This window comes from Streptomyces albipurpureus (assembly GCF_023701525.1).
Taxonomy (GTDB): domain Bacteria; phylum Actinomycetota; class Actinomycetes; order Streptomycetales; family Streptomycetaceae; genus Streptomyces; species Streptomyces albipurpureus.
Genome location: NZ_JAMQAW010000023.1, coordinates 1 through 57671, shown reverse-complemented (window position 1 = coordinate 57671; position 57671 = coordinate 1). Strand labels below are relative to the sequence as shown.

At 67.6% G+C, this 57671-nt stretch carries 48 protein-coding genes and 4 pseudogenes (1 of these 52 running past the window's edge); 26 read left to right on the top strand and 26 right to left on the bottom strand.

Annotation, left to right across the window (positions count from 1 at the left end):
* Positions 1 to 820 carry the 3' portion of an ATP-binding protein gene (locus tag NBG84_RS17690; protein WP_250920442.1) on the top strand. It extends 446 nt beyond the left edge of the window, so the window shows 820 of its 1266 coding nt (coding positions 447–1266); the start codon falls outside the window, past its left edge; the stop codon is at positions 818 to 820.
* 231 nt (positions 821 to 1051) lie between these two features.
* On the opposite strand, the pseudogene NBG84_RS17685 reads toward NBG84_RS17690, so the two are convergent.
* Positions 1052 to 1496, bottom strand: a pseudogene (locus tag NBG84_RS17685) (GtrA family protein); the annotation flags it as partial.
* A gap of 141 nt (positions 1497 to 1637) precedes the next feature.
* Here NBG84_RS17685 and NBG84_RS17680 point away from each other — a divergent pair.
* From NBG84_RS17680 to NBG84_RS17670, 3 genes are read left to right on the top strand one after another with little or no spacing between them, the layout of a single operon-like run.
* Positions 1638 to 2783, top strand: coding sequence for a 5-(carboxyamino)imidazole ribonucleotide synthase (locus NBG84_RS17680; RefSeq protein WP_250920577.1), 1146 nt, complete (start codon positions 1638 to 1640; stop codon positions 2781 to 2783).
* On the top strand, positions 2780 to 3316 hold the full coding sequence (gene purE / locus NBG84_RS17675) for a 5-(carboxyamino)imidazole ribonucleotide mutase (protein WP_250920441.1): 537 nt from the start codon (positions 2780 to 2782) through the stop codon (positions 3314 to 3316). Before NBG84_RS17680 ends, purE begins: the two co-directional genes overlap by 4 nt.
* A 6-nt stretch (positions 3317 to 3322) precedes the next feature.
* Positions 3323 to 4585 (top strand): dipeptidase, encoded by a 1263-nt coding sequence (locus NBG84_RS17670; RefSeq protein WP_250920440.1) that lies wholly within the window; start codon positions 3323 to 3325, stop codon positions 4583 to 4585.
* Positions 4586 to 4677: 92 nt separating this feature from the next.
* On the opposite strand, the gene NBG84_RS17665 is transcribed toward NBG84_RS17670, so the two are convergent.
* Positions 4678 to 5046 (bottom strand): VOC family protein, encoded by a 369-nt coding sequence (locus tag NBG84_RS17665; protein ID WP_250920439.1) that lies wholly within the window; start codon positions 5044 to 5046, stop codon positions 4678 to 4680.
* 111 nt (positions 5047 to 5157) lie between these two features.
* On the bottom strand, positions 5158 to 6495 hold the full coding sequence (locus NBG84_RS17660) for a UDP-glucose dehydrogenase family protein (RefSeq protein ID WP_250920438.1): 1338 nt from the start codon (positions 6493 to 6495) through the stop codon (positions 5158 to 5160).
* Between the two features lie 158 nt (positions 6496 to 6653).
* Between NBG84_RS17660 and NBG84_RS17655 the strand changes: the two genes are divergently transcribed.
* Positions 6654 to 7823: an acyl-CoA dehydrogenase family protein gene (locus NBG84_RS17655; protein ID WP_250920437.1), complete on the top strand. Its 1170-nt coding sequence runs from the start codon at positions 6654 to 6656 to the stop codon at positions 7821 to 7823.
* Between the two features lie 240 nt (positions 7824 to 8063).
* On the opposite strand, the gene NBG84_RS17650 is transcribed toward NBG84_RS17655, so the two are convergent.
* The 12 genes and pseudogenes from NBG84_RS17650 to NBG84_RS17600 form a co-directional block, all read right to left on the bottom strand.
* Complete coding sequence (locus NBG84_RS17650; RefSeq protein ID WP_250920436.1) at positions 8064 to 8495, bottom strand: hypothetical protein; 432 nt, start codon at positions 8493 to 8495, stop codon at positions 8064 to 8066.
* A 73-nt stretch (positions 8496 to 8568) separates the two neighbouring features.
* Positions 8569 to 8997, bottom strand: a complete 429-nt coding sequence (locus NBG84_RS17645) for a glycine-rich domain-containing protein (protein WP_250920435.1) — start codon at positions 8995 to 8997, stop codon at positions 8569 to 8571.
* A 162-nt stretch (positions 8998 to 9159) separates the two neighbouring features.
* A complete protein-coding gene (locus NBG84_RS17640) occupies positions 9160 to 9378 on the bottom strand; it encodes a hypothetical protein (RefSeq protein WP_250920434.1) in 219 nt (72 codons plus the stop codon).
* A gap of 303 nt (positions 9379 to 9681) precedes the next feature.
* Positions 9682 to 10566, bottom strand: coding sequence for a DUF5753 domain-containing protein (locus NBG84_RS17635; protein WP_250920433.1), 885 nt, complete (start codon positions 10564 to 10566; stop codon positions 9682 to 9684).
* Between the two features lie 90 nt (positions 10567 to 10656).
* Complete coding sequence (locus NBG84_RS17630) at positions 10657 to 11250, bottom strand: DUF5753 domain-containing protein (RefSeq protein WP_308312080.1); 594 nt, start codon at positions 11248 to 11250, stop codon at positions 10657 to 10659.
* 51 nt (positions 11251 to 11301) lie between these two features.
* Positions 11302 to 11505 (bottom strand): annotated as a pseudogene (locus NBG84_RS41135) (helix-turn-helix domain-containing protein); the annotation flags it as partial.
* 25 nt (positions 11506 to 11530) lie between these two features.
* Positions 11531 to 12061: a DUF6879 family protein gene (locus NBG84_RS17625; RefSeq protein WP_250920431.1), complete on the bottom strand. Its 531-nt coding sequence runs from the start codon at positions 12059 to 12061 to the stop codon at positions 11531 to 11533.
* Positions 12036 to 12244: pseudogene (locus NBG84_RS17620) on the bottom strand (hypothetical protein). Before NBG84_RS17620 ends, NBG84_RS17625 begins: the two are co-directional and overlap by 26 nt.
* A gap of 245 nt (positions 12245 to 12489) precedes the next feature.
* A complete protein-coding gene (locus NBG84_RS17615) occupies positions 12490 to 13014 on the bottom strand; it encodes a DUF6879 family protein (protein WP_250920430.1) in 525 nt (174 codons plus the stop codon).
* Between the two features lie 195 nt (positions 13015 to 13209).
* A complete protein-coding gene (locus tag NBG84_RS17610) occupies positions 13210 to 13431 on the bottom strand; it encodes a DUF397 domain-containing protein (RefSeq protein ID WP_250920429.1) in 222 nt (73 codons plus the stop codon).
* 46 nt (positions 13432 to 13477) lie between these two features.
* On the bottom strand, positions 13478 to 13684 hold the full coding sequence (locus tag NBG84_RS41130; protein WP_308312073.1) for a DUF397 domain-containing protein: 207 nt from the start codon (positions 13682 to 13684) through the stop codon (positions 13478 to 13480).
* A 79-nt stretch (positions 13685 to 13763) separates the two neighbouring features.
* A pseudogene (locus tag NBG84_RS17600) lies at positions 13764 to 14501 on the bottom strand (helix-turn-helix domain-containing protein); the annotation flags it as partial.
* Positions 14502 to 14736: 235 nt separating this feature from the next.
* Here NBG84_RS17600 and NBG84_RS17595 point away from each other — a divergent pair.
* The 4 genes from NBG84_RS17595 (at position 14737) to NBG84_RS17580 (ending at position 16728) form a co-directional block, all read left to right on the top strand.
* Positions 14737 to 14958, top strand: coding sequence for a hypothetical protein (locus tag NBG84_RS17595; protein ID WP_250920427.1), 222 nt, complete (start codon positions 14737 to 14739; stop codon positions 14956 to 14958).
* Between the two features lie 365 nt (positions 14959 to 15323).
* The gene (locus NBG84_RS17590) at positions 15324 to 15668 is read left to right on the top strand and encodes a hypothetical protein (RefSeq protein ID WP_250920426.1); all 345 of its coding nucleotides are present in this window, start codon (positions 15324 to 15326) and stop codon (positions 15666 to 15668) included.
* A 264-nt stretch (positions 15669 to 15932) separates the two neighbouring features.
* On the top strand, positions 15933 to 16214 hold the full coding sequence (locus NBG84_RS17585) for a hypothetical protein (RefSeq protein WP_250920425.1): 282 nt from the start codon (positions 15933 to 15935) through the stop codon (positions 16212 to 16214).
* A gap of 1 nt (position 16215) precedes the next feature.
* Positions 16216 to 16728: a hypothetical protein gene (locus NBG84_RS17580; protein ID WP_250920424.1), complete on the top strand. Its 513-nt coding sequence runs from the start codon at positions 16216 to 16218 to the stop codon at positions 16726 to 16728.
* A gap of 172 nt (positions 16729 to 16900) precedes the next feature.
* Here the strand turns inward: NBG84_RS17580 and NBG84_RS17575 are convergent, their stop codons facing one another.
* Positions 16901 to 18217 (bottom strand): LCP family protein, encoded by a 1317-nt coding sequence (locus NBG84_RS17575; RefSeq protein ID WP_250920423.1) that lies wholly within the window; start codon positions 18215 to 18217, stop codon positions 16901 to 16903.
* 336 nt (positions 18218 to 18553) lie between these two features.
* On the opposite strand from NBG84_RS17575, the gene NBG84_RS17570 reads away from it, so the two are divergent.
* Positions 18554 to 19102, top strand: a complete 549-nt coding sequence (locus NBG84_RS17570; protein WP_250920422.1) for an acyl-CoA thioesterase — start codon at positions 18554 to 18556, stop codon at positions 19100 to 19102.
* A 44-nt stretch (positions 19103 to 19146) separates the two neighbouring features.
* Here NBG84_RS17570 and NBG84_RS17565 read toward each other — a convergent pair whose 3' ends face one another.
* Positions 19147 to 20598 carry an LCP family protein gene (locus NBG84_RS17565; protein ID WP_486679376.1) on the bottom strand — a complete coding sequence of 484 codons (1452 nt, stop codon included), beginning with the start codon at positions 20596 to 20598 and terminating at the stop codon, positions 19147 to 19149.
* Positions 20599 to 20817: 219 nt separating this feature from the next.
* Here NBG84_RS17565 and NBG84_RS17560 point away from each other — a divergent pair, with 219 nt between their 5' ends.
* A complete protein-coding gene (locus NBG84_RS17560; protein WP_250920421.1) occupies positions 20818 to 21834 on the top strand; it encodes a glycosyltransferase family 2 protein in 1017 nt (338 codons plus the stop codon).
* A gap of 187 nt (positions 21835 to 22021) precedes the next feature.
* Here the strand turns inward: NBG84_RS17560 and NBG84_RS17555 are convergent, their stop codons facing one another.
* From NBG84_RS17555 to NBG84_RS17540, 4 genes are all read right to left on the bottom strand, one after another.
* Positions 22022 to 23761, bottom strand: a complete 1740-nt coding sequence (locus NBG84_RS17555; protein WP_250920420.1) for an LCP family protein — start codon at positions 23759 to 23761, stop codon at positions 22022 to 22024.
* 44 nt (positions 23762 to 23805) lie between these two features.
* Positions 23806 to 25584, bottom strand: coding sequence for an LCP family protein (locus NBG84_RS17550; protein WP_250920419.1), 1779 nt, complete (start codon positions 25582 to 25584; stop codon positions 23806 to 23808).
* 223 nt (positions 25585 to 25807) lie between these two features.
* Complete coding sequence (locus tag NBG84_RS17545; RefSeq protein ID WP_285367045.1) at positions 25808 to 27031, bottom strand: LCP family protein; 1224 nt, start codon at positions 27029 to 27031, stop codon at positions 25808 to 25810.
* Positions 27032 to 27848: 817 nt separating this feature from the next.
* Entirely contained in the window at positions 27849 to 28601 is a 753-nt protein-coding gene (locus NBG84_RS17540) for a TIGR03089 family protein (RefSeq protein ID WP_250920418.1), read from the bottom strand.
* Between the two features lie 136 nt (positions 28602 to 28737).
* On the opposite strand from NBG84_RS17540, the gene NBG84_RS17535 reads away from it, so the two are divergent.
* The 3 genes from NBG84_RS17535 to NBG84_RS17525 all read left to right on the top strand — a co-directional run bounded on the left by NBG84_RS17535 (position 28738) and on the right by NBG84_RS17525 (position 33906).
* Positions 28738 to 30123, top strand: a complete 1386-nt coding sequence (locus tag NBG84_RS17535) for a peptidoglycan recognition protein family protein (protein ID WP_250920417.1) — start codon at positions 28738 to 28740, stop codon at positions 30121 to 30123.
* Between the two features lie 98 nt (positions 30124 to 30221).
* Positions 30222 to 31304, top strand: a complete 1083-nt coding sequence (gene manB, locus NBG84_RS17530; RefSeq protein ID WP_250920416.1) for a mannose-1-phosphate guanylyltransferase — start codon at positions 30222 to 30224, stop codon at positions 31302 to 31304.
* A gap of 1630 nt (positions 31305 to 32934) precedes the next feature.
* Positions 32935 to 33906: a DNA-3-methyladenine glycosylase family protein gene (locus NBG84_RS17525; RefSeq protein ID WP_425608654.1), complete on the top strand. Its 972-nt coding sequence runs from the start codon at positions 32935 to 32937 to the stop codon at positions 33904 to 33906.
* Positions 33907 to 33949: 43 nt separating this feature from the next.
* On the opposite strand, the gene NBG84_RS17520 is transcribed toward NBG84_RS17525, so the two are convergent.
* The 3 genes from NBG84_RS17520 to NBG84_RS17510 all read right to left on the bottom strand — a co-directional run bounded on the left by NBG84_RS17520 (position 33950) and on the right by NBG84_RS17510 (position 36824).
* Positions 33950 to 35251 carry a coenzyme F420-0:L-glutamate ligase gene (locus NBG84_RS17520; RefSeq protein WP_250920415.1) on the bottom strand — a complete coding sequence of 434 codons (1302 nt, stop codon included), beginning with the start codon at positions 35249 to 35251 and terminating at the stop codon, positions 33950 to 33952.
* Entirely contained in the window at positions 35248 to 36204 is a 957-nt protein-coding gene (gene cofD, locus NBG84_RS17515; protein ID WP_250920414.1) for a 2-phospho-L-lactate transferase, read from the bottom strand. The genes NBG84_RS17520 and cofD overlap by 4 nt, the downstream gene beginning before the upstream one ends.
* Before the next feature lie 119 nt (positions 36205 to 36323).
* Positions 36324 to 36824 (bottom strand): cysteine dioxygenase, encoded by a 501-nt coding sequence (locus NBG84_RS17510; protein WP_250920413.1) that lies wholly within the window; start codon positions 36822 to 36824, stop codon positions 36324 to 36326.
* A gap of 700 nt (positions 36825 to 37524) precedes the next feature.
* Here NBG84_RS17510 and NBG84_RS17505 point away from each other — a divergent pair.
* From NBG84_RS17505 to NBG84_RS17495, 3 genes are all read left to right on the top strand, one after another.
* Positions 37525 to 37788, top strand: a complete 264-nt coding sequence (locus NBG84_RS17505) for a WhiB family transcriptional regulator (RefSeq protein WP_006348971.1) — start codon at positions 37525 to 37527, stop codon at positions 37786 to 37788.
* Between the two features lie 1102 nt (positions 37789 to 38890).
* Complete coding sequence (locus tag NBG84_RS17500) at positions 38891 to 42559, top strand: glycosyltransferase (RefSeq protein ID WP_250920412.1); 3669 nt, start codon at positions 38891 to 38893, stop codon at positions 42557 to 42559.
* Positions 42556 to 44106 carry a DUF5719 family protein gene (locus tag NBG84_RS17495; RefSeq protein WP_250920411.1) on the top strand — a complete coding sequence of 517 codons (1551 nt, stop codon included), beginning with the start codon at positions 42556 to 42558 and terminating at the stop codon, positions 44104 to 44106. Before NBG84_RS17500 ends, NBG84_RS17495 begins: the two co-directional genes overlap by 4 nt.
* 321 nt (positions 44107 to 44427) lie before the next feature.
* Here NBG84_RS17495 and NBG84_RS17490 read toward each other — a convergent pair whose 3' ends face one another.
* Positions 44428 to 44850, bottom strand: a complete 423-nt coding sequence (locus NBG84_RS17490; RefSeq protein WP_250920410.1) for a DUF3499 domain-containing protein — start codon at positions 44848 to 44850, stop codon at positions 44428 to 44430.
* 297 nt (positions 44851 to 45147) lie between these two features.
* Between NBG84_RS17490 and NBG84_RS17485 the strand changes: the two genes are divergently transcribed.
* The 8 genes from NBG84_RS17485 to NBG84_RS17450 all read left to right on the top strand — a co-directional run bounded on the left by NBG84_RS17485 (position 45148) and on the right by NBG84_RS17450 (position 54913).
* Positions 45148 to 45576 carry a metallopeptidase family protein gene (locus tag NBG84_RS17485; protein ID WP_250920409.1) on the top strand — a complete coding sequence of 143 codons (429 nt, stop codon included), beginning with the start codon at positions 45148 to 45150 and terminating at the stop codon, positions 45574 to 45576.
* A gap of 55 nt (positions 45577 to 45631) precedes the next feature.
* On the top strand, positions 45632 to 46996 hold the full coding sequence (locus NBG84_RS17480) for a phosphomannomutase/phosphoglucomutase (protein ID WP_250920408.1): 1365 nt from the start codon (positions 45632 to 45634) through the stop codon (positions 46994 to 46996).
* 962 nt (positions 46997 to 47958) lie between these two features.
* Positions 47959 to 48141, top strand: coding sequence for a Trm112 family protein (locus tag NBG84_RS17475; RefSeq protein WP_250920407.1), 183 nt, complete (start codon positions 47959 to 47961; stop codon positions 48139 to 48141).
* A gap of 289 nt (positions 48142 to 48430) precedes the next feature.
* Positions 48431 to 49567, top strand: coding sequence for an SIS domain-containing protein (locus tag NBG84_RS17470; RefSeq protein WP_250920406.1), 1137 nt, complete (start codon positions 48431 to 48433; stop codon positions 49565 to 49567).
* A 47-nt stretch (positions 49568 to 49614) separates the two neighbouring features.
* Complete coding sequence (gene manA / locus NBG84_RS17465) at positions 49615 to 50778, top strand: mannose-6-phosphate isomerase, class I (protein WP_250920405.1); 1164 nt, start codon at positions 49615 to 49617, stop codon at positions 50776 to 50778.
* A gap of 113 nt (positions 50779 to 50891) precedes the next feature.
* Positions 50892 to 51869 carry a cation diffusion facilitator family transporter gene (locus NBG84_RS17460; protein ID WP_250920404.1) on the top strand — a complete coding sequence of 326 codons (978 nt, stop codon included), beginning with the start codon at positions 50892 to 50894 and terminating at the stop codon, positions 51867 to 51869.
* Positions 51870 to 52510: 641 nt separating this feature from the next.
* Positions 52511 to 53968, top strand: a complete 1458-nt coding sequence (gene ahcY, locus NBG84_RS17455; RefSeq protein WP_250920403.1) for an adenosylhomocysteinase — start codon at positions 52511 to 52513, stop codon at positions 53966 to 53968.
* Positions 53969 to 54283: 315 nt separating this feature from the next.
* Entirely contained in the window at positions 54284 to 54913 is a 630-nt protein-coding gene (locus NBG84_RS17450; RefSeq protein WP_250920402.1) for a hypothetical protein, read from the top strand.
* Between the two features lie 250 nt (positions 54914 to 55163).
* Here NBG84_RS17450 and NBG84_RS17445 read toward each other — a convergent pair whose 3' ends face one another.
* The gene (locus tag NBG84_RS17445) at positions 55164 to 56240 is read right to left on the bottom strand and encodes an RDD family protein (protein ID WP_250920401.1); all 1077 of its coding nucleotides are present in this window, start codon (positions 56238 to 56240) and stop codon (positions 55164 to 55166) included.
* Between the two features lie 120 nt (positions 56241 to 56360).
* Between NBG84_RS17445 and NBG84_RS17440 the strand changes: the two genes are divergently transcribed.
* Positions 56361 to 57368: a stage II sporulation protein M gene (locus NBG84_RS17440; protein ID WP_250920400.1), complete on the top strand. Its 1008-nt coding sequence runs from the start codon at positions 56361 to 56363 to the stop codon at positions 57366 to 57368.
* Positions 57369 to 57671: the final 303 nt, after the last annotated feature.

Here is a 57671-nt window from a genome sequence, read left to right as displayed (position 1 = left end):
CCGGCTGAGCTCCCCGCTCACCGACCTCGCCGAGACCGCGGAACGCCTTGGCTCCGGGGACCCCCGGCCGCGCCACCGGCGCTATGGGGTGCCGGAACTGGACCGGGTCGCCGATGTCCTCGACGCCAGCGCCGAGCGGATCGCCCGGATGCTCACCGCCGAGCGCCGGCTCGCGGCCGATGCCTCGCACCAACTCCGTACGCCGCTGACCGCGCTCTCCATGCGGCTGGAGGAGATCTCCGCCACCGATGACCCCGAGACGGTGAAGGAGGAGGCCAATATCGCGCTCACCCAGGTGGAACGTCTCACCGATGTGGTGGAGCGGCTGCTCACCAACTCCCGCGACCCGCGTACGGGCTCCGCCATCGTCTTCGACCTCGATGAGGTGGTGAAGCAGCAGATCGCCGAGTGGCGCTCGGCCTATCGCAGCGCCGGTCGCGCCCTGGTCTGTTCGGGCAAGCAGGGAATGCGGGCCGTGGGCACCCCCGGAGCGGTCGCCCAGGTGCTTGCCGCGCTCATCGAGAACTCACTGATGCACGGCGGCGGAACGGTTGCCCTGCGTACCCGGGTCACCGGAAACCAGGCGGTGATCGAGGTGACGGACGAGGGGCCCGGTGTGCCGGGCGATCTCGGGGCGCGGATCTTCGAGCGGGCCATCAGCGGACGCAACTCCACGGGAATCGGGCTGGCCGTCGCCCGTGATCTGGCCGAGGCGGACGGCGGGCGGCTGGAACTGCTGCAGCAGCACCCTCCGGTGTTCGCGCTGTTCCTCAGCCGGGTGGCCCGCAAGCGGAAAGACAACTACCCGTCCGTGCGCTAGCCCCGACCGAGTCGCCCGGCGGACGCTATCGGCGCGGTCCCACCGCGTCCGGCTCGGCCGCGCGGGCCTCCTGGTCCAGCTTCTCCAACTCCAACTCGTCCTCCAGCGACGGCGCCAGCGAAGGCTCCAAGCAGGTCTCCAACGACGACTCCAGGCAGGGCTCAACGGGGGAGCCGAGCGAGGGCTCGGGAGCGGGCTTCGCCGAGGGTTCCCGCGCAGGGTCCGGCTGTGGGTCTGCTGCCGGTAGCGCCTTGAAGACCCAGGTCCGATACGACCAGAACCGGAACAGTGTCCCGATCCCGATGCCGAGGAACTTGAAGATATTGCTCTGGAGCGAGCTGTCCCAGTCGAACCCGTAGGTCGCGATGAACAGAATCCCGTTCTCGATGACCGTGCCGATCAGACTGAACACCAGGAACAGCGACATCTCGCGCGTACGCCCACTCTTGGCGCGGTCACGGTAAGTGAAGTAGCGGTAACCGAGGTAGTTGGTGATGATGGCGACCGCGTTGGCGATCAGCGACGCCCGCACCACGGGGATGTCCGTGGTCGCCCGCACCAGATTGAAGATCGCGAAGTTGATGACAACGCCCGCGCCCCCCACCGCCCCGAACTTGGCGACTTCGCGCATGAGCTGCTGGAGCTGCCCGCGCAGCGCACCGCCTCGTTCACTCATAGTGAAGGTTCAGCCCCATCAGATCGATATCGTCAACCCGGTCATGCTAACCACCCGTACGTGCTCCCGCCCGGGGGCGACAGCGATGGTGTGGCGAGCCTGTGACACGGCCGTTCGGCGTACGGGTACGACAGATACCCTATAAGGGTGACGTTCCCGGTAGTCGGCATGGTCGGCGGCGGTCAGCTCGCCCGTATGACCCACGAGGCGGGCATCCCCCTCGGCATCCGTTTCAAGCTCCTCAGTGACACCCCGCAGGACTCGGCGGCCCAGGTGGTCAGCGATGTCGTCATCGGCGACTATCGCGACCTGGACACGTTGCGTGAGTTCGCGCGGGGCTGCGACGTGATCACTTTCGATCATGAGCATGTCCCGATTGAGCACCTCCGCGCTCTGGAGGCCGATGGCATCCCGGTGAGACCGGGCCCAGCGGCTCTGGTGCACGCCCAGGACAAGGGGGTGATGCGGACCCGGCTGATGGAGCTGGGGGTGCCCTGCCCCCGCCACCGGATCGTGACCGGTCCTGCCGATGTCGCGGCCTTCGCCGAAGAGGTCGGCGGCTTCCCCGTGATCCTGAAGACCGTGCGCGGTGGATACGACGGCAAGGGCGTCTGGTTCGTCCGGACGCAGGCGGACGCCAGCGAGCCGTTCCGCGCGGGTGTCCCCGTCCTCGCCGAGGAGAAGGTCGACTTCACCCGTGAGCTCGCGGCCAATGTGGTCCGCTCCCCGCACGGTCAGGCCGTCGCCTACCCGGTGGTGGAATCCCAGCAGGTCAACGGCGTCTGCGACACGGTCATCGCCCCAGCCCCCGATCTTGACGAGGAGCTCGCGGGCCAGGCCCAGCAGCTCGCGCTGAAGATCGCCGCCGAACTCGGCGTGGTGGGTCATCTCGCGGTCGAGCTCTTTGAGACGCCCGACGGCCGCATCCTCGTCAATGAGCTGGCCATGCGCCCCCACAATTCGGGGCACTGGACCCAGGACGGCGCGATGACCTCCCAGTTCGCCAACCATGTACGGGCCGTTCTGGACCTCCCCCTCGGAGATCCGCGCCCCCGCGCACCGTGGACCGTCATGTGCAATGTGCTCGGCGGCGACTACCCCGACATGTATGCGGCGTATCTGCACTGCATGGCCCGGGACCCCCAACTCAAGATCCATATGTATGGCAAGGATGTGAAGCCCGGCCGCAAGGTGGGGCACGTCAACACCTACGGCGACGATCTGGCGGACGCCCGCGAGCGCGCCCGCCACGCAGCCGACTACCTCAGAGGAACGATCACCGAATGAGCAACTCCGCACCCGGTCCGCTCGTGGGCATCGTGATGGGCTCCGACTCCGACTGGCCCGTCATGGAAGCAGCCGCCCAGGCCCTGACCGAGTTCGAGATCTCGTACGAGGTCGATGTGGTCTCCGCCCACCGGATGCCGCGCGAGATGATCGCGTACGGGGAGCGGGCGGACGCCCGCGGGCTCAAGGTCATCATCGCGGGTGCCGGCGGGGCGGCCCATCTGCCGGGGATGCTCGCCTCCGTCACCCCGCTCCCGGTCATCGGTGTCCCCGTACCGCTGAAGTACCTGGACGGCATGGACTCCCTGCTGTCGATCGTGCAGATGCCGGCGGGCGTCCCCGTCGCCACGGTCTCCGTCGCCGGCGCGCGCAACGCGGGACTGCTGGCCGCCCGCATCCTCGCGACCCAGGACGCGGAGCTGACGGCCCGGATGCGTGAGTTCCAGGAAGAGCTCAACCACCAGGCCACCGAGAAGGGCAAGCGTCTGCGCGCCAAGGTCGAAAGCACTGGTTCCTTCGGCTTCGGGAAGTAAGGCCATATGCCGAACGACACGAACGACACGAGCGACCCGAACGGGACCGACCAGGCGACCCCGGCGATTGTCACCGCCCAGGACCCCGCCCATCTCGCGCGCGCCCTGGAACTGCTCACCGACCACCCCGTCGTGGACGGTCACAACGACCTGCCCTGGGCCCTGCGGGAGAAGGTCCAGTACGACCTGGACAAGCTGGACATCTCCGCGGATCTCACCGGCCGTCTGCACACCGACATCCCCCGGCTGCGCGCCGGAAAGGTCGGCGCCCAGTTCTGGTCCGTGTACGTCCGCTCCGGAATGGCCGGAGACGACGCCGTCAGCGCCACCCTGGAGCAGATCGACTGCGTGCGCCAGCTACTGGCCCGCTACCCCGCCGAGCTGGCCTCCGCGAACACCGCGGACGACATCGAGTCGGCCCGCGCGGACGGCCGGATCGCCTCGCTGATGGGCGCTGAGGGCGGCCACTCGATCAACAGCTCCCTCGCCACCCTGCGTGCGCTCTTCACCCTCGGCGTTCGCTATATGACGCTCACCCACAACGACAACGTCCCCTGGGCCGACTCGGCCACCGACGCCCCGGGCGTCGGCGGTCTCTCACCCTTCGGCCATGAGGTCGTCCGGGAGATGAACCGGCTCGGCATGCTGGTGGACCTCTCCCATGTGGCGCCCTCCACCATGCACGACGCGATCGCGACCGCCACCGCCCCGGTCGTCTTCTCGCACTCGTCGGCCCGCGCGATCTGCGACCACGTACGCAATGTCCCGGACGATGTACTGGCGCTGCTCCCGGCCAACGGCGGGATCGCGATGGCCACCTTCGTACCGAAGTTCATCCTGCCCGAGGCGGTCGACTGGACCCTGGCCGCGGACAACAACCTCCGTGCGCACGGCTTCCACCCGTTGGACATGTCGCCGGAGGCCATGAAGCTCCACGCGGTCTTCGAAGAGGCCAACCCGCGCCCCATCGCCACCGCCGCCACCGTCGCGGACCATCTCGACCATATGCGCGAGATCACCGGCATCGACCACGTGGGCATCGGCGGTGACTTCGACGGTACGGCGTTCACTCCGGCCGGTCTCGACGATGTCGCCGGTTACCCCAATCTGATCGCGGAGCTACTGCGGCGCGGTTGGTCCGAGCCCGACCTCGCCAAGCTGACCTGGCAGAACGCGGTACGGGTGCTCCGCGACGCCGAGTCGGTCGCCCGGGACGAGCAGTCCCGCAGGGGCCCGTCCCAGGCGACCATCACCCAACTCGACGGCTGAGCGGGAGCGGGCGGTAGGTCAGCAAGCAGGGGTGCCGGGCTTTCTCGCCCAGCACCCCTGCTTGGTTCCCAGCGGCTGCGCGCTTCCGTCGCTCAACCGACGCAGAGACAGAACGGATGCCCCGCCGGGTCCGCGTAGACCCGCCAGGTACGGGACTTGTCCTCGTTGTCCAGCACCTTCGCGCCCAGCGCCAGCACCTGCTCCTCGCCCGCGTCCAGATCGGGCACCATCAGATCGAGATGGAACTGCTGGGAGCCGTCTTCCGACGGCCACTTCGGCGGGATGTGCCCCGGGGCCTCCTGGAAGGCGAGCAGGGCGCTTCCGGCGCCCACCAACTCCACCCAGTCGGGTTCGGTGTCGCTGGGCTCGATCTCACCGCCCAGGATCTGCTGGTAGAAGCCCGCGAGTGCGGTCGGGTCCGGACAGTCCAGGGCAACGGCTCCCAGCCTGGCGAAGGCCATGGTTCCTCCTCGATCGGGAATCGATCTGCTTGTTACCGCGAAAAACCTTATGCGGTAACCACCCCGGGCTGATGCTCGCGGTGCGCGGTGCGCGGTGCGCGGTGCGACGGATCAGGCGGTCGGGCGGCCCATCGCCCGGTACACCCAGCCCGCCTTGCGCCACTTCACCGGGTCCAGCGCGTTCCGTCCGTCCAGCACGATCCGTGCGGTGGTGACCTCGCCCAACTCGGCCGGGTCCAGCTCCCGGAACTCACTCCACTCGGTCAGATGCAGCACCGCGTCGGCGCCGCGCACCGCGTCCAGCGCCGTGTCCGCGTACCCCAGGGTGGGGAAGAGCCGTCCGGCGTTCGCCATGCCCTTGGGGTCGTAGACCGTGACCTGGCCGCCCTGGAGATGGATCTGACCGGCCACATTGAGCGCGGGGGAGTCGCGTACGTCGTCCGAGTCCGGCTTGAAGGTCGCACCGAGGACGGCGATCCGCTTTCCCAGGAAGGACCCGCCCCCCACGGCCTCCCGGGCCAGCTCGACCATATGGCCGCGCCGTCGCATGTTGATGGAGTCGACCTCCCGGAGGAAGGTCAGCGCCTGGTCGACACCCAGCTCACCCGCGCGCGCCATGAAGGCCCGGATGTCCTTGGGCAGACAGCCACCGCCGAAGCCGATCCCGGCCCGGAGGTACTTCGATCCAATGCGCTCGTCATGGCCGATCGCCTCCGCCAGCTTCACCACATCGCCGTCGGCGGCCTCGCACACCTCGGCCATCGCGTTGATGAAGGAGATCTTGGTGGCCAGGAAGGAGTTGGCGGAGGTCTTCACCAGCTCGGCCGTGGGGAAGTCGGTCACCACAAAGGGCGACCCCTCGGCGATCGGGGTGGCGTACACCTCGCGCAGCAGCTTCTCCGCCCGCTCGCTCGCCACACCGGCCACGATCCGATCCGGGCGCAGGGTGTCCTGCACGGCGAACCCCTCCCGCAGGAACTCCGGGTTCCAGGCCAGCTCCACATCCTCGGGAGCCTGCTCGACCAGCAGCTTCGCCAGCCTGGCCGCGCTACCGACCGGCACGGTCGACTTGCCGACGACCAGCGCGGCCCGCTTCAGCCGGGGCGCCAACGAGGCGAAAGCGGCATCGACGTACGACATGTCGCAGGCGTACTCACCATGCTTCTGCGGGGTGTTCACACAGACGAAGTGGACATCGCCGAACTCGCCGACCTCTTCCCAGGAGGTGGTGAACCGCAGCCGGCCGCTCGACCCCTCGATCCCGGCGACGTGCTTGGCCAGGAGTTCCTCAAGCCCGGGCTCGTACATCGGCACTTTGCCCGCCGACAGCATCTCGATCTTCTCGGGCACCACATCGAGCCCCAGGACCTCGAAACCCAACTCCGCCATGGCTGCGGCATGGGTCGCCCCCAGGTAGCCGGTGCCAATCACGGTGATCTTGAGGGCCATGGGTGCTCCAAGCAGCTCTAGGGGACGCGACCCGAGCATAGTCGCGCACCACTCAGGGCACTCTTGCCCCTGTCGCGTAGGTCACGTAGGCCCCTGAGGGGGACACCACTAAAATAGGTTACTTAACGGTAGTTAGCTTTCTTTGGGGAGTGAGAGACATGGCCAAATCGACCGGGAGCTCAGAGTTCGACCTGTACCGCCCGTCTGAAGAGCACGACATGCTCCGGGACGCCGTCCGCTCGCTCGCCGAAGCCAAGATCGGCCCGCACGCCGCCGCCGTTGACGAAGAGGCCCGCTTCCCCCAGGAAGCCCTGGACGCCCTCACCGCCAGCGACCTCCACGCGGTACACGTCCCCGAGCAGTACGGAGGCACCGGCGCCGACGCGCTCGCCACCGTCATCGTCATCGAGGAGGTGGCCCGTGTCTGCGCCTCCTCCTCCCTGATCCCCGCCGTCAACAAGCTCGGCTCCCTCCCCTTGATCCTCTCCGGATCGGAAGAGCTCAAGACGAAGTACCTGGGACCGCTCGCCAAGGGTGACGCGATGTTCTCGTACTGCCTCTCCGAGCCCGACGCGGGCTCCGACGCGGCCGGGATGAAGACCAGGGCCGTACGCGACGGAGACTCCTATGTCCTCAACGGAGTGAAGCGCTGGATCACCAACGCCGGAGTCTCCGAGTACTACACGGTGATGGCGGTCACCGACCCCGGCAAGCGCTCCAAGGGGATCTCCGCCTTCGTCGTCGAGAAGTCGGATCCCGGAGTCTCCTTCGGCGCCCCCGAGAAGAAGCTCGGCATCAAGGGCTCCCCGACCCGCGAGGTCTACCTCGACAACGTCCGCATCCCCGCCGACCGCATGATCGGCGCCGAGGGCACGGGCTTCGCCACCGCCATGCAGACCCTGGACCACACCCGCGTCACCATCGCCGCCCAGGCCCTCGGCATCGCCCAGGGTGCCCTCGACTACGCCAAGGGCTATGTCCAGGAGCGCAAGCAGTTCGGCAAGCCGATCGCCGAGTTCCAGGGCGTCCAGTTCATGCTCGCCGACATGGCCATGAAGCTGGAGGCGGCCCGCCAACTCACCTACGCGGCGGCAGCCAAGTCCGAGCGGGTGGACAGCGACCTGACCTTCTTCGGCGCCGCCGCGAAGTGCTACGCGTCGGACGCCGCGATGGAGATCACCACCGACGCCGTCCAACTCCTCGGCGGCTACGGCTACACCCGCGACTACCCGGTGGAACGCATGATGCGCGACGCCAAGATCACCCAGATCTACGAGGGTACGAACCAGGTCCAGCGGATCGTGATGGCGAGGAACCTGCCGAAGTAGCGGTTCTTCGCAGGGCGGCTGCCTTCTCCGATGACCGGGGTGCGGCGATCGGCTTCTGGTCCGCTCGGGCCTGCCCCGGGCCCCTCCTGGGCGTCATGCTGGGGAAATCCTGGGCGGACACTGGGCTGGAACCCGGTTCTGATCTGCACAAACGACAAGGCCCCTGGTGTTCGCCCGATCGGCCGGGGCCTCTTTCGTTGCTTCGACTACGCCAGCGGGCAGGGTTGTTCGGGACAGCCCTCAGGCTCGGTAGCGCGAAGGGCGCTCGGCTACCTGGCCAGGGCTGAGACCGTCCACGGTCAGGTTGCCGGTCCACAGGTGGTCTCGGTTGGCGTAGGTGGTTTCGAAGCTGGCGCGTTTCCCACCGGGCTCCAGCTTCCAGCCCTGTTCACGGAACTGGGCGATACGGTCGCTGCCGCAGAGGAATGCCCGGGTCGCCTGGATCAGAATCCACTGTGCGAGTTCGGTGTCCCTGGCCGCGGGTCTGCCACAGCTACGGGCCATCTGCCACAGCCGTGGCCACTCGACACCAGGTGTGAGGGGTCCGATCACGGCCACGTCCCCGATCCGCCGTTCGTCAAGATGGTGGTTGGCGTAGCCGAAGACCGTGCCGAACATCGCGAACACCGTGACCCGACCCCGTCCGGTCAGGCCCTCGTCATTGCTGCTCATCTTGGGAACCCTTGGCTGTGGCGGTCCGGGCGCCTTAGCCACGCCCGGACCGCTTCCGTTCGGTGAGGGTGGATCAGCAGCCGCCGTCACCGCAGCACGCGGGCGGGTTGCAGTCCTTCGCCGAACCCCACAGCCGGTCGTCGACGTGGAACCCGGCGGCCCTGACGCGGTCCACCACGGAACCGATCAGCGGCCGGGTGCGGACGGTGGCCTTGGGCTCGTGGCCGAGGAAGAACCCGAACTGCTCGTCGCACCAGGCGGCGTATGCCTGGGTGTGGAGTACGAACGAGTGCCAGCCGGGGTCAACGGCATCGGACGGGGCCATGTCGAACGCCCGGGTGTCGCCCATGACCTTCAGGAAGGCAAGGGCCTGGTCCACGATCCGGCGGGCCGTGGACAACTCGTGTCCGTACTCCTCCGCGCAGAAATCCGACACCTTCTCGAACAGCTCGGGACTGATGAGGTCCCGCCCGTGCCGTAGGGGGATGGGAGATTCCAGCATGGTCGTCACAGTGAGATTCCCTCTCTCTCGACGGTTGGGGAACTGGTTACGCGGCGGGCGGGGGCGGTAACTTCTCGCCGCCACCCTCGGTCTTGTCGCGGGGGTCGGTCATGCCTGCACCTCCTGTTCTGCTTGACGGCCTGGTGAGGCCGTCTCCCGCCTTCAGCGGGCGGAAGCCTCGGTGGCCCTCATGGCCTCGGCAATCTGCTCCACCACGGCGGCGGGGAGCATCCCCAGGTGCACGTACGGGAGACCGTTGTAGGTGACCGTGGGGCGTATGCCCCTCCATGCCGCTTCGGGAATGCCGAGGGTGGTCAAGGCGACCCGTATGGACTCGGCGGCATCAGTGGCTCGTGTTCGGCCGTCTCTCCAGGTCTGCATGTCCATCAGTGGCCGGTCCTGTGGGTCCGCAGCAGGATGTTGCAGTCAGCGATCGTGCTGCTGTCCCGCTCCATCGCAGCGGCCTTCCGGAGCTGGCCCAGCCGCGCGCACTCGGGGCAACCGGCCACCGGCCGGGGCGAGGGGGGTTCCTTCCGCGTAGGCAGCGTCACCGTTGGTTCGTGCCACCGATCCGGTTCCATCGTCATTGCGCCGCGCCCTCTCGATCGCTTCCGAGGCCGATGGAATGACCCTAGAAAGCGGGGAACGGAGCGGGCCACGGTCTTGCACGAGCTTGCACGCGAACTAGCCGAGGGACGTGATCGCATTAGAGATCAGAGCCCGGGCGGGTGCGCCGTAGACAGCGAGCTTGGACAGCTCGGAGAACGCCCTGGCGTACGTGGCGACCTCGCTGGGCGCCGTGACGTTCACTGCCGCCGTGAGTATCTCCACGCTCGCTTGGCGGCCGTCGAAGAGATAGAAGGCTTCCAAGGGCCAGACAAGCCGCTGGGCCGTGAAAGGGATTACCCCGAGGCTCACGTTCGGAAGCGCCATGACGGCCAGTAGGTAGCCGAGCTGTCCAGCCATGGCGGGAGCGTCGCCAATGCGATAGCGGAGCACCGTTTCTTCCAACAGGAGAGCGAAGCGGCGGTTGCCGTCATGGAGCACGCGTGAGCGCTCGATTCGGGATGCTGCCGCCGTCTGCGAGTCGTCAGGGGTGCCTTGAAAGGCGGCGATGGTCGATAGCAGAGCTGCCGCGTACGCCTCGGTCTGAAGCATGCCCGGCACCACGTTCGAGCAGTACACGCGGAAGTGGCGGGTCTGCTCGTAGAGAGGGCCAACCTCCTCCTGCGCCCGGCGCATGCCGTGCCGGTGCAGCTTTTGCCAGTGGACATACATCTGATCGGCCTGGATATTTGCCGCGATCAGGTCGTCTGTCTGGTCCTCTGCTCCGCACGCTTTGCACCAGGCGCGGATGTCGGCGGCCGATGCTTCGTTCTTCGGGCACTTGTCGTGCCGGTAGACGACAGCGGGCACACCCGACGCGCGTTCGATGACTCCCCGGACGACGACTTCGAGCGGCTTGACCGTGCGCATGTGGGCGGAGCACTTGTGTCCCGGTGCGTAGGTCACGTACTCCCAAGAGTCCCAGTCGTACTCCGGGGCCTCTTCCTTCTTGGTCCTTGCCATGATCGCACCTCTCCGCTTCGCCGGGTGTACGGACGACGTTAGGGAAGGCCCTGGGCAGGCATCCACGTTGTTGCATGCTGTTGCACGGATTCACCCAAGCGCGGTGATGGCCTTGGTGATGAGGTCGCGGGCCGGCACTCCAAGAGCAGCGATTCGGGAGAGGTCCGTGAAGGCACGGAGGTAGGTTCCGATCTCCCCGGGCGCAGTCAGGTTGATCTCCGCTGTCAGGGTCTCGACGGCTACCTGTTGGTCGTCAAAGGCGTAGAAGGCTTCGAGGGGCCAGACGGTCCGGCGGGCGCGGGCGGGGATGATCCCGAGGGACACGTTCGGCTGACCCATGACCGTGAGCAGGTACTCAAGCTGTCCGCGCATCGGTGCGTCGTCCGCGACGCGGTAGTAGAGAACCGTCTCTTCGAGGAGGATCGCGAAGCGGTGGTCACCCTCCCGGAGTACGCGGGAGCGGGACTGCCGTGCCCTCACGGCGTCGGCTACGTCGTCTGGGGTGCCCTGGAAGGCAGTGATGGCCTTGAGGAGACCTGTCGTGTACCCGGCGATCTGGAGCATTCCGGGCACGACGTTCGACGCGTAGACGCGAAATGAGCGTGTCCGCTGGTAGAGCGGGGTTGTCTTCTCGTGGATGCGGCGCATGCCGTCGCGGTGGATCTGCTTCCACTCGACGTACATGGACTCTGCGTTTCGGGAGGCAGCGATTATGTCGGCCGCCTGGTCGGCGGCGCCACAGGCCGCGCACCATGCGCGGATATCTGCGTCTGACGGCCAGGAAATGCCTCGGGCGATCCTGGACGACTTGGCCCTGTGCCAGCCGCACAGGACGGCCAGGTCATGTCCTGAGAGCCCAGCGTCTTTCATGAGCCCTTGGAGACGGGTGGCCACGGCTGCCCGTGCTGCCTGGGCGCTGGACGAGGGGGACGCAGACATGAGTGGGCTCTTCAATTTCCGTCAGTCAGACCGTGAACTTCTCGTGCGGGATGCCGCGCTCCCAGACTGCCTCGAACGCAGCCGAGGCCAGCCGTGCCACAGCGGGCTCGGAACGAACCTCCCAGCCAGGCTCGGACCAGTTCCCATCACCGGAGAAGTGGTTGAAGAGCACGATCTCTCTGTCGAACACCCAGCAGTCGTTTCCGGGAAGCGCGATGTCCGAAGCCTGCCGCCTGGGCAGCCAGCGAACCTGCTCCCCGGCCTGAAGGTTGACCACAGTGCCGGCGTGCTCGTACCGGATGTAATCCGTTACCGGTTCCGATACGACGCGGGCACGCCGGACGATCACTCCTCGGGCCACGGTGCTGCGAATCAAATCAACCCACGGCGTCCAGTAGGTGGACGCCGGGTCGATGTCGCGCTGGCCCGTACGCTTCCAGGTCTCGAAGTCCTCGGCCTCATCACCCACGCCGTACGAGTCGCGCAGCTCCAGGTGCACAGCCGAGTGCTTGGCTGCGGCCAGCAGTTCGTTAAAGCCCGGCTCGTTCTGCGACATCGCCCGCCTTCCTGAGCATCGGCACCATACGGGCCGGAATCCGAATTACGGCTTCGTGCGGCGGGATGCCCGGAGTGTGCCCGGGGGCCTCGAACGCCGCGCACTCCGCCTCTAGCTTCCCCATACGGTGGCGGAGCCCTGCTGCCCGGTGTCTGGATCAATCCCGATGAACCGTAGTGCCATGACTGCCTCCGGTGTCGAGTGGCTTACGCCAACTTGCACGAGCGTCATCCCTGCACCGCAGGGGCGTCAAGGGGGCCGCTGGAGCCCCGTAGGACCGGTGGCAGACGCCACAGCGGTCTGATCAGTGAAGACCGGCAGGTGATCATGGGGGAATCCTGGGAAGGCACCCAATGAGGGCCCTGCGGGCTACCGCTTTGGCTTCGTTGCCGGATGCACCCGCAGCGCGGCCCCCAGCTGCCCTCTGTTCACGCCCCGTACTTGGCCCACCATTCGGCGAATGGTTCAGCATGCGCGAGTACAGCGTCACGGTGCCGCGTGAATTCCGCCGTTCGTTCGGGTGGCAGCACTTCCGATCCCAGATACCGCCCGGTTCCGTCGTAGTTCATCACAGCCACGGAATCGGAGTCGAAGACCCAGAAGTCCGGAACCCCCTCCGAGGGGTTGGCTTTGTCGGTGACGTCGAGGATGAAGAACTCCTCACCCCCGGTCATGTTCTTGCGGTACCCCCACCCGAGTTCGAACTTCAGATAGTCGGTGAGCGGGCGGCGCAGAATGTGAACCCGGTAGACCCGTTTCCCCTGGTCGGTGTGTGAGCGGAGTTCTTCGACCCAGCCCGCGTTGTAGCCGTCCGGCTGTGGCTCCCCGGCCAGGAACGCGTGGTAGGCGTCGACATTCCCGGACTTGCTGTAGTCGTCCAGGGTTTCCAGCCGGAACGCCTCACGGTCGAACGTGTCGAAGAGGTCGCCGAGGGCCCTAGATGAGGTTGTCACGGATGGCCTTCTTGATCAGTTCCATTTGGCTCGATGCTCCCGAGGCTGAGGTACGCGGGTCAAGCGATCACCGTTGACGGAACAGGAAACCGCCTGGCCGGTGCAGGGTGCTTCTCCTACCGATCAAAACGCGATGGGCCCCGTCCGGATCATCCTCCCGACGGGGCCGCCTCTGTGCGTTTCATTGCTTCGGGCCTAGGCCTTGGGGAACTGCCCACCTCGGACGGCGCTGACGAACGAGGCCCAGGCGGGCAGTGAGACGACCACAGTTGGGCCGTCTATCGCCTTGCTGTCCCGTACGGGGATGAAGTCCTGGATCGATGCGTACGCGGGGGCCCACTCGACACACTGGCCGCCGTCGGGTCCGCTGTAGCTGGATTTTCGCCACTGCGTGCTTGCTGGATCTTTCTCTTTCACGGCTCTCTAGCTCCTTGTCGTCTCGGAGATAGGGCGTTGTGGTGCGCTAGGCGTGGAGCTTGCCGTCGTTGAGGGCTTCAACGAATGAGGCCCAGGCGGGCCCGGAGACAGCCACAGTTGGGCCATCTATAGCTTTGCTGTCACGTACGGGGACGACGCCGTGTGCTGACGCGTACGCGGGGGCCCACTCGACGCACTGGCCGCCGCTCGGGCCGCTGTAGCTGGATTTGACCCATGCCACGTCGTTGCTCATACAGATGCTCCTTGGCGATTCTCTCGATGTGGGCAAGTGAGTCTGCGGGCGCCAGAGCTTCGGCCCGCAAACGATCGTAGATATCGGAGGCGCTAGCCACTGTTTTGGCGTTGTCATACAGCCGCCCTCCCTGAGGCCCTTCGGCGTGAACCAAAGTGGGGGCGTCGTCAAACTCAAGCAGGGTGAATGGCAGATCGTGAGCTGGCGCACCCCCAGTGAAGGGCAGCACCTGAAGCGTGACACTCGGCGAGGCTGCCTCCCGAACTAGATGCTCAAGCTGTTCTGCCATGACACCGGAACCGCCGACTGCTGTGCGAAGACAAGCTTCATGGAGCACCACCCAGAGCATCGGGGGTGACGCTTGCTCCAGCACCTCGTGACGTCGAATGCGCGCAGCAACTCTGCTTTCGACTACGTCGCAGCCCTCCCGTGGTACTCCGGCGCGGAAGGTGGCGCGCGCGTATGCCTCTGTCTGCAGCATGCCCATAGTGAAAGCAACTGAGAAGTCGTAGATCCTCGTTGCTCGCTGTTCGAGGTCCACGTAGGGCTGAAACCAGTTCGGATGGTCGCCCGCGAGGATGCGCCGAAGCCGGCGAACGAACAGTGAGCCCGTGCCTAGTGCTCTGTCGGCACCGACCGCGAACCTCTCGCTCGGGATCACCTTGCCCGCTTCTACTTTCGATACGTGGCCTTCTGAGTATCCCGTTGCGTGCCCAAGACCACGCAAGGTCATTTTGTGTGCTTTGCGCACCTGTTTGATGTCCAGCCCAAAAGACTGAAGTGGATGCAAGTTCTCCGACGGCTCTTCGCTACTCATCCTTTGACCTCAGGTTCTCTGCTCTAAGTCAACGCCTTTTTCGCTGAACAAACTTGCACGTTCTCCTGCAAGTAGAGCGAGTCTAGCCGCACTTGTGTTGATCTGGTTACACACAGCCACAGTGAACCACTGAGAGGTGAGGTGTCGTGCATCCCCCCAACCCCCAACACGGGACTGATCCAGCCCAAGGCGAAGTCCGAGCAGCCTGTGAGTCGTTCGCGCGGGGTGTCGACTGATGACCACCACCCCCGAGCTCGGCGACGTAGTCCGAGACACCAGCAACAAGAACCGCATCGGCCGGGTCATGGGCCATGAAGGGCCCTACTACCAACTCCGCCCACTCAACGGTGGTGTGGAGTGGGATGCCCTTCCCGAGCACCTTGTTCCCGCTGAGCAGTCAGACGCGATGAGCGCCGCCGTCGCCGAGGTCAACGCGCACAGTCGGTGGGGGCTTTGAGCGTGTGCCCCATCGTGAAGTTGCTGGGTCGGCTGCGCGGGGCCTACCGCCGCTACTTCCTCTGAGCCCTGAGCCCCGAGTCCTGAGCCCTGATCGGGAGGGTCGGCGATGGCATCGAGCCTCGCCGGGTCCGTCCGGTCCAGACTCCTGGGCCTGGCTCCCCGGGGCTTCTGCCCCACCCGAATACTCCCGCCTCTCAGTCGCCCCGTACGTCTGAGAGCCGGTGAGAGGGGTCCGTCCGGATCGGTGAATGGGCGCATCGATGCGGGCGGACCCCCAGACGGCGGTGCGGCGCCCCGACGGGCCGACCGCGAATCGATCTGTCCGGGGCTGCGCCGAACATCTTCGAAGGAGCTGAACCACGTATGCGTGAGGCTGTCCACCGTGCCCTGACATGGGTGTTGAGCCTGTTGCTTCCCGCCACTGGTCGGCATGGCGGCCCCCGGGGGCCGCAGTGGGAACGGCGCGTCGTCGACCTCGGGCCGTGGGCCAAGCCATGGCCGACAGCCGCACCACGGCACGTCAGGGACCGGCACACCCCGTTCCGTGGTGACAACATCCCCGCGGCCCGTCCCTATGTGCGGTTCGACCACCACACGATCCAGCGCGGAGCCGTACGGCTGAAGCCCCTGAGGGCGCTGGTCTACGCGCCCCACGGGCTGCACCTGGGAGGCTCTCCGCTCTCGCGGCCACCATGGCCGCCCGCTTGAGTGGCGCCCGAGGGCTACTCCGTATCCACGTGTCACCCCGCGTGCTGGTCTGACGTCTCGGCAGAAAGATGGAAACGGGCGCGTGTTCTCTGAGGTTTCTTCCCCGCTCATGCGTATGACCTCATGATTCGCGCTTCTGTCCAGGTCCCTTTCCTCCTACTCGCAGGTGAACGGTCGCATCTCAGGCACACCAGCCCGAGAGTCAATCGTGCTCATTTGATTACACATAGTTAGCACTTCGTTGGTGAAGGGTGGTAATTGGCCATGAACGGCAATGGCATCTCGCACGAACAGAGGGAAGGCGCCGCCGAGGCGGGGTCGCGGGAGCACCCCTATGCGCCGCAACCGGGAGACATCGTGCGCGATGTCGGTTGCCGACGGGTGGGGCAGGTGATGGGGCATGTGGGGCCGAGGTATCGCGTTCGGCCACTCAACGGGGGCTGCCAGTGGGAGGCCCGTGCCCATGATCTCGCTCCCGCTGTGTACTCCGACGCGATGAGTGCTGCCGTGGCCGAAGCCAACGCCCAGAGCCGATGGGGGCTTTGATATGTCAGGGCCGGGGAATCACGCACCGGGCAGTGACGCGCAGGGTAGCCAGCGGCGCGTCTGCGGAGTGCGGGCGGTGCTACCGCTGGGGTTGGTCGCACTCGTCCTGGAGAGCACTCCCACCGCCGGTGATCCGCTCGATGTGGAGACTTCGCTGAGTTGCCCGTTGGAGGAACACGCGACCGGCTGGCACTACGACCTCGTATGGGAGTTGGACGATCCCGGCAATGGCGAGATGTGGGCGTTGTGGTCCGATGGGGGAGAGCCTGAGTTAGTGGTCATCCAGCCCGACTGCCCCGTCCGCAACGGTAGGTCCGGTGTGGAGGGCGAGGCGTGCACTCTCTTCGCGTGGCATTCCGGCGGCCACAGCTTTGAGTTCATCGATCCACACCACGATGAGGTTCTGCTCAGCGCCGTGTGCGCCGGGCTCAAGGCCGCCGTCGCCAAGCGCCTGGCACGGTCCATCCACGCCCCCGGAGAACGCCGTGCCGCGCAGTCCCGGGAGCCGCTGTGAGGAGCCGGGCGGAAGCCATCGCCGTCACCATCGGGGCCGTCGTCATGGTCTTCGTCCTGGCTTTCGCCGTTGTGCGATGGGCCGACGGGTGAGAGCCCTGGTGGCCGGGTGTCCTGGCGCATGGAAAGACCCGCCCGGTTCGGGCGGGTCCTCAAGAGGCGGTTCCGGATCGTCAGTTGCCCGACACCGTGACCTTCTCGTCGTTCTCGATCTGCTTGACCAACTGGCTCACCTTGGCCTTGTCCCAGACCAGGTTGCCGCCACGGCTACCCGAGATCGGCATGTTCATCGACTTGCCGTCGCCGCCCGTGACGCCCTTCATCGCGAAGAACATCTGCCCCAGGTCCCACAGCGACATCTCCTTGTCCACGATCACCGTGTCCAGGCCGGCCCCCATCACGGGATAGAGCTTGAACGGATTGAGGACCGTGCCCGGTGTGGCCGTCTGACTGGCCAGGGCCGCGAGGAACTTCTGCTGGTTCTTCGTCCGGGCGAGATCCCCCTCGCCGAACGCGTATCGGGTCCGTACGAACGCCAGCGCCTGCTCGCCGTCGAGCGTCTGCTTGCCGGCCGCGAAGTCAGCGCCCGACTTCTTGTCCTTGAACGCCTTGGGGATGTCCAGTTCCACTCCGCCGATCGCGTCGACGATATGGGCGAAGCCGGCGAAGCCGATCTCCGCGTAGTGGTTGATCCGCAGGCCGGTGTTGTGTTCGATCGTCCGGACCAGCAGCTCGGGGCCGTCCTCGGCGTACGCCGCGTTGAGCTTCACCCGGCGGCCCGTGTTCGGGAAGGACTTGCCCGAGTCGGAGCCCTTGAACGAAGGGATCTCCACATCCGAGTCACGCGGCAGCGAGATCATGGTGTTCCCGCTGGAGCACTTGGCGAGGATCATCATCGAGTCGGTGCGCTTGCCCGCGGCGGAACCGGTTCGCAGCCGCTTCTTCTCCTCCGACGACATGCCCTCACGGCTGTCGGAGCCGACGATCAGATAGGTGGTGCAGTCGCCGCCGTTCGGTCTCTCGATGACCTTGGAGAGATCCACCTCGCGCTTCATCTTGGAGTCGGCCCAGAAGTAGGTGCCGATGGAGACGACGAGGAGCGAGCCGACCAGTACCAGCGAGCCGATCTTTATCCTGCGCCTCCAGTCCGGGGCGCCCCGCGGTGGGCCGGCGGGCGGCGGCGGAGCGCCGTGGTTGCCGTAGCCCTGCTGATCTCCGTAGCCGCTCTGGTCGCCCTGGTTGCCGTAGCCCGGCTGGCCGGCTTGGCCACCCTGGTACCCCTGGTTTCCCTGACGACCGGCCCGCCCGGACGGGGAGCCATAGACCTGGCCCGTGTTGTAGCCGCTGTCGTACGGAGGGTTATGGCGGTCGTCATGCCCCTGCGACTGCTGCTGCGGGACCGGTCGTCGCTGCACATGGCGCATCGCGCGAGCGCCTTCGGGCTCTGAGCCCTGGCTGCCGCGTCCGTATCCTTCGGGCCAATCGTTCATGACGGTAAGTGTGCCGGGGTACGGGTCGCCCCCAACAGGGTGGGTGGAGAATCGAACCGGGCCTGTTGCCAAGCTGATGCAATGCACCAGTGATCTTGGAAGGCTCCTGACCCGGCCTTCGGCCAGGCTGTTCCACCTCGATCTTCACTTTCTTCACTCCAGCCCCTTCAGCCCTCCCGCCTGGTGTGTGTACGCGGGAGAGCCCGCCGAGGCCGCCCCAGCGCCGGTCGTCGGCGGAGAACGTGCGTACGGGGAGGGAACGGCACGGCTCCGCTCGTCGTCGTGCGGGCTCGCCCGTGAGCGAGGTGAAGAAACGTCCCGCTTACGCTGGAGCACATGACAGAGCAGGCCCAGCGCCATAACCCGGATATTCCGGGCAAGCCCACCTCGGCTTCCCGTACCACTCTCAGCCACATCATGACCGGCTCGGACACCAATCTCCTCGGTACCGTGCACGGCGGTGTGATCATGAAGCTGGTGGACGATGCCGCGGGCGCGGTCGCGGGGCGGCACTCCGGCGGACCTGCCGTCACCGCCTCCATGGACGAGATGGTCTTCCTGGAGCCGGTCAGAGTCGGCGATCTGGTCCATGTGAAGGCCCAGGTGAACTGGACCGGTCGATCGTCGATGGAGGTCGGGGTGCGGGTGCTGGCCGAGCGGTGGAATGAATCCACCCCCGCCCAGCAGGTCGGCTCCGCCTATCTGGTCTTCGCCGCCGTCGACACGGACGGCAAGCCCCGTCCCGTACCGCCGGTGATTCCGGAGAGCGAGCGGGACAACCGGCGCTACCAGGAGGCCCAGATCCGGCGCACCCACCGGCTGGCCCGCCGTCGGGCGATCAAGGAACTACGGGAGAAGCGCGCCGCCGACGGCCTGGAGGACTGATCCGCCGGAGAACCCCCACCGAGCGGGGCGGCGAGGCCAGCGGATCAGGAGCAGACCACCTGATCACCGGTGACGGCCCCGAACTCGCCCTGGTAGACGTCCTGGGCCCGCACCGGCACCACCCCCCGGAAATCCGTTCCCGCCGTGACCTTCAGCGTCCGACCCTGCCCCGGCACGGGCCGCAACGCACACCCGTTCAACGCCGTCGCCAGCGAGCGCGCCGAACGATCCCAGCGGGGGTCGTACGAGACGACCGTCCGCTTCAACTCGGCACCGCTGTCATTGAGCGGAGCACGGGTGGTGTCGAAACCCGTCGAACGCAGTGCCGTATCCACCTTCCGTCCCAGGCCGTCCTCGCGCGTCCCGTTGTAGACCTGCACCCGGATCTGCTGCGGAGAGACATCCACCAGCTTCGCCTTCGTCTTCTTCGTACGGTTGAGAGCGAGCGGTTTGTCCTCGCGGATCATGCGGAAGAGCTTCTGGGCCTTCGCCTGGTCCCACTGCACCGCCGAGCCGACCCCCTTGATCGGGCCCATCGCGCCGATCGGCACCGAGGTGAACTCCGACGACGCCGCCGAGAAGCCGCGCATGGCCCGGGCCAGCGCCAGCATCTCGTCCGTACCGAAGCCCTTGTCGGCCCGTACGGAGCTGAGCATGGCTGAGGTGACCTGGCGGAACTTCACCGGATTGAGGACCACCCCGCTTGCTGTCACCTTCTTGATCAAGGCGGCCACAAAGCGCTGCTGACGCTGCATCCGGCCCAGGTCGGATGCCCCGTCCACATGGCGGGAGCGCACATACTGCAGTGCTTCCCCGCCATCGAGATGATGGGCCCCGGCGGTGAGGCTGAGGCCGGTGTACTCGTCGTTCATCGGCTGGGTGGTACAGACCTCCACCCCGCCGATCGCGTCCACCGTCTTCATGAAGCTGGTGAAGTCGACCTCCAGATAGTGGTCGATCTTCACCTTCGTCATCCGCTCGACCGTCTCCACGGTCAGCGCGGGCCCGCCCTCGGCGTACGCGGCGTTGAGTTTCACCGGATGAGCCCGGTGCTGCTTGCCGCTGATGCGATCGATGTGGGCCGGGGCTTCGGCGTAGCTGTCCCGCGGCAGGCTCACCACACTCGCTCGATCCCGGTCGCGGGAGATATGGACCAGCATGATCGTGTCGGTGCAGTAGCAGGGCGCGCCGCCGAGCCGGTACTTCTCCTTCTCCTCCTGGGTGATCCGATCCCGGCCGTCGGTGCCCACCAGGAGCAGATTCATCCCGTGCCCTGCCTCGGGCCGGTTCTTCATGTCCCGGAAGGGATCGACCCGGCTGATCCCGGTGCCCAGGCTCGTCATCAGCGCATGCCCGATAGCTCCCGACCCCAGTACCAGGACCGAGAGCGTGGTCGCCACCCGCAGGCCCCAGCGCGGTCGGATCACCGGCCGTCTGCTCCGGGGCCTGGGCCCTGGGCGAGGTCGGGGACGGGGGGAACGGGGCGGCATGGGCACGAGGGGGACACCTCCGCGGGTGGCGAGGGGCTGAAGACGAGGGGGCGACGGCGGGCCGTGGGGGGAGCGACAGGGCAGGGTGAGACAACGGGACGAGAGGGGCAAGAGGGGACCAGTAGGGGGAATCCAGCACACCGTAGGCCCATATGATCTGCGGTCAACAGCACCGGCCCGCCCGCCGCGCTTCGGTATCCCCCATTCGCGGTAACGTGGCAGACGATGAACGCCACGCCCCCCGTCTCCGTGATCATGCCGGTCCTCAATGAGGAGCGGCATCTGCGCAACTCGGTCCGTCACATCCTTGAGCAGGAGTACGACGGCGAAATGGAGGTGGTGATCGCCCTCGGGCCGTCCACGGACCGCACCGACGAGATCGCCGCCGAGCTCGTCCGAGAAGACCCCCGCGTCAGTACCGTCCCCAATCCCACCGGGCGTACGCCGGCCGCACTGAACGCGGCCATCAAAGCGTCACGTCACCCGATCGTGGTACGTGTCGACGGGCACGGGATGCTCTCCGCGAACTACATCGCCACCGCCGTCCGCCTCCTGGAGGAGACCGGCGCACAGAACGTCGGCGGGATCATGCACGCCGAAGGCGAGAACGACTGGGAGCACGCCGTCGCCGCCGCCATGACCTCCAAGATCGGCGTCGGGAACGCGGCCTTCCACACCGGTGGTACGGCGGGCCCTGCCGAGACCGTCTACCTCGGGGTGTTCCGGCGTGAGGCGCTGGAGCAGCAGGACGGCTACAACGTGGAGTTCATCCGCGCCCAGGACTGGGAGCTGAACTTCCGCATCCGTGAGGCGGGCGGCCAGATCTGGTTCTCGCCCGAGTTGCGCGTCCAGTACCGTCCGCGTCCCTCCGTCCGTGCGCTCGCCAAGCAGTACAAGGACTACGGCCGCTGGCGCCATGTGGTCGCCCGCTACCACCAGGGTTCGATCAACCTGCGCTATCTCGCTCCGCCGACCGCGGTCTGCGCCATCGCGGTGGGCACCGTCGTCGGCGCTGTCCTCACGCCCTGGGGCCTGGTGATTCCGGGCGGCTACCTCGCGGCGATCGTCGCCGGCTCGGTGCCCGCGGGCAAGGGCCTGCCGCTGAAGGCTCGCCTTCAGATCCCGGTGGCGCTGGCGACCATGCACATGTCCTGGGGCTTCGGCTTCCTCACCAGCCCGCGGTCATTGGCGAAGAAGGTCATCGCGAGCCGCCGCCCCGCGGTGAGGACCGCCTCGGCCTGAGCCGTATCGCCCTACTCGCACCAGAAGTCTGGCGCGTACGAGGGATACGCAGGAGAGACGCCAGGGGCGCCGGGCAGTAGGCGAGAGAAGCCAGAGGGGCCGGAGACACGAGTGGGCCCGGGTATCGACTCGATACCCGGGCCCTTCCCCGCGCGCCTGCGTGTGTCGGACCTAGTGTGTGTCGGGCCTACCAGGTGTATCCCGGCTGCACCTTCATGCAGGCGGTCTCGTCATCGCCCCGCAGCGCCTTCGCCTCCTCGGGCGTGGTGTTGTCCTTCGGCGCGTCCTTCTTCTTCGGGTAGGAATGGCCCTCGCGCCAGTCGGCGCCCACGATCACCGTGACACCGGTGACAGCCGTCGACTTCTTGACCGATGTCACCGGGATGCCCATGGCCTTGGCCACTGCCTGCGCATCACCCTCAAGCTCGGGCCCGCTGTATCGGATGACCGTCTTGGCCTGCGGATTCCTGGTCTTGTCGGTGTACGCCCGGGTATAGCCCTTGTCCCGGAGCAAGGTGGAGACCTCGGCGGCCCGTCCTTGCTTGGGCGCCTGGGTTTCGGTGCCGGTGCCGTTCTGTACGCGGACGGCCATCTCGCCCGGTGCCGCGGCGGGGTCGTTGGAGACGGGGACGACGGGCGTCGGCTTCGGCTTGGGCGTGCCCTTGCCGTCGAGGGGAATGTCCTCGCGGATCAAGCGGAACAGCTGCTCGGCCTCGCCAGGGATGGGCTCCACCTTGCTGGTGAGGCCGGGCTTCTGGGAGTACTGGGTCGGCACCTTGGCCATGGTGATCCGACTGGTCGGCGTGGTCTTCAGCTCGTTGCCGATGTCATAGAGCTTCTTGACCGAGTCAATGCCCTTGTCGACGGTGAGCGCGTCGATCGCCGCCTCGGCGAGCTTGCGCAGCTTGTTCGGGTCGGTGAGCTTGGCGTTTCGTCGCAGCTCACGAACCATCGAGGTCATGTACATGTGCTGGGCACGGCCCCGGGCGAGATCGGTGCCGTCCTCGAATCCATAGCGCGTACGCAGCCACTGGAGCGCCTGCTCGCCCTTGACCGGGTGGGTGCCGGCCTTGAGTGTGAGACCGGAGCCCTGGCCCCTGCTGTTGCGGGACCTGATGTTCTGTTCGACACAGACCGGGACACCGCCGATGGCGTCCGCCATGGAGACCACACCGGCGAAGTCGATCATCATAAAGTGGTCGATGGTGATACCGGTCAGCTCATGCCACGTCGCCACGGTGCAGCCCGGACCGCCACGTGCGAGGGATTCGTTGGCGGCCTTCAGCCCGGTCGCGGGGTAGGGCTTCTGGGTGTCGGGGTCGGTGCACTGGGGCATCTTCACCAGGGTGTCCCTGGGCATGGTGATCATCGATATGTTGGAACGGTCGGCCGACAGGTGCACCAGCATCTGCACATCGGCGAGCGGCTGGCTGTCGAAGGTCTCCTTGGCGCCGCCGAGCTTCTTGTTCGCCGCGGTGTCCCGGGCGTCCGAGCCGATGAGCAGGATGTTGAGCGGGGTCTGGCCTGCGGCGTTGGCCTTGTGTTCCGGCATCTTGCCGCCGAGGGTCAGATCATCCTTCTTCAGCCTGCCGTTGAGGTGCTGGTAGTAGAGGAAGCCGGCCGCCGCCGTGCCGAGTATCAGCAGCGAGAGTACGGCCGCCACCCAGCGAAGTATTCGCCGTTTGCCGCCGTTGCCCCGGCGCCCGGCGGCAGCGCCGCCGCCGCGGGACCGTCTCGATCCCTTGCCGGACCCTTCGGGGTCCCGTCCGCGACCGTTCCCGCGCTCGTCGTCGAGCACCAGCCGTGCTCGGCCCTTGGAGTCCCGAGGAGTGCCGTCCTCTGCATAGAGACTGTCGTCCCAACCCCGGTCACGGGCGTGCGGAACGCTTCCCCGCGTCCCCTTCCCCCGCACGCGTTCCTGTCGCACCTGGTCCCCCTGTCAGGCATGCCGTATGACGTGGGAGTCCCCCGTCATTTGGCACACACCTGTTTGTCGGCTTCGACTTTCTGGACCCCGTCCGGCGTCTTCGCCGGACCGGAAATGGGCACTCCCGCGCCCTTGAAGTCGGCACCGAGGGTGAGCGTCATCGCTTCGAGCCCCTCGGCGTCCGTGGTGCCTTGCTTGAGTGCCGTGGCCGGTAGGCCCATCAGATCGGCGAGTGTGCGGGCCTGGTCCGCCTGGTTCGGTGCGTACTCCAGAATGGTCTTGGGGAGCTTCTGGGGCGCGTTGGCCTCATTGCTCGACTTCATGACCTTCTTCTCGTTCTGGAGCCAGTCGAGCGTTGTGCTGGCCGCTCCCTGGGTGCCACTTCCGTTGAACACCTGCACCCTGACGTCGCCCACCGGGGCCCGCTTGCCCTGGAGTGGACCTGACTTCGTTTCCTTCTTCTTCGCGTCCTTCTCCGTCTGCTCCACCTCGGTCAGTGAGGTGTCGCTCTGGATCATCGCGAAGAGCGGGCGGGCCAACTTCTCTTCGAGCAGTACGGTCGCGCCGTCGGCGTTGTCCTTCACCGGGACCGTGGCGAAGGTGATGTTCTTGGGGTTCACCTTCGCGAGCTCCATACCGAGGTCCTGGAGCTTCTTGATGCTGCCTATGCCGGTGTCGACGGTGAGTGCCTTGGTCGCGGCGTCCGCCAGGTCCCACATCTTCGTGGGGCTGGTGAGCGTGTCACTGGACTTCATCTTGCGGATCATCGAGCTGAGGAACTGCTGCTGGATCTGGATACGGCTCAAGTCGCCGCCGAAGCCGACCGAGTGGCGGGTGCGGACGAACGCCAGGGCGTCCTCGCCCTTCAGTACATGCTTGCCCGCGGGCAGTTTGAGCTTGGACTTCTTGTCGTCTATGTCCTTGTCGAGGCAGACCTCGACCCCACCGACCGCGGTTGACATCGTCTTCACCGCGTTGAAGTCGGCCATCATAAAGTGGTCAACCTCAATACCGGTCAACTCTTTGACGGTACGCATGGTGCAGCCGGGGTCACGACCCGACTGCCCCAGACTCTCGTTGAACCGGGTTCGGTTCGTCCCCGGAACGGTCTTGATCCCGCTGTCCGTCTTGGTCTCACAGGCGGGGATGTCGGTGATCAGATCCCGGGGGATGGAGAGCGCGGTGGCGTTCGTACGGTCCTTGGAGACATGGAAGAGGATCGTGGTGTCCGCGTGTCCGGGGCTGTTGCGGTCGCCGTAGGCCTGATTGCCCGCGCCGGTCCGTTTGTCGGTTCCGATGACCAGGATGTTGACGGCCTGGTCCTTCTTGAAGCCCCCGCTGCCGGCGCCCTTGATGTCGATGGTGTTGAGGTTGCCGTCCAGCTTCTCGTACGCGATGTACACACCGACCCCGCCCGCGACGATGGCGAAGGCGAGCACTCCGCCCGTCCACATCAGGGCCTTCTTCTTGCCCGACTTCTGCTGCTTGCGCTTGCGTCGGCCGGCCGCCGTCGGCGCGGCGCCACCGGAGCCGTCACCGCCACGGCGTGAGCGCTGCGGCGGTACCTCGCGGCCGGGGGCCGTGGTCTTGCGCCCCTCGGCCGACCTGCGGCCACCGGAACCGCGCTGACCTGTGGTCCGCGCGCCGGAGCGGCCGGTCTGACCGGATGGGGACTTGGTTCTTGAACGGGATGACGGGGCAGCGGCTGGTGACTGCGCTGAGGATTGATCCAATCGCAGTTCGTAATTGCCGGTCTGCGGGTTGAGTACCCACTGGTCGGCGGGGTCGACCTCGTCCGCCCGCCCACGGCTCTGCGCATCCACGGTTTGCTGAGTCCTCCGTCGCTGCCACGCGAAGCGCCTCCCCCCGAACGGCGCTCGTCTCTCGATCCAGCAGTGCTCTACGACGCGGTGGCCGGAGTACCGGATCGCGCCACACTATCCGCCCAGTTCAGCGTGGGTCGACGCCCGTGACAAATTCCACGTTGCTACAAGCGGGCAATCCACCCAATCCGCATGGAGACCGGACGATGGTTTGGTCATTGCTTTACTCGCACATGCCCTCCGCGGCGTTTGTACCGGTGAAACTTGGGCTGGGAGTCGGACTCGCCGAGGTCGATCCCTCCGGCTTTCGACTCACCTTGTCAGTTTTGTCACTCTCGTCCCGACTGTCACGGGGAAGTACCGTGATGGGAGTGTCCTCGCGAAGCTGCTTGAACAGCTCACGAGCATCTGGCTGTACCAGTTCGTCACGATTCCGGTTGGCCGAATATGGTTGTCGCGGTACGGTGAGGAACTGGACTTTCTCGGTCGGAATGCGCTCTACAGCCTTGGCAAGGTCGTAGAGATCCCGCAGCGAGTCCAGACCCGGGTCCGTGGTCAGCGACTTGGTCGCCGCGTCGAGCACGGGATAGAGCTTGGTGAGATTGAGCAGTACGCCATTGCTCTGCACCTTCTTGACCAGGGCTCCCAAGAACCGCTGCTGACGCTCCATGCGTTCGGTGTCACTGCCATCGCCGAGTGTCTTGCGCGCCCGTACGAAACCGAGCGCCTCCTCACCGTCGAGAGTCTGTGGGCCCGCCTTGAGCTTGAGCCGGGCCGCCTTGTCGTTGATGGGCTCCTTCAGGCAGACCTCCACGCCGTCCACCGCGTCGACCATCTTCTTGAAGCCCCGGAAGTCCACCACGATGTGATGGTCGATGCGCACCCCGGTCATCTGCTCGACGGTACGGATCGAACAGGCCGCCCCGCCGAACATGAAGGCCCAGTTGAACTGTGCGAACTGCTTCTCTGAGCGGGACCCGTCCGCCTTGCGGCAACTGGGAATCGTCACCATAAGATCGCGTGGGATCGACATCGCGGTCGCGCTCTGCCGATTCGCCGCGATGTGCAGCAGGATCGCGGTGTCGGCGCGCTGGCTGCCGGCCTCATCCCGACCGTACTCGCTGTTCCCCTTGCCCGCGCGCGTGTCGGAGCCGAGCAGCAGGATGTTCTGCGCGTCCAGCACGAGCGGAGTGGGCCGCTCCTTCTCATACGTACGCAGTTCAGCCGCGGCGGTCGTATCGGTGGTGATGTTGGCGTCGAGCTTTTTGTAGAACCACCAGGCCGCACCGGATGCGGCGAGGAGCACGAGCGATGTGCCAAGTGCGGCCCAACGCAGCCAGTGACGCTTGCGCTTGGGCGGTTCCGAGCCGTCGACGCCGCTCTGGGACTCCGTGACCGTGGTGGTGTCAGGGGCGACCTTGGGCTCGACGGCCAGGGGCGTCAGCAGAGCGTCCGGGGTGGAATCAGTGGCCTCACCCGCCCCGGCGTCCGGTGACCCCGGACCGTCGCCGGAGCGCTCAGCGTCCTTACCTGCCGCGTCCTTGCCCTCGGCGTCCGTGTCTTCAGCGCTCTTGTCTTCAGGGTCTCCGTCTTGGGGATCTTTGCCTTGGGGGTGCGCAGAGTCTTCGAGGTGGGCAGATCCCTCGGGGTGTTCGCGGGGGGTGTCGCCGCTGCCGTGGGCGACCTCCGAACCTTCCACCGCGATATCCGTGTTGGGGGTACCAGCCGTCCCGTTCGCCGCGTCGCCGGGAGGACCAGCGGCAGCGGTGGTCTCGGCCTGGTCGCTGGGCGGGGTGTGATCGGCCGATTCCGCGGAGCGGACTCCGGGGTCGGCGTCGGACTCCCCGTCCCCTACCTGGGGCGTGTCCGCGGCGGTGTCCGCTGCGGCGCCGGAACGGGGGCTGGCCGCAGGGTCCGACTCTGCGTCAACCTCCGCCTCGGTGTCCGCGGAGGCAGTGCTTGGCGGCCCGGATTCCTCGCCGGCCGCTGCGGAGTCGGTCTCCGCATCTGCTGCGCGCTCGGCATCGGCGTCATGAGCCTGGCCGTCCGATCCGGTCGGCGCGCCGGCACTGTCGGTCACGTCTGCGTCCATCCTTCATGGCGTCGGCGGCGCGCTGGACCGCCGATCGCAGGACTAGACGGCTGAACCTCGCGCTTGGTTGTGCGTTGAAACTTGCGTTTCGCCGATCATCTACCGGAGTTGAGGGCACGGGCCGAGGGACCCGGCCCGGGTGTGGGCCACCTGGGTGGACCGCCAAGGCTTGTCATACCGCAGTGTTGGTGATCCGCTCGCTTTCGATCCGCTGAGTGAGACCGTCCGGCGGCAGTTGATCCACATGTCGACACAGCACCACCGACCCGCCGACCGCGAGGGGACCGAACAGACCGGCTGACAGACCGGCCCAGCTGTCATAGCCCAACCCCGACAGCAGTCGGGAGCCGCTCTTCAGCCCCAGCGACTCGGCATCCGCCCGAGCCCGGTCGACCAACTCCGTACCGCTCAGCTCCAGACCTCCGACCACCAGCGCGGGCTCGTCAGGATCGACCGGGGCGTACGGCGCGAAGCGGTCGCCCTGGGACGGAACCTCCACCGCGTAGTCCGAGAAGCCCGCCGGGGTTTGCGCGAACCGTCCGCCCATCGGTCGCAGCGCCAGAGCCACTCGCTCGCCAGGACATGACCGGGCTTCCTCAAGGGTGTCCGGACCACTGACGACGAGGTCCGCCTTCGCCGGGTCACCGCCCACATCCACCAGGGCTCCGACCGAGGAACACGCGAGCAACCAGACCGCGCTCTGCCAGTGCGCGGGCAACAGCAGCGCAAGGCGGTCGCCCGGCTCCGCGGAGAGATCGCCCTGGAGGAGGTTTGCCGTCTTTGCCACCCAATTGGCGAAGGTGGCGACGGACAATTCGACGCGTTCACCGGTGGCATCGTCGTAGAAAGTGACCAAGGGGCGGGTGGGATCCGTGGCAAGTGCGGATCGCAGCAGGTCGGCAGGGGTGCGGTCGATGGCATTCATCGCGGCAAGCCTACGCGTAGGGCTTCTCGGCCTAGCCGCCGTACCGCCGTACTAGTGAAGGAGTACGCCGGTTGGACCGACGCGGCGTCAGTTTTCCGCCGCGCAGCCTCGACAACTACAGACCAAAATCACCTATATGCGTGGATTTCCTACTTCCTCGATCGGTGCCGCCGCCTGCGCGGCACTCGTCCTTCCGCTCTCGATTTCGCTCACCGCGCCCGCGTCGGCCGAGCCGCCCCCGGTGGCCCCGCCCCACATCGGGCCCGCCCTCCCCGGGGGCGTGGCGGCCTCGGACTCAGGCGTAGCGGGCCGCTCCTTGAGAGAACCGGACCCCGGAGTGTCCGGCTCGACCCGCTCGCTGCCTCTGTCCCCGGCGATGAACCGCTCCCTCGGACCGACCGGTGAGCGAGGGCTACGCAAGGTGGGTATCCGTCCGTTCTCCCTGGTCGGCGTGGTCTGGGACGACCCGGCGGCGGAGCTGGCCGGAACCGTCCAAGTCCGTACCCGGCCGCTCGCCACGGGCAACTGGTCCCGCTGGCAGGACGTCGAGGCACACACCGACGGCCACGGCGCTGACCCGGGCACGGCCGAGGGCGCGTCAGAGCGCACTCGTGGGGCAACCGCGCCCCTGTGGGTAGGCGCATCGGACGGGGTGGAGGTCCGGGTACGTCCCACTGACGCGCACTCAACGCCTCTGCCGGACGGAATGCGGCTTGAACTCGTCGATCCCGGAGCCGATCCGACCGCAAACGGACCCGTACGGTCGAGGGCTGTCCCGGCCATGGACGAGCCGGCCTCTCCGCTCATCCCCGACGCGTCGTACATGCCGGACCTGTCGAGTGTGTGGGACCTTCTGGGCGGGCCCACCGCCCCGGCCCCGCCCGCGCAGACGGCCGAGGCCGCCGCGAAGTCATACATCGGACCGCGGCCGAAGATCATCACCCGTAAGGGGTGGGGTGCAGACGAATCCCTCAGGGAGAAGGGTTTCGTCTATACGAGCACGGTCAAAGCCGCATTCGTCCACCACAGCGCCACGGGTAACAGCTACACCTGTAAGCAAGCACCCTCGGTCCTTCGCAGTATCTACCGCTACCACGTTGTGAGCACTGGCTGGCGAGACTTCGGCTATAACTTCGCCATCGACAAGTGCGGAAACATCTACGAAGGGCGGGCTGGAGGTGTGAATAAGCCCGTGCTCGGTGCCCACACACTGGGTTTCAACACCAACAGCATGGGAATCGCGCTGCTCGGCACATACAGTCACACCAATCCGCCCGCGGCTGCCGTGACCGCGGCTGCCAGGCTGACCGCCTGGAAGCTCGGGGTGTTCAAGCGCAACCCCAAGGGCAAGGTGACGCTGACTTCAGGGGGGAGCGGCAAGCACGCCAAGGGCAAGAAGGTCAGCTTCTACGTCATTGCGGGGCATCGGAACGCCTTCCTCACTGACTGCCCGGGCTCCCGCCTCTACGGCAAACTCGGCGCCATCCGGACCGCCTCAGCCGGCTACCAAGGGCGCAGCTGATCCGGAGACGCACCACCTACGGCATATCCACCGCACAGAATTGCCGGCCTCGAACGAGTGACCACTCCGGCCTTGAACAGGAAGCAGAGACGACAAAGGTGACAGAAGCGATCCTCCTGGTCGGAGGTAAGGGCACGCGACTGCGTCCGCTCACCGTCAACACGCCGAAACCAATGGTTCCGGCTGCGGGCGTCCCCTTCCTGACCCATCAACTGGCGCGCGCTCGCGCGGCCGGTGTCGACCACATCGTGCTGGCGACCTCCTATCTCTCCGAAGTCTTCGAACCACACTTCGGTGACGGTTCATCACTCGGCCTCAGCTTGGAGTACGTCACCGAGGACGAGCCCCTCGGCACCGGTGGCGCGATCCGCAATGTGGCCCAGCGGCTGCGGTCAGGGCCGGACGATCCTGTCCTGATCTTCAACGGAGACATCCTCACCGGCCTGGACATCCGCGGGCTGATCGACACCCATACGACGTCGGGCGCAGACGTCTCCCTGCATCTGACCCGGGTGACCGACCCACGGGCCTTCGGGCTGGTACCGACGGACGACAGCGGCAGGGTGACCGCGTTTCTGGAGAAGCCGCAGACTCCAGAAGAGATCGTCACCGACCAGATCAACGCGGGGGCCTATGTCTTCCGCCGCTCGATCATCGACGCCATCCCGACCGGCCGTCCCGTCTCGGTGGAGCGGGAGACCTTCCCCGACCTGCTGTTGGCGGGCGCTCATCTGCAAGGCATAGTCGACTCCACCTACTGGCTCGACCTGGGCACCCCCCAGGCGTTCGTCCGCGGCTCAGCCGACCTGGTCCTGGGGCGCGCGCCCTCACCGGCGGTCCCGGGGCGCTGCGGTGACCGGTTGGTCCTGGAGTCCGCGTCAGTGGCACCGGACGCCAAACTGACCGGCGGAACGGTGGTGTGCGAGGGCGCCGTGATCCACTCAGGCGCCCGCATCGACGGCAGTGTGATCCTCGCGGGGGCGGTCGTCGAGGAGAACGCGGTGATCACCTCCTCACTGATCGGCGTCGGCGCGAAGGTGGGGGCACGGGTGGCGCTCACCGGAGCGGTCATCGGTGACGGGGCTGTTGTGGGCGCGGACAACGAACTCCGCGACGGCGTAAGGGTGTGGTGCGACGCGACCCTCCCGCCGGGGGCGGTGCGTTTCTCCTCCGACCAGTAGGTGGGGTCTGGGTTTTGGTCTTGGCCTTGTGCTCTTGGGCTGGGCGTACCCGTTCTTGTGGTGTTCACCTGGGGTGGGGGGTTCCGTCCTCAAACGCCGGGGGTCCCCTTGGCGGGGGGCCTGAGGGTGGGGTCTTGGGCTCTTGGGCTGGGCGCGCCTGTTCTTGTGGTGCTCACCCGGGGTGGAGGGTTCCGTCCTCAAGCGCCGGACGGGCTGGGGTGGGGCCTTGGCGAGGGGCTTGTTGTGGCTTGGGCTGCCTGCGCTGGAGCCCTTGGGCACCTGCGCTGGGCGCGCCCGCTCCTGTGGTGCTCACCCGGGGTGAAGGGTTCCGTCCTCAAACGCCGGACGGGCTGGGGTGGGGCCTTGGCCAGGGGCTTGTGTTGGCGGGGCCGGTGGTGGTGTGGACCTTGGGATTCCCGTCTTGAGGGGTCTTGTGTTTGCTGTGGTTGGGGGGTGCTATCGGGGGTGACTCCTCAGCGTCGACGGCCTGAAGCGACTCCGAGCCGACAAGGGAGTCTTGCCGTCGATCGCTTCCGGGGACACCCCCTGCGCGCCCCCATCCGACACTTGCACCTCTTGGCCAAAGGCTCCTGTCCCCTGAAGTAGCAGGGCCCGCCTTAAGGCTCCTGATCTCAGCAGGGAACCAGGGGCAGGTGCTGGCTGTCCTGAGTGATCGTCGCGGTCGTGCCCTGCGCACAGGGGGATTGTCTGGTGTCGCTCTGGTTGCTTGGACCCCGCTGGGGCAGTACTCAAGTTTTGGACGGCCTGGCGGTCTGCATCTGGCGTTCATCCCGAGGCATGAGTCGGGAGGGCACTGGAAAACACAGGCCCGCCACCCGGCACCCGGCCCCACTCGTGACAAACAGTCGCCCTAGACACCCAAGAGGACACCTCGGTAGGAGAGCGCCAAGAGCTCCTCGCAGGACACCAACACGGAAGCACGCTCCCCTGGTTCCTCCACAGGGTGGGGGCCTGAGGGCAGGGGATGTAAGTCTCGGCGTGGGGGCGCGCAGGGGGTGTCCCCGGAAGCGATCGACGGCAAGACCCGCATGCCGGATCAAAGGACCTTCAGGCCGTCGACGCTGAGGAGTCACCCCCGATAGCACCCCCCAACCCCAACAGGACAAGACCCCACAGCCCGAGCAACCCAAGGCCCCCACCCCAAGCGACCCCAGCAACAAGAAGCACCCCTCGCCAGGGCCCCGCCTCAGCCTGTCCGGCGTTTGAGGACGGAACCCTCCACCCCGGGTGGGGATCACAAGAACGGGCGCGCCCAGTGTGGGTGCCCAAGGTCCACACCACCACCGGCCCCGCCAACACAAGCCCCTGGCCAAGACCCCGCCCCAGCCCGTCCGGCGTTTGAGGACGGAACCCTTCACCCCGGGTGAGCACCACAGGAGCGGGCGCGCCCAGCGCAGGTGCCCAAGGGCTCCAGCGCAGGCAGCCCAAGCCACAACAAGCCCCTGGCCAAGACCCCACCCCAGCCCGTCCGGCGCTTGAGGACGGAACCCTCCACCCCGGGTGAGCACCACAGGAACAGGCGCGCCCAGCCCAAGAGCACAAGACCCCACCCTCAGGCCCCCCGCCCAGGGACATACCCTCGAAGCACCAGCTACCCCGAGGACCCCCCGTGTCAGGCCGCTTCACTCCGCGCCCACCTAGCACCCCCCGTGCCCGCGTTCCCGCGCCGGGTGTCTCAGGGCTGAGTCGGGGCTGGGTGCCTCCCGGTGTTCTTGATCTTGGTTTGGTGCTCACTCCGCTGCGGCGCGGACCCGCTGACCCCACCTATCGCTCGACGCCCGATGGATCTTTCTGGCGTACCTGTCGTACTCCCCAGGGTCCCGGGACGATCCGGATCGTCGGGCGGGCGGGGCGGGTCGAGGCCGAGGCGTGGGGGGATGGGGCGGAGTGGCTTTTGGATGGGCTGCCCGCGCTGTTGGGGGGCGGGGATGAACCGGACGCGTTCGTTCCTCGGCATCGGCTCGTTGCACTCGCTCGGCACCGTAGGCCCGGGCTCCGGCTGACGCGGACCGGACTGGTTCTGGAGTCGCTGATTCCGTCGATCCTGGAGCAGAAGGTCACCACGGATGAGGCCTATCGCGCCTGGCGGCTCCTGGTGCGGAAGTACGGTGAGCCCGCCCCTGGACCCACGCCCGGGTTGTCCGTGATGCCTGAGCCCCGTACCTGGGCGCTGATCCCGTCCTGGGAGTGGCATCGCGCAGGCGTGGACGACAAGCGGGCGTCCACCATTGTGCGTGCGGTACGGGTGGCCCGTCGGCTGGAAGAGGCCATCACGATGGCCCCGGAGCAGGCCCAGCGGCGCTTGGAGGTCATCCCCGGCATTGGACCCTGGACCTCGGCGGAGACCGTCCAGCGCAGCCATGGGGCCCCCGATGCCGTCACGGTGGGTGATCTGCATCTACCGGGCATCGTCGGCTATGCGCTGGTTGGCGACCGTGACACCGACGATGCGGCGATGTTGGAGCTCCTCGCTCCCTATGCGGGGCAGCGTCATCGCGCCGCCCGGCTGATCATGCTCAGTGGTCGGATTCCGCCGCGCCGCAAACCCAAGATGCCGCGCGTCGACATCGGGCTGCTCTGACCCTCCCAGAAGCATCCCACGGGCCTGAGTCGTGCCGTTCGTGCTATCGCACCGTGATGAAGTCCGAGGCTTCCCGCGCCGGCCGTTGCCTGGGGGCCGCAGCCGCGTGCCCCACGGCCACCGCGCCCATGGGGTCCCAGTGATCGGGTAGCCGGAGGACCCTGCGTACGACATCGGGGCAGAACATGGTCGATGACACCCATGCCGAGCCCAGTCGCTCACCCGCCAGCGCCACCAGGAAGTTCTGTACGCCCGCGCCGGTGGCAACGACGAACATCTCGCGTTCGGCGGTGTCGCGCCGGGCGTCTCCGTAGTGGTGCGAGCCGTCCATGACGAGACAGGGCACGACGAGGTAGGGGGCCCTGCGCAGCACCTCACCTCGGCGGACACGCTTGGCGATGGATTCCTCGGACTTGCCGTCACGCCGTAGGTCGGCGATCCACGCGTCGCGCATGGCGTCGAGCAGTTCCTCGCGGGCGGTGGCCGTTTCGAGCAGGACGAAGCGCCAGGGGGTGGTGTGGTGCGGCGCGGGCGCGGTGACGGCGGCCGCGACCGCTCGGCGTACTGCGTCGGGGTCCACCGGCTCGTCGGTGAACTCCCGTACGGTGCGGCGCTGAGTGACCGCCTCCCGGACCGCCTCGGACGTCCCCAGGCGGAACATGTCGTCGGCCGCCGATCGCACGATCGCCCGGGCGGAGTCCTCGGACGACGACTGGGGGCCGACCAGGTGTCCCAGGCCCCGGACGACGGCTACGGGTAGCCCGTCCGCCTTCCCTTTGACCAGGTCGCCCGCGGCGGCGAGTTCATCGGCGACGGCGACGACGGTGGCGCTCAGTGGGTTGCCGTGGGCGTCGGTCCCGCCGCGTAGATCGTCGAGGACCCGCACACCCGCGGCGCCGATGGCGACATCGGTCAGCCCATTGCGCCAGGGCCGCCCGAAGGTGTCGGTGACGATCACGCCGATCTCCACGCCGAGGGTCTCCCGCAGCCCGTCGCGGATCGTCCGGGCCGAGGCGTCGGGGTCCTCGGGCAGTAGCAGTACCGTCCCGGCGGGCGTGTTGGAGGCGTCCACACCGGCGGCGGCCATCACCAGCCCCTGGCGGTTCTCCACGATCCGCAGGGGACCGCGACGTGCGACCACGCGTACGGTCTCCGCGTCGATGGCGCTCTCGCGATCGCGGGCCGCGACAAGGCGTCCCTCCGCCTTGCTGACGATCTTCGAGGTGACCAGGAGGATGTCCCCGTCCACCAGCCCGGGCTCGGCGCTGGCGATCAGCTTGGTGAGATCGTCGCCGGCCGCGATCTCGGGTAGCCCGGGCAGCGCGCGGACGGTGTACGACGTCATGCCTGGACCTCCTGGGCCAGTGCCAACGCCTGTCGGGCCATCTCGGCCGCCGCACTGGTATCGGTCATCATCAGCGGCACGGCACGGCAGCGAATGCCAGCGGCCTCCACCTCACCGACGGTGCCCGCGTCAACGGTGTCCACGAGCCAGCCGTCGAGCAGCCCCGAGCCGTAGTGCGCGGCGACGGCGGCTGCGGTGGCTTCCACGCCCACGGCCGCCAGTACCTTGTCCGCCATCCCCCGCACGGGGGCGTTCCCGACGATCGGCGAGAGCCCGACGACCGGTACGCCCGCTTCGGCGATGGCTTCTCTGATTCCGGGTACCGCCAGGATGGTGCCGATGCTGACGACGGGGTTCGACGGCGGGAAGAGGATGAGATCGGCCGCTGCGATCGCCTCCAGCACCCCGGGTGCCGGCTTCGCCTGTTCGGCCCCGACGGGCACGATCGCCTCCGCGGGCACGGACGCCCGCAGCTTCACCCAGTACTCCTGGAAGTGGATGACCTTGCGTTCGCCGTCGACCTCAACGGCGACATGTGTCTCGACCCGGTCGTCGGACATCGGGAGAAGCCGAACACCGGGGCTCCAGCGTGAGCAGAGCGCCTCGGTGACCGCGCTGAGCGGGTAGCCGGCGGACAGCATCTGTGTACGCACGATATGGGTCGCGAAGTCGCGATCGCCGAGGCCGAACCACTCGGGTCCCACTCCGTACGCCGCCAACTCCTCCTTGACCCGGAAGCTCTCGTCCGTACGCCCCCAGCCCTGCTCTTCGTTGATGCCGCCACCGAGGGTGTACATCACGGTGTCGAGGTCGGGGCAGACCTTGAGCCCGAACAGATGGATGTCATCACCGGTGTTCCCGATCACGGTGACGTCCGCCTCTGGCGCGGCCTGCAAGAGACCGCGAAGAAAACGGGCGCCACCGATACCGCCGGCCAGAACCACAATGCGCATACAGAACAGTGTGTCAGGCGGAGCCTGATCGTTTGTGGGGTGGTGGTCGGGTGACGGGTGGGGGTGTCAGGCGGGGCCTGATCGTTTGTGGGGTGGTGGTCGGGTGACGGGTGGGGGTGTCAGACGGGTACTCCGCCCTGAGTCGCCGGGGAGCACTGCGCGGTGTACATCGACATCTCGGTCAGACCCGGGAAGTAGATGTGCAGGGAAACGGCGGGTTCGAGCGAGTCATTGACCACTTCGTGTACGTAGCCGGGGGCGAACACCCGCTGTGAGCCGGCGACCAGCTGTTGGGACCCGCGGCCGGTGCGCTCGGTGAGCTGCCCTTCGAGGAGGGTGAGCACCCCCGAGGACTGTCCGTGGTCATGCAGGCCGCTGCTCTGTCCCGGTACCCACGACAGCAGCCACACCTCATGGCCCGGGCCCGTCGAGAGCCGGTGGTACCAGCGGCTGGCTGCGTCGTACTCGATGAGATGGGCCCATCGGCCGCGGTCAGCGGCGATGGACCGAGCGAGCCCCACGAAGCCGGAGACCGTGGAGGGATGCTCCGGTGCGGGGGGAAGGAGGTGCTGCACGGCGAGGATGTCGCCGGCGATCTGGAGGTCGCTGTCGCTGTTCATGGATATGTGGGTTCCTCGGCAGAGATCGGCAGAGAACGATGCGCAGATGTCGCAGGGCGCGGGCCAATCGGAGAGTCGTATGGGACCGACTGGGCCAAACGCAGAGAAAGCCGGAGCGCTAGGGCATCAACAGCTGGAACAGCAACAGCAACAGCGCGCCTGGACAGCGCTGCGGAACCCGAGTGCGGGGATCGCGAAAGGCGCTGAGGTGGCTGGCATGTCATCCAAGGTGCCGGGTTCGCCTCTTTCATGTCAACTCAATGACCGATTTGGCGGCAATGTTTCACCTCAATCGGCTACCGAATCTAGAGGAAAGGTTTGCTCAGCCGAGGTCGCGGACACATGCGGCAGCAACCGCGCTCACCGCGCCTGCCGAGTTCGTGGACGTCACGGCGGCCCTGCGATCGGACTGTGATCCGGATCGCTTCAGCGGCTCGATCGCAACAAGATCGAACCCGGTGTCGTCTCCTCTGGCGAGGGGGGCACGCACGAGTACGGACCAGGCCACTGGCAAGTGTCAGGTTTTTGGTGATTTGAACACTTTCCGCATAGCCTTGGTTCCGCAGAGTGAATACCGGGGCCAATAGCAGATCCCGGCTTGACTCGCCCGGATGCACACACTTGTAATTCCACTCGTGTCGTTCGGCCAATATCGATCACGGCAACATCACGGGGACGCAAAGACAGACGAGGGGCGCACATGACCGAGCTGTTCGAACAACTGCTGGTCGAGGACGCGGATGACGAAATCGGCTGGCAGGAGCGCGCGTTGTGCGCGCAGACCGATCCCGAGTCCTTCTTCCCCGAAAAAGGTGGCTCAACCCGCGAGGCGAAAAAGGTCTGCCTCGCCTGTGAAGTCCGTTCAGAATGCCTTGAGTACGCACTTGCCAACGATGAGAGATTCGGTATCTGGGGAGGATTGTCCGAACGGGAACGGCGGCGACTCAAGAAGGCTGCCGTCTGATTGACCGAACGGATAATCCGATCTCGACCGAACAGCACATACGGGTATGGATGATGGTCCGCCACCCGCGTCTCCAACGGGTTCGGCGGACTGTTCTCCCTATCCACTCCTGAGCATTTTCCGATTTCCCCAGTGCCCGCACCACTGGCTCCTTCCGCACTGCGATACGCCATATCTGATGGATCGTGAGCGTCATGGCCGTCAGCGCGTGGCCACCTACCGACCCGGCTCCCGTGGGGACCCCCGGGTCCGATCGCCGACCCGGGCTGCCCATCCGGCCCCCGGTGCTCACCGATGCCTTCTGCGCGACGGCTCGCGACCCGTGCCAGGGCCCTGCGCCTTCGGCGATCGCTCGCCGAGCCCCGGGATCCGTTGGCTCGGGAAGAGTCGCCGTTGGACCACAGACCCCTGAACTCGCCGCGCCCACTCCCGGCGAGGACTGATGGCACGGCGAGGTTCCCGCCCGGTAGCGCACGGACCTGCCGAGCGTCCCTACTCGCGAACCATGGCTCGTCGGACCGATCGCGCTTGCGCCAGATGGGCCCATCCAGACTCACCAACGGGTGGGGAGCGCGAGGGATACGGGTTCCTCTTCGTTGACCGGGAGTCCTACGCTTCCGGTGCCTCAAACTGACCATCCCCCTCCTGCATCCCCTACGCCTTACGCGAGCCGTACCGCTCCAGACATCACCGCTCCAGACATCACCGCGCCGGGGCGCCGCGCCGCGTCATTCGCTCGGGGGAGCGGACGGCTGACGGGCCGGCACCTGCCAGGGAACCAGCCGTCGCTGGCAGTGCGCGGGCGCCGTTCCCGCCCGTACTCGGCACCTCGGGTGCGGCCGCAGCTGGCGCAGCCGGTATTCCCGGGCAGTTCATCACCTCCCCCAGACTTCCGGTCGGTGCTCCCAACTCCCAGCCGAATGGGCCCCTGCCCGCCACCACCGCACCCACCTCGTACAGCCACTGCCCCAGTAGCCCCTAGGGCATCTCAAGTCCCATTACTTAGCACCGCAGCCCTTTTCCCTACCGTTAGTGTTGGGCCCCGTCCCAGATGCTTCAGCGCCCCGTAGGGGGCGACCCCGGCCGGAGGGCCCGTACCTCGATGTCCGCCACCACAGCCGCGTTCTCCCCCGCGCATCCGCAGGAGTTCCCACGGCACGTCGTCACCGCCGTGCTCGTTTCCCACGATGGCGCACGCTGGCTCCCCGACACCCTTGCCGGACTGCTCGGCCAGGAACGTCCCGTACAGAACGTCATCGCCGCCGACACCGGCAGCGCCGATGAATCCGCACGGGTGCTCACCGAATCCCTCGGCGCCCACCGAGTGCTCCACCTCGCCCGTCGTACCGGCTTCGGCGCCGCCGTCGACGAAGCGGTACGCACCGCCGGCGTGCTCACCACGGAGGACCTGCCCTACCTCAAGCGGCCCAGCGGCTGGGACCCGGTCACCAGGACCTGGCACGACGACGCCTACGACATGCCGGAACTCCCCTATGGCGAACCGGTCCAGTGGCTGTGGCTCCTCCATGACGACAGCGCGCCCGAGCCCGGCGCACTCGCCGAGTTGCTGCGGGTCGTCGACGCCGATGACCAGGCCGTGATCGCCGGCCCCAAGCTCCGCGGCTGGTACGACCGCCGCCAACTCCTCGAAGTCGGCGTCTCCGTCGCCAACAGCGGACGTCGCTGGACCGGACTCGACCGCCGGGAGCAGGACCAGGGCCAGCACGACAACGTGCGTACCGTCCTGTCCGTCTCGTCCGCCGGAATGCTCATCCGGCGCGATGTCTTCGACCAGCTCGGGGGCTTCGACCGCAGACTGCCGCTGATGCGTGACGACGTCGACTTCTGCTGGCGCGCCCACCAAGCCGGCCACCGTGTGCTCGTCGCCCCCGAAGCGGTCCTGCACCATGCCGAGGCAGCCTCCCGCGAACGGCGTACCGTCGACTGCGCAGGCCGCTCCAGCGCCAGCCCACACCGGGTGGCCAAAGCCGCCGCGGTCTACACCCTGCTCACCAACACCCGGCTCGCCGCCCTCCCCTATGTCCTGCTCCGGATCGCGCTCGGCACGGCCGTGCGTACCCTCGCCTATCTCCTGGGCAAGGCACCCGGTCATGCCATAGACGAGATCGGCGGGCTCTTCGGCACCCTGCTGCGCCCGGAACGGATCATCGCCGCCCGCCGCAGACGCGCCCGCGCCCGTACCGCCGACGCCCGCGAACTGCGTCCACTCTTCCCACCGCGCGGTGCCACCATCCGGGTCACCGTCGAGCAGGCCGCGGGACACTTCAGCGCGGCCCGGGACACCGATACGGCAGCCGCACCCGGCTCGCGGCGCGGAGCGGTCGAATCGGGCCCCGGAGACGACGAGGCCGACTTCCTGGAAGTCGAGCAGTTCGCCCGGCTCAAGAAGCTCGCCCTGAGGCCCGAACCCGTGCTCTTCGCGATCCTCCTGATCGTCTCGGCCGTCGCCTGCCGCGGACTCTTCGGTGGCGGCACCCTCATGGGCGGCGCCCTGCTGCCCGCCCCCGCCGATGTGCGGGAACTGTGGGCACTTCACACCGAGAGCTGGCGCCCCCTCGGCACCGGCGGCACCCAGATCGCGCCTCCCTACCTCACCGTCCTCGCCGCGCTCTCCACCCTCTTCCTCGGCTCCACGGGCTTCGCGCTCACGGTGCTGCTGGTCTGCTCGATCCCACTCGCCGGTCTCAGCGCCTACTTCGCCTCCCGCTCCCTGGTCGGCTCCCGACTGCTGCGGGCCTGGGCGAGCGTGGCGTACGCCTTCCTCCCCGCGGCCACCGGCGCACTCGCCACGGGACGGCTGGGTACGGCGGTCCTGGCGATGGTGCTGCCGCTGATCGCCCGTACCGCCGTGGCCGCCCACGGTCTGGAGCACGATGGAGTACGGGGATCATGGCGGGCCACCTGGGCCTACGCCCTGCTGCTGACGGTCGCGATGGCTTTCACCCCCATCGTCTGGCCGCTCGCGGTGGTGCTCGGCGTCGGCGTACTGATCCTTCGTCGTCATGACCTCATCGCCTACGGTCTGCGCTTCCTCGCGGCCGTCGCCACCCCGGTACTGATCCTCACCCCCTGGTCGCTCACCCTGCTGGCCAGCCCGTCCGCCCTCTTTAGCGAAGCCGGTCTCGACCTCGGTGACGGCACCGCGTCCGCGCTGGATCTGCTGGGCATCAGCCCGGGCGGGCCCAAGACGATCGGCGGGATCGTCCTCATCGGGATCGTCCTCGCCGCCCTCGCCGCCCTGCTGCGCGACGAGCGGCAACTCGCGATTCGCGCTGCCTGGGTTGCCGCTCTCATCGGGCTGGTCTTCGCCGTGCTGACCAATCCCAGCCACTGGGCGGGGCCCGCGACCCTGGTCTACGGCATCGCCCTCCTGGTTGCCGCGGTACTCGGCGCGGAGTTGGGCCGTACCCGCGTCGGCGTCCAGAACTTCGGCTGGCGCCAGCCGGTCGCCGTGCTGATCGCGGTCGCAGCCGGCATCGGCCCCCTCATCGCCGCCGCGAGCTGGATGCTCCATGGAGCCGCCGGCCCGCTGGAGCGCCGTGACCCCGTGCAAGTGCCCGCCTTCGTCGCCGAGGAGAGCGACACCCACGACCAACCGCGCACCCTGGTGCTCGGTGGCACATCCGCCTCCCACGTCCCGTACACCCTGCTCCGGGGGGCGGGTAGCCGCCTCGGTGACGCGGAACTCGCCGAGGCCGGCGGCCCCGACAAGCGCCTCGACAAGGTCGTGGCCAATCTGGTCGCCGGGTCGGGAGCCGACCAGACCAGTCAGCTCAGCGGCTTCGCCATCCGCTATGTCCTGGTACGCGAGGGAGCGCCGCAACACATCGGCCGCACCCTGGACGCCACCCCCGGCCTGCGCCGCCTCAGCAGACTGGAGGACGGCGCGCTCTGGCAGGTGGACCGCCAGGTCGCCCGGGCGATGATCATCGTGGCCGGCGGCGATCCCCTGCCGGTGGCATCCGACACCGTCGGCGCCAACGTGCGAATCCCGGCCGGCGCCGCCGGGCGCATCTTCCGGATCGCGGACCGCGCAGACGACGGCTGGCGCGCCACCCTGGAGGGGCGCCCGCTCAAGAAGGTGACCGTCGACGGCTGGGCACAGGGCTTTGAACTACCCGCTGACGGCGGCCAGCTGCGTCTCTCGTTCAAGAACACCACGGCTCACACCGGCTGGATCTGGACTCAGGCCGCCCTGGTGTTCGTCCTGGTCGTCCTCGCCCTGCCCGGTCGGCGGGCGCAGATCGACGACGATCTCCCGGCGGACACCATCGCGATCCCGACCCAGCCGGGGGACGACAGGAGCCGCACCGCACGGCGGCTGCGCGCCCAGGCCGCCCGCGCTCCGGAGACCGTCGCCGAACCGGATCACCGGGCCACCGGGCCGGATTCATGGTCCGATGAGCGGTACCCCGTACCCGCTGCGACCGGCCACCCCCGTACGTCCCACTCACCCTCGTCCCACTCACCCTCGTACGGCGATGAGTCCTACGGCGACGAGCCCTCCGACAGTGACCCGTATGACACGGGTTCGCCGCGGACCGGTTCGTACCAGGCGCGTTCCCGTGACATCGATCCGTATGACAGCGGGTCCGACACCACCGGGGCGCACCAGATCCGCCGGAGCGGGACGTACTCAGCGGATTCGCTGCGAACCGGTGCCGATCACCGCCGTGATCGTGACCGCGACCATGACCGCACCACAGATCCCCATGCAGATCCCAACGCGACCAGAGGCACGTCAGAGTGAAGCGCACGACCCTGTCCCTCCTGGCCACCGTGACGGCACTCGCCGCAATCACCGGACTCGCCTCCCTGATGGCTCCGGACAGCGAAAACGGATCCCAGGAGGCCGGGGCCCCGGCGCGGCTCCCGGTCGAGCGCTCCACCCTCCTGTGCCCCGCCCCCGGTGGCACCGAAGCCGCCGAGACCACCTACACCACCTATACGCCCGTGGGATCACGTAGTGGTGCGGTGGGCACGGCCGCACTCAAGTCGTCCGTCGCGGCGCTCGCGGAACGCGGCGCGGTGACCAAGAAGGCAGCGGTCAACAAACCGACCGAGGGCAAGCCGGTGGTGTCATTGACCGAGCCAGGCCGCCCCGCGGCAGTCAAGAGCCGGGTCGGTGGCGCTCCGGCCCTCATCGGCACCGCCACCGGGCGCCTCGCCCCCGGCTGGAGCGCCCAACTGACCTCGGTCGCGGCCGGCGATGCCCGAGGGCTGCTCGGTGTGAGCTGCACCGCACCCCACGCGGACTTCTGGTTCCCCGGCGCCTCCACCGCCAAGGAGCGCCAGGACTATGTGCATCTCACCAACCCCGATGACATCCCCGCCGTGGTCGACATCGAGTTGTACGGCAAGGGGGGAGCGCTGCGGACCACCGTCACCGAGGGCATTCCGGTGCCGGCGGGTTCGAGCATCCCGGTGCTGTTGTCGACGCTGACGGCCGAGGCCGCTGCCGATGTGACCGTGCATGTCGCGACCCGCTCGGGTCGGGTCGGCGCCGCCGTACGGGTCTCCGAACTGCCCCGCGCGGCTTCGGACGCCGGTACCGAGAGTTCGGTCGTGGGGAGCGACTGGCTGAGCGCGACCGCTGAACCCTCCCCGTCCGTGGTGCTCCCGGGTATCCCCGCCGACGCCACTTCCGTACGGCTGGTGGCTTTCGCCCCAGGCGAGGACGACGCCGATCTCGCCATCCAACTCGCGAGCCCCAGCGGAAAGATCGTCCCGGCGGGGAACGAGAGTCTGCATGTGAAGTCCGGGATGACCGCGAGCGTGGAACTTCGCGACGTCACCAGGGGCGAGGCGGGCTCCCTGCTCCTCGGCCCCTCGCAGAGCGGGCGGGCGGCCCCGGTGGTGGCGGCCCTGCGGGTGGTCCGGGGCAAGGGGGCCATGCAGGAGATCGCGTTCATCCCGGCGACGGCGGCCGTGGGCGCACGGGCCTCCATCGCGGACAACCGGGCCAAGGGGGCGGTGCTCTCGTTGACCGCGCCCGGCGCCGCTGCCCGGGTCCGGGTGACCGCCTCGGCGGGTACCCAGGGCGGCGCCGCGGTGGTGCGGACCTACCAGGTGCGGGCCGGCACCACGCTCGCGTTCGCCCCTCCGGTACCCACCGGCTTGAAGGGTTCGTACGCACTGACCGTGGTCACCGAGTCCGGTGGGCCCGTGTTCGCGTCGCGCACCCTGGCACTACCGCAGGGCGGTGTGCCGTCCTTCACCATCCAGACGCTGTCGGACGACCGGGGAACGGTGGCGGTCCCGAAGGTTGAGGATGATCTCTCGGTGCTGGGGGAGTGATCCGTATCACCGGCCGGGCCGCGGGAGCTGCCCTGAGGCATCCATCGGTGTGACCTCGGGGCAGCCGGATCTCACGTTGGCCATCGGCGAGGTCAACAGACGTCGATTTCCCGGCAGAAGGCGCTAGCCAGCGGCTACTTCTTTGGCTACAGCGCCGATTGGTCATGGTTTCCATGGTGGCAGTGCGGATCGCTTGCAGCGGCAACCGCGCCCGGACCCTCGCGGTGACCACCGCGCCGGACCCCTGCAGCGGCAACCGTGTCCGAACGGGAACGACTGAGGGAAGAACGGGAACGACTCAGGAAGAAGGGGCCGGGGTCCTCAGGAGTCGGGGGAGCGCAGTACCCGTAGATGGCCGCGACGGGCGACCTCCATGGGATCGGCCCCTCGGCGCGCGTTCTGCGCTTCGGCGGCGCGACCCTGCGGACGGGCGGCTTCTCGGACCGCGTTGGCGAGCGCCTCAAGGTCGTCACTGCTGGGGCGGGCGGGCGCCGATCCGTCGGTGAGTCGTACGACTTCCCAGCCGCGCGGTGCGGTCAGCCGCCCACTGTGCTCGGCGCAGAGGTCGTAGCAGTGGGGTTCGGCATAGGTGGCGAGCGGTCCAAGGACTGCGGTCGAGTCGGCATAGACGTACGTCAGTGTCGCGACGGCAGGACGGCCGCAGGCGGTGCGCGAACAGCGACGTACAGGGCTCACGACGTTGGACGCTACCGCACTCTTGAGCGGGCTGCGACGACTCTCCACCAGGTCACTCCACCGTGTCGTGGTCTGAGGCGTTGTTCGGAGGCTTCCCGAGAGACCGCGTTGACCTGCGGCGAAGGGAAGGCGCTCCGAGGGCGGCCATAAGTGATGCGGTCAGGCCATGAGGTTAATCAGGTCATTCCTCGCCCCTTCAGTGATCGAGATCAACTATGAAACCGCACTGAAGTGCTATCGGAACGTTCATTTGGCGACACCTCATGGCTGAGTTCGGTCTCCTGTGCGGTTTCCCCAGCGCGTACTCGGTCGCGCTCTGCCCCGGAGGGCTACCCTGCGTCAGTGATGGACAGTCCTGTACCGCCTCACCCGGCCGAACCGAGGCCGCGTCGTCGCGACCGCCACGGCCGGGGAATGCGCGGACCCGTCGCCCCGCCCCAGGTGCCCCTCGCCGCCAGCAGGGCGGAATCCTTCCAGGACCTCGTGCAGGACTCCGTGGAACGGCTTGAGCGGCGCTGGCCGCAGCTTTCGGATGTCGACTTCCTGGTGGCGGATGTGCCCGGTGCGCCGGAGGAGTCGGTGCCGCTGGGCAGCTCGGCACCCGCGGAGAAGGGGCGGCCCGCACGGGTCGTGGTCTACCGCCGGCCGGTCGAGATCCGGACGAAGAACCGCGAGGAACGGGCGCTGCTCGTGCATGAGGTGGTGGTGGAGCAGGTGGCCGAGTTGCTCGGGCTCGCCCCCGAATCGGTCGATCCCCGCTATGGCCAGGACTGATGTGCGAATACCGGTAGTTTGAGGCGACCAAAGAGTTTTCAGGAGGAGTTGACCCGTGACTGCTGATCTGTCGCAGATCGTGAAGGCGTACGACGTCCGCGGGGTGGTGCCGGATCAGTGGGATGAGGCGCTGGCCGAACTGTTCGGCGCCGCGTTCGTCCAGGTGACCGACGCGGACGCGATCGTCATCGGCCATGACATGAGGCCGTCGTCGCCGGGGCTCTCCGGGGCGTTCGCCCGGGGGGCCGCCGCGCGCGGCGCCGATGTGACCCTGATCGGGCTCTGCTCCACGGACCAGCTGTACTTCGCCTCGGGCCACTTCGGTCTGCCGGGCGCGATGTTCACCGCCTCCCACAACCCGGCCCAGTACAACGGCATCAAGATGTGTCGGGCGGGCGCGGCCCCGGTCGGTCAGGACACCGGTTTGGCGGAGATCCGCGAGCTGGTGGAGAGCTGGTCGGACAGTGGTGCCCCCACCCCGGTGGAGAAGCCCGGCACGGTGACCGAACACGACACACTCACCGAGTACGCGGGCTATCTGCTCTCCCTGGTGGACCTGTCGTCCATGCGCCCCCTGAAGGTCGTCGTCGACGCCGGCAACGGCATGGGCGGCCATACGGTCCCGACCGTCTTCGCCTCGCTGCCCGTCACGCTGGTGCCGATGTACTTCGAACTGGACGGCACCTTCCCCAACCACGAGGCCAACCCGCTGGACCCGGCGAACATCGTCGACCTCCAGGAGCGGGTCCGGTCCGAGGGCGCCGACCTCGGACTGGCCTTCGACGGCGACGCCGACCGCTGCTTCGTGGTGGACGAGCGGGGTGAGGGCGTCTCGCCTTCGGCGATCACCGCCCTGGTCGCGGCGAGGGAACTGGCCAAGCACCCCGGCGGCACGGTGATCCACAATCTGATCACCTCATGGTCGGTGCCCGAGGTCGTACGCGAGAACGGCGGTGAGCCGGTACGCACCCGAGTGGGGCACTCCTTCATCAAGCAGGAGATGGCCAACACGGGAGCGATCTTCGGCGGTGAGCACTCCGCCCACTACTACTTCCGCGACTTCTGGAACGCGGACACCGGGATGCTGGCCGCCCTCCATGTGCTGGCGGCGCTCGGTTCTCAGGACGGCACCCTCTCCGAACTGGTCGCGCAGTACGACCGCTACCGGGGCTCGGGCGAGATCAACTCCACGGTGGACGACCAGTCGGCCCGTACCGCCGCGGTGAAGGCGGCGTACGCCTCCCAGCCCGGTGTGACCCTGGACGAACTGGACGGACTGACGGTGACCACGGAGAACTGGTGGTTCAACCTCCGCCCCTCCAACACCGAGCCGCTGCTGCGCCTGAACGTCGAGGCGCGGGACGAGGAGACGCTGGCGAAGGTGCGGGACGAGGTACTGGCGCTGGTACGGGCCAAGTAACGACCACGCGGCGGGTTGGAATCGCCCACGCGGGTTGGAATCGCCCACGCGGCGGGTTGGACACGATCATCCGCCCCCGAGCGACCTCTTGCCTCGGCCCTTGGGCGCCGATGCGGCGAAGGTCGCTCGGGTGTCGGTTGATGACCTACCGCGCGCCCCTCCCGAAAGAGCATGCGGATGTCGGGTGGGCGTATCTGCCCGGGCCCGCTGCCCGGGCCCGCTGCTCGTACAGCCGTTCAGTGGCCCTTCGGCGGTCGCTTAGTGGTCGCCGTCGGTTGCTCGCCGGTTGCTCGTCGGTCGCCGAGGAGCCGGGACGCTCCATGCCGTCCCTGCCCTGTCGTCGGTGCTTGCGTTGAAGCAGGGCGCCACCCCTCAGGCCCGACCGTCCGCCGGGACGGATGACGCGCCGGGGTCGGCAGCACGTATCTGTCTCCCCCGCTGGCGCCACCGGCGGGAAGGCCCGGTTCCGGCGCGGGCGGGGTTGGCAGGCCATGACCCAGCACCCGGTCGGTGAGGACACCGCACACCGCACACCGCACGTCCCGCCGGGCTCAAGTGGCCAACTCGGCCCGTCCGGGAGATGACCACGCCCCGAGATGGCCACGCCCCGAACGCGGGCGCACGACACAGGGGCAGCCGGTTCAAGCACCGCAAGCCCGTGCCGTGCTGGGCCATGCCAAGAGGTGCGTCCCCGCCGATGGAGCGTCCCCTGAGGACCGTTCCCGGTTCATCTGGACGGGAGCGAGGAGCGGGGAGCCGCCAGGTGCCGGCACGACCTCCGGCATCCGAGCGCATCCGCCCGAGGAACCAACCACCGTGCTCCGACGCGAGCCCCTGTCCCGGGTCCAGCGCGGCAAGGTCGCGCCTCACACCTTCCCCCGGCGGTACGCTGACGTGGCCAATCCACCCAGACCCGGTCACCCCCGAGTCGCCCCGAGTCACCGTGAGAGGACACCGTACCTATGCCGCTCGAAGCCGGCCTCCTTGAGATCCTCGCCTGCCCGGCCTGCCACGCACCCCTTGATGACCACACAGCAGCCGATGTCCCCGAGCTGATCTGCACCGGCCAGGACTGCGGCCTCGCCTACCCCGTGCGGGACGAGATCCCCGTGCTGCTCGTCGACGAAGCCCGCCGCCCCGTCTGACCAGGATTCCGCCCGCGACGTGCCGGGAGCAGTGGTGTACCGGTGCCCGAACCGGCGACCCGGCGATGCTCAAGCTCACGACGCTTCGATTGAGCACAGTTACGGGAGCGGCCTGTGGGTTCGTACCGTACGGGGGTGTCACGAGGTCACCTCAGCCGTCCCGACCGGGTCGAGCGCCCCCGTCGCCTGCCGAGGCAGGCGAGTCGACGGGAACTTCGCACCACCCACATCCTCACGCCCTGACGTAGCAGCGATAGAAGCGATCACAAGGTGATCGGAGGCCCACTCCATGCTCGACGAGTCCCTTCTCGATGATCCGGAAGCGCTGGCCCGAGCTGACCGCCGAGGGCTCCTGCGTGGCGCGGCCGAGGCAGGCGCGCGCGTACGCACCGCCGCCCGCCACGCCGCCGAAGCCGGAATCTCCGCTCTGAAGCCCGAAGGCCGCCCCCGAGCCGTACTGGTCGCCGGTTCCGGTACCGCCGCGACCGGAGTGGCCGATCTGATCGGCGCGCTCGCCGGCGCCAGCGCCCCCGTCACCCACCTCGCGCCCACCGGTGTCGCCCCCGCCGCGGGCGCACTGCGCTGGGCCCTCCCCGGCTGGGCAGGCTCACTCGACCTCCTCCTCCTGGTCACCACCGACGGTGGTGAACCCGGTCTCGCCGCCCTCGCCGAGCAGGCGTACCGCCGAGGCTGCACCGTCGTCGCCGTCACCCCGAAGCGCTCCCCGCTCGCCGAGGCCGTCGACGGTACGCACGGGCTGGTCGTCCCGATGGCCACCGCCCCGCACGAGTTGTACGAGGCGACGCTCTCGGCCAGCCCAGGTGCGCTGTGGGCCCTGTTCACCCCGCTGTTGGCGCTGCTCGACCGGGTCGGGCTGCTCGAAGCACCCCCGGACGTCCTCGCCAAGGTCGCCGATCGGCTCGATCGCACCGCCGAACGCTGCGGCCCGGCCATCGCCACCTACAGCAACCCCGCCAAGACCCTCGCGGCCGAACTCGCCGACAGCCTCCCGCTGATCTGGACCGAGGGCGATGGCGCCGCCCCGGCCGGCCGGCGCTTCGCCGCGGTCCTGGCCGAACTGGCGGGGCGCCCCGCTCTTGCCGCGGAACTGCCCGGCGCGCTCCCCGCCCACGGCGTCCTCCTCACGGGCGACCTCGCGGCCGGTGCTGATCCGGACGACTTCTTCCGAGACCGTGTGGACGAGCAGCAAACCCTGCGCGCCCGGGTCGTCCTGCTACGGGACCGCCCCATCGGGGGACTGACGGCAGCCCCCGCCGCCCGCGAACTCGCACTGGGCCATGACACCCCGATCAGCGAACTCGAACCGGAGGACGGCACCTTGCTGGAGTCGATCGCCGAACTCCTCGCCGTCACCGACTTCGCCACCGTCTATCTGGCGCTAGCGACACCTGCCACTCCCTCCTAGCCCACGCTCCACGCACTCCGCGCTACCTGGAAGGCCCGAGAACGACCATGGACCGCCTTGTCAACACCGTGCGCCCCTATGCCTGGGGTTCCACGACTGCGATCCCGGAACTCATCGGTATCGCACCCACCGGCGAGCCACAGGCCGAACTCTGGATGGGCGCCCACCCCGGCGCCCCTTCCCGTCTTGAACGCGGACCGCTCAACGAGGTGATCGCCGCCGATCCGGTACGCGAACTCGGCGCCGAGGCCGTCCGAAAGTTCGGCCCCCACCTGCCCTTCCTGCTCAAGATCCTCGCCGCCGGGGCGCCCCTGTCCCTCCAGGTCCATCCGGATCTCGCCCAGGCCCAGCAGGGGTACGCCGCCGAAGAGCGCACCCACATTCCGATCGACGCACCGAATCGCAACTACAAGGACGCCAACCACAAACCCGAGCTGATCTGCGCACTCACCCCCTTCGAGGGCTTCTGTGGATTCCGTACGCCGCTGGAGGCCGCGGAACTCATCGCCGGCTTGGGAGTCGACTCCCTCAAGCCGTACGTGGATCTGCTCCAGGCCCACCCCCAGGAAGCCGCCCTACGCGAACTCCTCACGGCGGTGCTCACCGCGGACCGTGCGGAGATGGCGGCCACCGTGACCGAGGCCGCTGCCGCCGCCCGCCGCATCGGCGGCCCCTACGTCCCCTACGCCCAGATCGCGCACTACTTCCCTGGTGACCCCGGCGTCATCGCGGCCATGCTGCTCAACCATGTGATCCTCCAGCCGGGGGAGGCCATGTTCCTGGGCGCGGGTGTCCCCCACGCATACATCAGCGGCCTCGGCGTCGAGATCATGGCCAACTCCGACAATGTGCTGCGCTGCGGTCTCACCCCCAAGCACGTGGACGTACCCGAACTCCTGCGGGTCGTCCGTTTCGACGCGGGCGATCCCGCCGTACTGCGCCCCGAGGCATCCGAGTCCGGCGAGGAGGTCTACGACACCCCGATCGACGAGTTTCGGTTGTCCCGCTATGTCCTGGCACCGGATGGCGAGGGCCGCGAACTCACCGCCGACACCCCCCAGATCCTGCTGTGCACCGCGGGCCGCGTCACCGCGGGCGAACTGAGCCTTGGCCCGGGCGAGTCGGTGTTCGCCCCTGCCGGCGAGCGAGTGAAGATCAAGGCCTCAGCCGACGCCCCTGGAACCGTTTTCCGTGCCACTGTGGTGATCTGACCCACGGTCGCCGCTTCGTCCTGCGACAATGACCCCTTTCGCAACGGGCCGGTGGCCGGGCATCCACACCAGATCCCCGGTACTAAGGCGTACGAAGGGACATCGAGCACAGAATGAGTGCGTCAGGCGGCACCAAGGCGATCGTGGCGGCACTCGTCGCCAACCTCTCCATCGCGGTCGCGAAGTTCGTTGCATTCCTCTTCAGCGGTTCGTCATCCATGCTCGCTGAGAGCGTCCACTCGCTCGCGGACTCGGGGAACCAGGGCCTCCTCCTCCTCGGCGGCCGAAAAGCCAAGCGCGAAGCCACCCCAGAGCACCCCTTCGGCTATGGGCGTGAGCGATACATCTACGCGTTCCTCGTCTCCATCGTCCTCTTCTCGGTCGGCGGCATGTTCGCGATCTACGAGGGCTACGAGAAGATCAAGCACCCCCACGCGATCGAGAACTGGTACTGGCCGGTGGGCGTCCTCACCTTCGCGATCATCGCGGAGGTGTTCTCCTTCCGGATGGCGATCAAGGAATCGAACGCGATCCGTGGCAACCTCACCTGGACCCAGTTCATCCGTCGATCGAAGGCACCGGAGCTTCCCGTTGTCCTCCTTGAGGACCTGGGCGCACTGGTCGGTCTGATCCTCGCCCTAGCCGGCGTCAGCGTGGCCCTGGCCACGGGCGATGGTGTCTGGGACGGCATCGGCACCCTGTGCATCGGTGTGCTGCTCATCGTCATCGCGATCGTTCTGGCGGCCGAGACGAAGTCGCTGCTGCTGGGCGAATCCGCGGGCATCGACGAGGTGCGCAGGATCGAGGAGGTGCTCGTCGACGGAGACAGCGTCACTCGCATCATCCATATGCGCACCCTCCACCTGGGCCCGGACGAACTGCTCGTCGCGGCGAAGATCGCGGTGCCGAACAACGACACGGCAGCCGAAGTCGCTCAATCGATCAATGCGGCCGAGGAGCGCATCCGCGCTGCCGTCCCCATCGCCCGCGTGATCTATTTGGAGCCGGACGTCTACAACCCCGTGGCAGCCGCCACCGGGGTGGATCCGGCGAGGGCCCCCGGCGGCCCGACCACGGAAACACCTCACTGATCCTCGGCCGCCGACGGCCCCTGGAATTCGCCGCCAGCGGCCGGGGGCCCTCCCACCCAGGTGCGGGCTCCCGGCAGTGGCCCCTGGGCGCCGCTGCCCCCGGTTCGGTGAGCAGCGTGATAGGCCGTCGGGGCAGGGGCAGGGGCAGGGGCAGGGGCCGTGCCTCGCCTGATCAGGGTCGAGTACGGGTCGTCCACTGCCCTGTACAGCCGAGAACCTTCGTCGCCGCCTCTCGCTAGAGATCCTTTCCCTGACCCGTGGCTAGACCCGTGCCCAAGGTGTCCCACTCCTCTCCGCTTGTCCGTATCGCCTCCGTAATGCCTCCGTATCGCCTTCTCCCCAGCACCCTCTCGACGCCCTGCCGCCCTCTTCCCACGGTCCCCGCAGTCCTGCCGACGCCCATATCTGGCCGGAAGCCGCCTCCCCACGGGCTGGGGCCGACCATGACAGTCGGTGTAGATTCGTCACCAGAGTCAGACGTCGCTGCTGATGGCGGTCGGGCGGTTCAGCACACGGACCGGCCGAGTGGAGAGAGGGCCTCCGACGGACTGCACTGCGGTCTACCCGGGCATTGGTGTGCCTGTCGCCGCAGCGCTATGCCGTTTCCGTCCCTCGCGTTTCCACACAAGGAGCAAGTCGTCATGACGACTGTCGCCACCGGTCAGGACTTCAAGGTCGCCGATCTCTCCCTTGCGGAGTTCGGGCGCAAGGAGATCAACCTCGCCGAGCATGAGATGCCCGGTCTGATGTCGATCCGCAAGGAGTACGCCGAGCGGCAGCCGCTCGCCGGCGCCCGGGTCACCGGCTCCCTGCACATGACCGTCCAGACCGCCGTGCTCATCGAAACCCTGGTCGCCCTCGGCGCCGAGGTCCGCTGGGCCTCCTGCAACATCTTCTCCACCCAGGACCACGCCGCCGCCGCGATCGCGGTCGGCCCGAACGGCACCCCGGACGACCCCCAGGGCGTCCCCGTCTTCGCCTGGAAGGGCGAGACGCTGGAAGAGTACTGGTGGTGCACCGAGCAGGCTCTGACCTGGCCGAACACGCCCACCGGCGGCCCGAACATGATTCTCGACGACGGTGGTGACGCAACCGTCCTCGTCCACAAGGGCGTTGAGTTCGAGAAGGCGGGCAAGGCCCCCGACCCCTCGACGGCGGACAGCGAGGAGTACCACTACGTCCTCCGCACGCTCAACCGCACCCTCGCCGAGTCCCCGCAGAAGTGGACCCGCCTGGCGTCCGAGATCCGCGGAGTCACCGAGGAGACCACGACGGGTGTTCACCGTCTCTATGAGATGCACCGCGACGGCACCCTCCTGTTCCCGGCGATCAACGTCAATGACGCTGTCACCAAGTCGAAGTTCGACAACAAGTACGGCTGCCGCCACTCCCTGATCGACGGCCTCAACCGCGCCACCGATGTACTGATCGGCGGCAAGGTCGCGGTGATCTGTGGCTATGGCGACGTCGGCAAGGGCTGTGCCGAGTCCCTCCGCGGCCAGGGCGCCCGGGTGATCATCACGGAGATCGACCCCATCTGCGCCCTCCAGGCCGCCATGGACGGCTACCAGGTCACCACCCTGGACGAGGTGGTGGAAACGGCCGACATCTTCGTCACGACCACCGGCAACAAGGACATCATCATGGCCTCGGACATGGCCAAGATGAAGCACCAGGCCATCGTGGGGAACATCGGCCACTTCGACAACGAGATCGACATGGCCGGTCTGGCGAAGACTCCCGGCGTCGTCAAGGACGAGGTCAAGCCACAGGTTCACACCTGGACCTTCCCTGACGGCAAGGTCCTCATCGTCCTGTCCGAAGGGCGTCTGCTCAACCTGGGCAATGCGACCGGGCACCCGTCCTTCGTGATGTCCAACAGCTTCGCCGACCAGACCCTGGCGCAGATCGAGCTGTTCACCAAGCCGCAGGAGTACCCGACCGATGTCTATGTGCTGCCCAAGCACCTTGACGAGAAGGTCGCCCGGCTCCACCTGGACGCCCTCGGGGTGAAGCTGACCACGCTCCGTCCCGAGCAGGCGTCCTACATCGGCGTCGAGGTCGAGGGCCCCTACAAGCCCGACCACTACCGCTACTGATCACCACGCCTCGCGCAAAGCCCCTAGCCCGGTGTTTGCCCCTTCTGCCACTGAACACGATGAGTGCCATCGGCCGAAGGGGCCGACACAGCGCCGGTTGCTGCGAAGCGTGACTTCCGCTCCCGATGGTCCCGGTCCTTCCGGGAAGCCCCAAGGACGGACTCCACACAGCGGAGACAAGCACCAGCGGTGGAGGCAAGGCCCCCGCACCCCCGTGTCGGGGGCCTTGCCTCCACCGTTCCCGGACGGATCCGACTCCTCGCTGGAGCCGTCACCGCACCAAGAGCTTCACTGCACAAGGACTCCCGAGCCCCCATGCCCCGCGGCCGATATTCGCTTCACGATCCGCACGATCACTCCCCCCTGGGCGAAGAACACTTCCAATGCGCCCCCGGCCCTCTTGGCTGGCGCTATGTCTCGCAAATCACCACCCCCGCCGGTGACCACGCCGGCTCGGTCGATCTCGCCCTCGACGAACTCGGCCGCCCAATCCGCTTGGAACTCCACGCCGCCAGCTGGCAGGTCCGCGCTGCCGCGCTCGACGGCGTCACCTGGGTCCGCTCCGACCCCACCGGTACTCACGCCACCGAAGGCAATGTCCGTGCACACACCTTCAGCGGCACATCCCCCGCATTCCTCATTGCAACCGCCCGTCTACTGCGACTCACCCCTCACTCCACTCACACGCGTGTGCGTCTCGTTGCGTTCACCGACCCCGTGCTGGCACCCCGGACACTCGACCAGTCCTGGGCACTGGTGAACAGTGAAGCGCACGCCACTGACAACGGCCCTTTGATGGTGGACGAATACCAGGTCAGCGCCCTAGACACCGGTGAACAGCACACCATCCACATAGCGGGGGACGTGGTTCTGACGGCTCCGGGCATCGAGCTGGAAAGTCTTGAAACACCCCCCTCGGTGTTCTCAGACCCAGTTGGACCCTGATCACATCGGCAGCTCCCCGGCGGTCTGACCATCGAGTGACCGGGTCCGCCTCGGTACAGCGAGACCACCGACCCGCCATCCGCCCCTCGGGCTGCCCGGCATCCCGCTTCACTGCCTGATTGCCCGAATTCGCTCTGCACAGGCCGAACCGGCGTCGGATGCGCAACTCCGCTACCGCCACACCGTGTCTGATCCTGCGCGCGGACCTGGCCCGGATGCGCGGAACCGTCGCAAACGGGCTTAAGCGGGCTTAGGCGGGCGGTGCGAACCCGGTCGATGCCGGCGGCGTACCCGGTCCGTCCGCTTCCAGCTCGGGTTGCGCGGGAGACAAGGAAACGGGAGACAAGGAAACGGGCGCGGCGCTTCGCCACCGCGATCCCCCCAGCTCAGAACGGGCCGGGGCGGAAAGCGCCGTCCCGCTGCTATCGGGGTGCGGTTCCAGCATCCAGCCGGCCCCGCCCGTTTCCGCGGCCTGGCCCTTCCCACCGCCGGGTGTCCCCTCGTACCCGCTAGCCGCCTCGCTCCTGGTCACATCGCTACTCGCGGCCCCCGCGGTTCCTCGCGGGGCAGCCGATGCTGTGACCCCGAAGGCCCGCCTTGCCTCTCGGGCCTGCCGCTCATTCACCACCGCAGCCAGATACGCGGCCGGCTGCACACCCCCCGGTGCCGGCGCGCCGGTCCGTGCGCTCAGGTCTCCCGCCAACCGTTCCGCCATCGACCAGCTCACGGCGGGGTCCAGCTGCCCCATTCGGGTCAGGTACTGGCGTATCGCAAGCCAGAGCTCGTCCGGCACCGCTGACAGATCCAGCTCCGCAAAACGCCCCACGAGCCATGGCGGGGGAGGCGGCACCACCGCCTCGCGCCCGGCCGGCACGCGCTCCCGTATCACCAGGGTTCCCGCGAAGACATCCCCGATTCGACGGCCCCGCGCCGATACGAGCGAAGCGATACAGGCGACGACCCCGAACGTCATCAGAATCTCCACCACTCCCATGGCACCCCGCACCAGAGCATGGCGAAAGCGGATCGGCCCACCGTCATCCCGTACCACCCGTAGGCCGCAGGCGAGCTTTCCCAGTGAGCGGCCACGGCTGAGGGTCTCCACCGCTATCGGCGCACCCACCAGGACCAGAACGAATGACGCGATGGCCAGCGCCATCCCTGCCGCCTGGTCCAATGAGGACGTGGCGAGGGTGAGGCCGATCGAGATTCCCAGGTAGAGGCCCCAGACCACCACCATGTCGATGGCCAGGGCGAGTGCACGGCTCGGCAGTTTCGCCGGCTGTAGACCCAGGACGACCGCGTCCCCCGTCACTAGCGCACTCACCGCAGCCGCCCTCCACCGTTGGCCTTCTCTGCCCCTTGCCCGCTCAGTCTGCCAAGCTGACCAGCAGCGCGCCGCAGTAGTACGAACGTACGCACCCAGCTCCCGGAGCAGTAGCCGACCATGGACCTCGATGTCTTTGTGACCGCCCACCGCGCCGAGTGGGACCGTCTGGACCACCTGCTGAAGCGCGGTCGCCAGCTCACCGGTGCCGAGGCCGATGAGCTGGTTGCTCTGTACCAGCTGACTGCGACCCATCTCTCGCTGATCCAGTCCACCGCCCCCGATCCAGTGCTGACGGGAAGGCTCACCCAACTCGTCGCCCGTGCCCGTGCGACGGTCACCGGCACGCGCCGAGCCACCTGGCGGGACGCGGTCCGCTTCCTCACGACCGGATTCCCCGCCGCGGTCTACCGATCTCGGCACTGGTGGATTCCGACCGCGGTCCTCTCCACGTGCCTCGCAGCGATCATCGGCTGGTGGATCGGCGCCAACCCGGACGTGCAGTCGGCGATCGGTGCCCCCGCCGAGCTCCGCGAGATGACCCGGCCCGGCGGTGAGTACGAGACCTACTACTCCAGCCACCCCGCGGCGTCCTTCGCCGCCCAGGTCTGGACGAACAACGCTCAAGCCGCCGCACTCTGCCTCGTCCTGGGGGCGTTCCTCTGCCTCCCTGTGATCTGGATTCTGTTCCTGAACATGCTCAACCTCGGGGTGGGCATCGGTCTGATGTCATCGGCGGGCCGGCTCGACACCTTTCTCGGCCTGGTCCTCCCGCACGGTCTACTCGAACTCACCGCCGTCTTCGTCGCCGCAGGTACGGGGCTTCGACTGGGCTGGACGGTGATCGACCCAGGTCAGTTCTCCCGTCGAGTGGCGCTCGCCCAGCAGGGCAGATCCGCCCTCGGCATGGCCATCGGCCTGGCTGTGGTCCTCCTTGTCTCCGGGGTGATCGAAGGCTTCGTCACGCCGTCGGGCCTTCCCACCTGGGCGCGCATCGCCATTGGCATCGCCGCTGAGCTGCTGTTCCTCACATACGTCTATGTCCTGGGCGGACGAGCCGCACGAAGCGGCGACACCGGGGACCTCGATCCCACCGAACGCAGTGCCGAACTGCCGACCGCAGCCTGATGTGCATCCGCTCTCTCTGACCTGCTAGTGTCATCTTCACCCACAAGGCCATTGACAGTGGCGCTGTGGGGAGGTAGATTCAAACGGTTGCCTCGGACTGGACATGACCGAGCGCCATCGCTAGTATCTAGCTCGCTCTTAGCGGAAATTGAATTTCCGCAGAGCCACTCGACTTCACACTTCAGACCGCAGAGACTGATTAGCGTCAGTCAAATTGCTTCTGATAAAGTCGGGATCAGCCGAAAGGCAAAAGCCCTTCCAATCGGGTGTTGGATTGAATTCGAAGTCCGGAAACGGAATGAG

Excerpts from the sequence above, each read along its gene's own strand:
- NBG84_RS17635 (WP_250920433.1), bottom strand. The coding sequence starts at position 10,566 with ATGGCAAGGACCAAGAAGGAAGAGGCCCCGGAGTACGACTGGGACTCT.
- ahcY (WP_250920403.1), top strand. The coding sequence starts at position 52,511 with ATGACGACTGTCGCCACCGGTCAGGACTTCAAGGTCGCCGATCTCTCC.
- NBG84_RS17645 (WP_250920435.1), bottom strand. The coding sequence starts at position 8,997 with ATGCTGGAATCTCCCATCCCCCTACGGCACGGGCGGGACCTCATCAGT.
- NBG84_RS17670 (WP_250920440.1), top strand. The coding sequence starts at position 3,323 with ATGCCGAACGACACGAACGACACGAGCGACCCGAACGGGACCGACCAG.
- NBG84_RS17485 (WP_250920409.1), top strand. The coding sequence starts at position 45,148 with ATGGACAGTCCTGTACCGCCTCACCCGGCCGAACCGAGGCCGCGTCGT.
- NBG84_RS17580 (WP_250920424.1), top strand. The coding sequence starts at position 16,216 with ATGTCAGGGCCGGGGAATCACGCACCGGGCAGTGACGCGCAGGGTAGC.
- NBG84_RS17470 (WP_250920406.1), top strand. The coding sequence starts at position 48,431 with ATGCTCGACGAGTCCCTTCTCGATGATCCGGAAGCGCTGGCCCGAGCT.
- NBG84_RS17655 (WP_250920437.1), top strand. The coding sequence starts at position 6,654 with ATGGCCAAATCGACCGGGAGCTCAGAGTTCGACCTGTACCGCCCGTCT.
- NBG84_RS17630 (WP_308312080.1), bottom strand. The coding sequence starts at position 11,250 with ATGTACGTCGAGTGGAAGCAGATCCACCGCGACGGCATGCGCCGCATC.
- NBG84_RS17505 (WP_006348971.1), top strand. The coding sequence starts at position 37,525 with ATGACCGAGCTGTTCGAACAACTGCTGGTCGAGGACGCGGATGACGAA.
- NBG84_RS17500 (WP_250920412.1), top strand. The coding sequence starts at position 38,891 with ATGTCCGCCACCACAGCCGCGTTCTCCCCCGCGCATCCGCAGGAGTTC.
- manA (WP_250920405.1), top strand. The coding sequence starts at position 49,615 with ATGGACCGCCTTGTCAACACCGTGCGCCCCTATGCCTGGGGTTCCACG.
- NBG84_RS17660 (WP_250920438.1), bottom strand. The coding sequence starts at position 6,495 with ATGGCCCTCAAGATCACCGTGATTGGCACCGGCTACCTGGGGGCGACC.
- NBG84_RS17450 (WP_250920402.1), top strand. The coding sequence starts at position 54,284 with ATGCCCCGCGGCCGATATTCGCTTCACGATCCGCACGATCACTCCCCC.
- NBG84_RS17560 (WP_250920421.1), top strand. The coding sequence starts at position 20,818 with ATGAACGCCACGCCCCCCGTCTCCGTGATCATGCCGGTCCTCAATGAG.
- NBG84_RS17535 (WP_250920417.1), top strand. The coding sequence starts at position 28,738 with ATGCGTGGATTTCCTACTTCCTCGATCGGTGCCGCCGCCTGCGCGGCA.
- NBG84_RS17590 (WP_250920426.1), top strand. The coding sequence starts at position 15,324 with ATGCGTGAGGCTGTCCACCGTGCCCTGACATGGGTGTTGAGCCTGTTG.
- NBG84_RS17475 (WP_250920407.1), top strand. The coding sequence starts at position 47,959 with ATGCCGCTCGAAGCCGGCCTCCTTGAGATCCTCGCCTGCCCGGCCTGC.
- NBG84_RS17640 (WP_250920434.1), bottom strand. The coding sequence starts at position 9,378 with ATGCAGACCTGGAGAGACGGCCGAACACGAGCCACTGATGCCGCCGAG.
- cofD (WP_250920414.1), bottom strand. The coding sequence starts at position 36,204 with ATGCGCATTGTGGTTCTGGCCGGCGGTATCGGTGGCGCCCGTTTTCTT.
- NBG84_RS17460 (WP_250920404.1), top strand. The coding sequence starts at position 50,892 with ATGAGTGCGTCAGGCGGCACCAAGGCGATCGTGGCGGCACTCGTCGCC.
- NBG84_RS17570 (WP_250920422.1), top strand. The coding sequence starts at position 18,554 with ATGACAGAGCAGGCCCAGCGCCATAACCCGGATATTCCGGGCAAGCCC.
- NBG84_RS17595 (WP_250920427.1), top strand. The coding sequence starts at position 14,737 with ATGACCACCACCCCCGAGCTCGGCGACGTAGTCCGAGACACCAGCAAC.
- NBG84_RS17520 (WP_250920415.1), bottom strand. The coding sequence starts at position 35,251 with ATGACGTCGTACACCGTCCGCGCGCTGCCCGGGCTACCCGAGATCGCG.
- NBG84_RS17575 (WP_250920423.1), bottom strand. The coding sequence starts at position 18,217 with ATGAACGATTGGCCCGAAGGATACGGACGCGGCAGCCAGGGCTCAGAG.
- NBG84_RS17625 (WP_250920431.1), bottom strand. The coding sequence starts at position 12,061 with ATGTCGCAGAACGAGCCGGGCTTTAACGAACTGCTGGCCGCAGCCAAG.
- NBG84_RS17540 (WP_250920418.1), bottom strand. The coding sequence starts at position 28,601 with ATGAATGCCATCGACCGCACCCCTGCCGACCTGCTGCGATCCGCACTT.
- NBG84_RS17585 (WP_250920425.1), top strand. The coding sequence starts at position 15,933 with ATGAACGGCAATGGCATCTCGCACGAACAGAGGGAAGGCGCCGCCGAG.
- NBG84_RS17665 (WP_250920439.1), bottom strand. The coding sequence starts at position 5,046 with ATGGCCTTCGCCAGGCTGGGAGCCGTTGCCCTGGACTGTCCGGACCCG.
- NBG84_RS41130 (WP_308312073.1), bottom strand. The coding sequence starts at position 13,684 with ATGAGCAACGACGTGGCATGGGTCAAATCCAGCTACAGCGGCCCGAGC.
- NBG84_RS17510 (WP_250920413.1), bottom strand. The coding sequence starts at position 36,824 with ATGAACAGCGACAGCGACCTCCAGATCGCCGGCGACATCCTCGCCGTG.
- NBG84_RS17650 (WP_250920436.1), bottom strand. The coding sequence starts at position 8,495 with ATGAGCAGCAATGACGAGGGCCTGACCGGACGGGGTCGGGTCACGGTG.
- NBG84_RS17440 (WP_250920400.1), top strand. The coding sequence starts at position 56,361 with ATGGACCTCGATGTCTTTGTGACCGCCCACCGCGCCGAGTGGGACCGT.
- purE (WP_250920441.1), top strand. The coding sequence starts at position 2,780 with ATGAGCAACTCCGCACCCGGTCCGCTCGTGGGCATCGTGATGGGCTCC.